We start from the raw sequence: 57671 nt of genomic DNA, 5'->3' as shown, positions 1-57671 counted from the left end.
CCCCCGGTCTTCTTCACGGGGGAACTTCGGTGACTCACTGCGCGCCGACCGGGTCGGGCCCGACGGAGGAATCCGCGGGAAAGATCCGGGCAGCACACACACCGGGCGCAAAGGTCCGGATGAGACCACCCTAGCAGCCCACGGTCGGATGTCTCAGCCGGTGATGTTGCGAAGCGTGCTGTAGACGCCGAGGACGGCCAGGCACACGGGCACCATGGCGGTCAGGAGCATGCCTTCGAGGATGTCCATGGCACGCCCCCAGAACGGGGAGAGGCCGCGCGCCGGGACGGTGATCGCGATCAGGCCGAGCAGCGCGCCGAACGCCGCGGTCGCCCCGTAGATCCAGTGCGGTCGCTCGGCGTCGAGGAAGTCCGTGTGCAGGGTCAGCCCGGCCGCGAGGAAGACCAGGGACAGCGCCCCGGCCGCCAGCAGCAGCGTGACCTGCGCGGTGTGTGAGAAAAGCCGGGCGCGCGTCAGGAGCGCGACGGCGAGCGCGCCGGTGAGGATCTGGGCCCACAGGGAAGAGGAGTAGCCCAGTACGACGGCCGAGCCGGCGACGACGGTCGCGCAGGCGCCCACGAGGCCCGTCAGGATCTGGTGGCCGGCCCGGGCGCGGGCGGCCAGGGCGCTGTGGTCCACCGGGTCGTCGGCGCTCGCCCGGGCCGCCGGAGGCGCGTCCGGGGGCAGGAATCCGATGGGCAGCCGGGCCAGGCGCAGCGACCACGACGGCAGGAACGCGATGGCGGCGAGGCCGGTGACACCGGCGACCGCGGCGGCGTCCCCCGGCGAGGCGTCGGCGGCGATCAGGCCGAACGCGGTGACCATGCCCGCCGCGGCACCGCCCGCCCCCGCGACGTACACCGCGTTGCGCTGCGGGACCAGGACCGCGATCAGCGTCGACACCACCATCACCGAAGCGCAGGCGGCGAGGAACTGCACCCGGCCGGGACCCTCGCCGGCGGGCGGGTCGACGACGCCGAGGCCCGCGTAGAAGGCGTTGGGCAGCGCACCGAGGCCGAGGGCCGCCGCCGCGCCGTGGTCGTCGTACACCCGGGCCCGGACGCCCGCGACCACGGCGAGCAGCAGGGCGAGCGTGCCCGCGACGACTCCGGCGGCCGAGTTCGGGTCGGCGGTACGCCACAGCGCGACCGGCGCCAGGCACAGGAACGCCGCCGCGCCCGACAGCGCCGCGGTCCGCAGCAGATCGGGCGACCACAGGCGGTGGTCGGCGGTGACGGACGAGGCCACCGCGTCGACCACGTCGTCGTAGACCGGTGGCGGCAGCGCGTCGGCGAGCGGTGTGAAGCGCAGCAGCGCGCCGTCGTGCACGGACTGCGCGCCCAGTCCGCGGGTGCTGTCCAGGAGCCCGCCGTCCATGCTCATGAGGCGGAACCCCGTTGGTGCGCCGGGGGATTGCACCTGTCCGGACAGCCGCAGGATCTCCGGGTAGAGGTCGGCGAGCGGGACTTCCTCGGGCAGCGCGACGTCCACACGGCAGTCCGGTGCGACGATCGTGACCCGGACCAGTCCGGTCGAGATGGTGACGGCGGAAGGGGCCGATGCGCCCGGTGTTCCGACCGTGCCGACTGCGGTACTCACCCGGCGGCTCCCCGTGGCTTCCGGTGTGGACGGTGTCGCCGGGGCGCGTCCTGCGCCGACCGGCTGACGACGCAGCCTAACGGACCTTCGATTCCGTTCGCGCCGTGCGGGCACCGGAAGTTGCGCCGACCTGCGAGCCTGTGGCACCGGCGGCGCCAACCAGTAGTATCGGCCATCGCCCGGACGGTGCCGGTCACTTCGACATCCGCCCGGGGTATGGAGACGACCCTGACGGGGTGGGTTGGTTCCAGTCCATCCGCCGTGTCCGGAAACGGATCCGCGCACCCCGGCCTGCCCGGCGATGCGAACACCAGGTGGATGGGGGCTGATTCGAGTGACCGTGGTGATCGTCAAGAGACCGCCGAGGGTGTTCCCGCCCGCGGTGCCGTCCGACGAACTGGTCCTCGAAGCGCCCCCGGAGCTCGAACGGCCGCAGGACCAGGGCTGGATGAACAGCCTGATGCCGATGATGACCATGCTCGGCTCGGCCGGGTTCCTGTTCATGCCCGGCGCGAACAAGATGATGTTCGTGATGGGCGGCATGATGATGGTGTCGTCGCTCGCGATGGTGATCGCCAACGTCGTACGCGCCCGCCGGGGCAACACGCCCGCGATGCTCGACGCCCGGCGCGACTACCTGCGCTACCTGGACCAGCAGCGCACCAAGGTACGCCGCACCGCGCGCCGCCAGCGCGGCGCGCAACTGTGGACGCACCCCGCCCCCGACCAGCTGTGGTCGGTCGTCGCGGGCGGCCGCCGCCTGTGGGAACGCCGGGCCGGGGACGCCGACTTCGCCCAGGTCCGGGTCGGCACCGGCCGCCAGCGCCTGGCCACGGCACTGGTGGCGCCGCAGACCGCACCGCTCGACGACCTCGAACCGCTGTGCGCCGAGGCGATGCGGCGCTTCCTGCTGACCCAGTCCATGCTCGACGACCTGCCGATGGCGGTGTCGTTGCGGTCCTTCTACCACCTGACGCTGTCGGGCGACGAGGAGACCGTGTACGGCCTGGCGCGCGCGATGCTCGGCCAACTCACCACACTCCACTCCCCCGACGACGTGGTGATCGCCGCGGCGGTGCACCGGTCCAGGGGGAAGAAGTGGGACTGGATCAAGTGGCTGCCGCATGCCCAGCACCCCCGGGAGTCGGACGGCGCGGGCGCGCTGCGCATGGTGGTCGACGACCTGGGCGAGGTCGAACGGCTGCTGGCCGACGAACTGACCAACCGCCCGCGCTTCACCGCCACCGGTGCGCCGGTGCTCGACCAGCCCCATGTGGTGGTGGTGCTGGACGGCGGGACGGTGCCGTCCGGTTCGGTGCTGGCCGGGTCGGAGGGCCTCCAGGGCGTCACCGTGCTGGAGATCGTCGCGGGTGACCTCGACGAGTTGCGCGGCGGCCTGGCGGTGGTCGCCGAGCCCGACCGGCTGGTGCTGGAGGCCGCGACGGGAACGGCGTACGAGGGCCGCCCCGACGTCCTCACGGAGCCCGACGCCGAGGCGCTGGCGCGCGGCCTGGCGCCGCTGCGGCTGTCCGGCGCGGACGGCGACGAACCCCTGCTGGCCAACCTCGACTTCACCGAACTCATGGGGGTGGGCGACGCCGCGTCGGTCGACGTGACGCGCACCTGGCGCCCGCGCGCACCGCACGATCGCCTGCGGGTGCCGATCGGGCTGGGCGAGAGCGGCGAGCCGGTTCTCCTGGACCTCAAGGAATCGGCCTTGGAGGGCATGGGTCCGCACGGCCTGTGCGTCGGGGCGACCGGTTCGGGCAAGTCGGAGCTGCTGCGCACGCTGGTGCTGGGGCTCGCGATGACGCACAGCTCGGAGATCCTCAACTTCGTGCTCGCGGACTTCAAGGGCGGTGCGACGTTTTCCGGGATGTCGGAGATGCCGCATGTGGCGGCGGTCATCACCAACCTCGCCGACGACCTGACGCTCGTCGACCGTATGCGCGACTCGATCACCGGTGAGCTGACGCGGCGGCAGGAACTGCTGCGCGCCGCGGGCAACTACGCGAACATCCACGACTACGAGCGGGCGCGTTCCGCGGGGGCACCGCTGGAACCGCTGCCGTCGCTCGTGATCATCATCGACGAGTTCAGCGAACTTCTCACCGCCAAGCCGGATTTCATCGACATGTTCATCCAGATCGGGCGTATCGGCCGGTCGCTTGGCGTGCATTTGTTGCTGGCGTCGCAGCGGCTGGAGGAGGGGCGGCTGCGGGGGCTGGACACCTACCTGTCGTACCGGATCGGGCTGCGCACCTTCTCGGCGGCGGAGTCGCGGGCGGTGCTGGGGGTCCCGGACGCGTACCAGTTGCCCCCGGTGCCCGGGTCGGGGCTGCTGAAGTTCGACACGGAGTCGATGTCGCGCTTCAAGGCGGCGTACGTCTCCGGCCCCTACCGCAGCGCGAACCAGGGCGCGAGCCGTACCGGAGGCGCCCCTCAGCCCGTGCTCTTCACCAACGCGTGGACCCCCGAGGCCGCCTTCGTGCCGGCACACGCCCCCGCGCCGGCGCCGGACCCGGACCCGGACCTGGCCGACCCGGGCACATCGTCCGCACTCGCGGACACGGTGCTCGACGTGATCGTGCGGCGCATGGCGGGGCAGGGTCCGCCCGCGCACCAGGTGTGGCTGCCGCCGCTGGGCGAATCACCCGCTCTGGACGCGCTGTTCACCTCCATCGCGCCGATCGCCGTGACGCCGGACCGCGGGCTTGCCGCGGCCGGGTGGGCGGGCAACGGGCGGCTGACGGCTCCGCTGGGCGTGGTCGACAAGCCGTTCGAGCAGCGCCGCGACCTGATGTACATCGACTTGTCCGGCGCGGCCGGACACGTGCTGATCGTGGGCGGCCCGCGCAGCGGCAAGAGCACACTCGCACGGACCCTTGTCGCCTCGCTGGCGCTCACCCACACTCCCGCCGAAGCGCAGTTCTACTGCCTGGACTTCGGCGGCGGCGGCCTCTCGTCGCTCAGCGAACTCCCGCACGTGGGCGGTGTCGCGGGGCGCCTCGACGCCGAGATGGTACGTCGCCTGGTGAGCGAGGTGGCGGGCATCGTCGACCGCCGCGAACAGTTCTTCCGCGCCCAGGGCATCGACTCGATCGCAACCTACCGCCAGCGCCGCGCGCAAGGGCTCCTGCCCGGCGAGGCGTGGGGCGACGTGTTCCTCGTCGTCGACGGCTGGACGACGGTCAAGAACGAGTTCGACGCGCTGGAGGCCACCATCACCGAGATCGCCACGCGCGGTCTGGGCTACGGCGTGCACGTCGTGGTGACCGCGGGCCGGTGGCCGGAGTTGCGGCCCGCCCTCAAGGACCAGATCCAGACTCGCCTCGAACTGCGGCTCGGGGAACCGATGGAGTCGGAGGTGGACCGGCGCGTCGCGGTCAACGTGCCGACCGACGCGCCCGGCCGCGGTCTCACTCCCGACGGCATGCACTTCCTCGCCGCGCTGCCGCGCGCGGACGGTTCGGGTGACGCGTCCGATCTCGCCGACGGTGCCGCGGATTTCGTCGCCCGGGTCAAGGCGGCGTGGACGGGCGCCCCCGCGCCACGGGTACGCATGCTGCCGCGCCTGCTGCCGTACGAGCAGCTGCCGACCCCCGACGCCGTCCCGGGCCACGCGGTGCCCATCGGCATCGACGAGGCCGCGCTCGAACCGGTGTTCCTCGACTTCACCGCGGATCCCAGCTTCGTGCTGTTCGGCGAGAGCGAGTCGGGCAAGAGCGGGTTCCTGCGTACCGTCGCCCGCGGCATCAGCGAGCGCTTCACGCCCGCCGAAGCGCGCATCATCGCCGTCGACTACCGCCGCTCCCTGCTGGGCGCGGTCCCCGAGACCCACCTGCTGCACTACGTCGCCGCGAACCCGGCGCTCGGCCCCGCCGTCGCCCAGGTCTGCGACTCCCTCAGCCGCCGCATCCCCGGCCCCGAGGTCACCCAGGAGCAACTGCGCAACCGCAGTTGGTGGTCGGCCCCCGACGTGTACTTCCTCATCGACGACTACGACCTCGTCGCCTCGTCCTCCGGCAACCCGCTCGCGCCGCTCCTCGAATACCTCCCGCTGGCCCGCGACGTCGGCCTGCACCTGGTGATCGCCCGCGGCTCCGGCGGCGCGAGCCGGGCGCTCTACGAACCCGTCATGCAGAAGCTCCTCGACCTCGGCACCGGCGGCCTCCTCCTGTCCGGAAACCGCGACGAAGGCCCGCTGATCGGTGGCGTACGGCCCACCCGGCTCCCCCCGGGCCGCGGCCAGTTGATCTCCCGCCGTCGCGGCACCCAGATGATCCAGACGGCCTGGCTCCCCCACTGACCGAGCACCAGAACCGGAGGCACACATGCCCGAGCTCGACCCGGTCCTCGACGCGTGGCTCATCGACCCGGCCGCCCCACCCACCGCCCGACCCCTCGACGCCCCGGCCGAACCGGCGGAGACGCACCTTCTCTCCGCGCAGGAGCCGGGCGCCGGCGGCGGCCGGGTACTGGTGACCGCGGACACGCTGCACGCCTCGGCCTTCGCGTTGCAGGCCCTCCGCGCCGAGGTCCAGGCAGACGCCCAGGCGGCCGTCAACGCCACCGCCGACGAGGCCGTCTTTCGCGGACTCGAACTCGCCAAGGCCCTGGAACAGGTGCAGAAACGCTGGGGCGAGAAGCTCGCCCACTTGACCTCGACCATGGACGAATACGTGGGCAAGCTCCATGACAACGCGAACAAGTGGAAGCAAGCCGACGACGGCAACGCCACCACACTGACGGTCATCTGAGGCCCGGATGCTGACCTTCCAAGAACTCGCCGACGTGGACCTCACCGTCATCGACAGCACTGCCGAAGGCTGGGAACGCCTGGCCAAGGCGATGACCGGCGACCAGGAGCGCTGCCTCCGGGACGTCATCGCGCCTTTGGACTTCGGCGCCTGGACCGGCAAGGACGCCGACACGGCGCTCAAGATGCTCCGCGTATTCGCCGCCCAGTTGGAGGCCGCGCGCATCGAGGCGGCGGCCAACGCGGCGATCCTCCGCGAGGCGCAGACAGTACTGGCCGAATGCAAGCTGGGCATGATCACGGCCCTGCGCGACGTCCAGGCCAACGGCCTCACCCTCAAACCCGACGGCAGCCTGTCGTGGAGCGCGCCCGACGACCTCGCCGACCGACAGAAGTCGGAGACGGCTCACCAGATCAGCGCGCGGATGACGGCCCTGCTGCAGAAGGCCGTCGACGCGGACGTCCTCGCCGCCACGACGCTCCTCGCCAACGTCAACTGGAACGACGCGAAGGGCGCCCCGAAGAACGACTTCAACGCCGGGTCCCTGGGCGCCGACCCGGCGGCCGACGCCCAACGTACGGCCACTCTGCTGGCGAAGCTGAGCAAGGACGGCACGCTGACCGCGAGCGAAGCGGACATCGTACGGACGACGCTGACGCAGAATGCCGGGAACGCGGAGTTCTCGACCACCATGCTGAAGCAGGTGGGCCCGGAAGGCCTGGTGAAGGCAAACCTGTCGCTGTCCCAGTTCCAGCCGGTCCAGAGCAAAAACGACCCGAGGCTTGAGGACTTCAAACAGATACAGACACTTCTCGGTGGCCATCTGGCGACCGCAAGCCCCGTACTTGCCAAGGACAATGCCTGGATGGCGGGCTACCGGGCGGCCGGCGAACAGAAGTTCCAGATCTCGGCCAAGGACGGTTCGGCCATGACCGACGTCTACGGATACCAGGTGTTCGGCACATTGCTGGGCCAGGGAACGTACGACAAGGACTTCCTGCTCACCACCGCCGAGGACATCCGGCAGTTCGAGAACAAGAACGGCGGATCTTCCGTGTGGGGCAAGACCGCCGCCCCGCAGCCGCAGTTCCCGCTCAACCTCAACCTGAACGGCGCCGATCCCAAATCCGCCCTGGACCCCATGGCGGGCGTGCTCACCGGGTTCAAGAACAACCCGGATGCGTCCACGGCGTATTTCGACGACAAGCCGGACCGGCTCCCCGACGGCCGTGAAGTCACCGCCACCGGTGAAGCCAAGATCAAGTACCTGCTCGAGAACAACAGCGGCAGCCCCTCGGTGGACGCGGCGCGCCAGGACACCCTCGGGCAGGCGCTCGTGTCGGCCACGACGGGCCCGCCGGGCAGCCCCGAACTCGCCGAGCAGCGCGTCGGCATCCTCGAGACCACGATCAACACCTTCGCCGAGAAGGGCACTCCCGAGCCGCTGAAGGACAGCGTCGTCGACATGCTGTCCGGGAACGCGGAGTCGTTGAACGCCGCGCTGACCCAGGCGCGTTCCGAGGACAAGGGCCCGACGATGCCGATCGACCACGGTCCGCTGGCGGAGATTTCGCGCGGCGACATGACCAAGGTGCTGAGCGAGGTCGCCTCGGATCCCGGCAACATCGAGACCCTCAAGAAAGTCCAGGAGGGTTACACGTACGCCACTCTCGACCAGGTGAACGCCCGTGCCGACATTTCACCGCAGGACAAGGCCACGTCTCTGAAAGACGTCATGTACTCCTCCTCGGAGGCGTTCGGCATCATGGACAGCGTGGTTGCCCAGGACATACGGGCGACCGACGAGAACACCAAGGCGGACGGCGAGAAGGGCAACGCGCAGATCGCCATGTGGACCGGGCTCGCCATCGACACGACGACCACTGTTGTCAGTGCGAGCGCCGTCGCGGCAAATCCAGTCGTCGGTGTCCCCGTCACGCTGGGCGCGACATACGTGAACGCGTGGGTGGGCGACTTCCTGGGAGCGTCCAACAATTCCTCGGACGCGGACGCACGGGTCTCCGAGGTGTACACCAACGGCGCCGCGTACTCCGAAGGCGTCATGACGACTTGGGCGGAGCAGCACCCCGAGTCCGGCGTGAGCGCGCACACCGCGAACAACCAGGCGCATTCCGGATTCGCCTCCGGTGACCAGAGCGCCCGGAACGAGTCCGGATGAGCGGCGGGAGCGGTTGGACGAGGGGACGCAGCGTGCTGGTCGCCGCGGTGGCCGCGTTGGCGGCGGCCGCGGTCGTACTGCTGGTGGTCCGGCCGTGGGACGGAGATGACGGAGGCACGGCACTGGCGGATCGGGTGTGTTGGGGATCCGTGGAGACTCGGCGGGTGTTGGGGGTGTTGCCCGAGGGGTCGTACGAGCACTCGGAGACGGCGGACACGCGCTATCCCTCGACCGACGCGCGGTGCACGTTGCGTTTGCCGGACTCCGAGCCCGGTGACCGGAGCTTCGCCTTCTACACGGGAACGCTGCTGGGGCAGACCGATCCGCCGTTCCTGGAGTTCGGCGAGGGCGTCGGGGCCGGGTACCGGACGGCCGGAGTGTCCGACGAGATCATCGTCGCGGACCACCAGGCGTGGACGATCCTCCCCCGGTGCCACGGCACGGATACCGGCGAGGAGCCGATGATCGCCACCGTGATCGCCCGGGACCGGGCCGCCGAGGCCAAGCCGCCCGAGGGTGTGGACGCCGCCGATCACCTCGTCGCCGGGCGGCCCGGTGCCGCACGGGAGTTGGTGGGCTTGCTGGCCGACATCGCCAACGGGCTGCGTGCGCGGGCGGGATGCGACGGGCCGCAGCTCGTCGCCACCGACCTCCACGGCACGGTGGAGCAGACCACCGCACCGGGTGGCGCGGGCACGGCTTGCGGGGCCGACGGGGTGGGACTGGCCCGGCGTCCCGGAGCGAGTTGGGCGGTGACGACGGCGCAGTCCCCGACGTGGTCGGAGTGCGTCGTACGGACCGCCCCGGACGGCGCCGTGGTGTTGAGGTACGTCCAACTCCGCGGAGTGTTGGCGAACTTGCTGGAACCGCCGCCGACGGAGCGCTTCAAGGACGACGGCGGCTCGCGCGGTGACCGGACCTACATCGGCGCCACACAGTGCGGCGGCGTCCCGGTGATCGACACCATGCGCCTGGGCACCGACCTGCAGACGACCGACGGCCGACCGCTGGAGACCGAGCGCGCCTTCCTCGCCCTGTCCGACACCTTCGCCGGGCGCGCGGGCTGCGCCGCCAAGTAGCCGGTCAGCGCATGGCGGCCACCAGGTCGCGGTACCAGTGGGCCGATGCCTTGGGGGTGCGCTTCCCGGTGGCGAAGTCGACGTGGACCAGGCCGAAGCGCTGGTGGTAGCCCTCGGCCCATTCGAAGTTGTCGAGGAGGGACCAGACCAGGTAGCCGCGTACGTCGACCCCGGCGGCGCGGGCGGCGGCCACGGCGCGAATGTGGCTGTCGAGGTAAGCGATGCGCTCGGGGTCCGGGACGCCGGTGTCCGAGGGCCCCGGGTCGGGGTCCGGGTAGGAGCACCCGTTCTCTGTGATGTAGACGGGCGGGAGGTCGTACCGCGTGTTGAGGTCGACCAGGAGATCGGTCAGGCCCTCGGGGACGACGGGCCAGTCGAAGCCGGTCCGCGGGACTCCGGTGATGCCGGCGTCGGTGAACGGGAGGGCGGCGTCGGGCCCTTCGGGGGCGGCGATGCGCGTGGGGTTGTAGTAGTTGACGCCGAAGCCGTCCAGCGGCGCGGAGATCAGGCCGAGGTCGCCGTCGGCGACTCCAGGGACCTCGGACACGCCGTACGCGGTCAGGTCGGGGTAGCGGCCCTCGAACACGGGGTCGAGGAACAGCCGGTTGTGCAGGGCGTCGTAGGCGTCCGCGGCGGCGATGTCGGCCGGATCGGCGGACGCCGGCCGTACGGGTGTGTGGTTGTTGGTCAACAGGATCCGGGACGCTCCCGCGGCCCGCAGCGCGGCGGTGCCGAGGCCGTGCGCGAGCAGCAGGTGGTGAGCGGCCGGAAGGGCGTCCATCAGCAGGGCCTTGCCGGGGGCGTGGACCCCGAGCGCGTACCCGAACGCCATCTGCACGAAAGGCTCGTTGAGGGTGGTCCAGTGGGCGACGCGATCGCCGAGGCGGGCGTGCACGAGCTGCGCGTAGTCGGCGAAGCGATAGGCGGTGTCGCGCACCAACCAGCCGCCCGCGTCCTCCAGTTCCTGCGGAAGGTCCCAGTGGTGCAGTGTGAGGAACGGCGTGATGCCGTGCGCGGCCAGTTCGTCGACCAGCCGGTCGTAGAAGTCCAGCCCCTTGGCGTTGGGCGTGCCCGTGCCGCCGGGCTGGACACGGGGCCATGAGACCGAGAACCGATAGGCGTTCAGGCCGAGTTCGGCCATGATCGCGACGTCTTCGCGGTAGCGGTGGTAGTGGTCGCAGGCCACCTCGCCGGTGTGGCCGTCGCGGACCCTGCCGGGTTCGGCGCAGAAGGTGTCCCAGGTGGAGCGCCCCCGGCCGTCCTCGTCGACCGCCCCCTCGATCTGGTAGGCGGCGGTCGCCGTGCCCCACAGGAAGTCCGCGGGGAATCGCGGCATCGGCTCCATGTGCACCTCCGGTCGGTCGCCGACGCCGGCCCTCGCGTGCGGCCGGAGACGTCGGCAAACCGGCCGGTACGGACGCTACTTAACCGCGTTCAGCTTGTCGATCTGCTTCGCCACCAGGGCCGCGTCCGGCAGGCGGCCCGGTCCTCCGGCGGTGTCGGCGACGGCGAAGTCGGCGAGGGTGTCCCCGATCCGGGCGATGACGTAGTGCGCGGTGACCTCCTGGCCGTCCGCCTTGGTGACGAGCTTGACCGCGAGGGACTCCTCGCCGTACGTCGGCGCGGGCACCCTCGCGGCGGTGTACGAGACGCGGTCGCCGGCGTCCGTCCTGCCGGCGAACGCCGCGCAGTTGGGCAGCACGGCCAGGCCCTGGCCGAGGAGCTGGGAGGCGTACCCGACGGGGAACGAGGCGAGCAGGACGACCACCACCTCCGCACCGCCCCGGGAAGTCGTGATCATGGCGCTCGCGGTGCCGACCGGGGTGTCCTCGTTCGCCTGCACGCCGAGGAGGTCCATCACCGGCCTGCACGCCGGATCTTCGGTGACCGTGGTCTCGGTGTCGGGTCGGTCGGACGCGGTGACGGTCGTGCCGTCGGTGAAGTCCGCGGTGGTGACGAGCACGGCCTTCAACTGCTCGGAGGTCGGCGGGGCAGGCGACTTGGAGTTGCCCGACGCGCCCGGAGAGTCGCCTTCGCACGCCGCCGCGCCCGTGACGAGCAGCATGAGCGCGGTCACGAGTCCGACGGCCGTGCCCGCCCGCCACGCACGCCGCGCGGTGTGCCGCCGAGCACCCGTTCGGTCGCGTCTGCGGGACGGCTGCATGGCGGACTCCCCGGGCTGTGCGCGATTTCCGGCCTTCCCGCCGGTATCCCCCGGTGCCGCGCCGGTCAAGCGCGCGGGCGCCTCCGGGCGTCACGCAGCACCACGGCCCCACTGACGAGCAGCAGTACGGCGGCCAGGCCGACGGCGGCGACCACGGTCCCGGTCCGCCGGTCGCGCTCCGCCCGCGTGGGACCGAAGGAGAGCGGTTCGACGTGCACCGGGGCGGCCTGCGGCGGCAGCATCGCGGTCTCGACCGGCTTCAGGCCGGGCTCGCCCACGAACGTCACGGCCTTGAGCGGGTCGACGACGCCCCATCCGCTGCCGTCCTTGCTGCCGGCCTGGCCACGTTGCGCGGTCTGCTCGATGACGGTGATGACTTGGCGTGCGCTCCAGTTGGGGTGGATGGAGCGCACCAGCGCGGCGACCGCGGACGCGTACGGCGCGGCGTACGACGTGCCGCTGCCGGAGCAGTGCCCGCCCTTGGGCACGGTCGACCAGATGTCGACCCCCGGTGCGAGCACGCCGACGTACGGCTTGTTCTGCGAGAACGCCGCGCGGTCGTTGTTGCGGTCGGACGCGCCCACCGCGAGCACGCCCTCGTACATGGCGGGGTACGTGTCGAGGTTGTCCTTGTCGCCGCGGTTTCCGGCGGCGGCGACCACGACCGCGTCCTGGATGTCGACGGCGTAGCGGATCGCCGCCTCCAGGCGCGGATCGGGTGCCTTACCGTTCGGCCCGCTGGTCTCCTGGGAGATGTTGATGACCGTTGCGCCCTGGTCGGCGGCGTAGCGGATGGCGCTGATCAGCGTCTCGACATTGCCCTTCTGGGCGTCGGTGCCGCCGTTCTGCCGGATGGGCAGGATCATGGCGTCGCGGGCGAGCCCGGTGAACTCGGTGTCGTCGCGGTGCCGCGCCGCGATGATGCCGGCCGCCATCGTGCCGTGGCTGTTCTCGTCGACCTTGCCGCCGGTGCCGGTCGCGAAGTCGTCCTGCCCCTTGTCGCTGAGTGCGGGCGCGAGTTGGGGATTGCCCGCGTCGACACCGGAGTCGATGACGGCGACCAGCACTCCTCGGCCGGTCGCCTTGGACCACAGCTGGTCGAGCATCACCCGTTGCAGGGCCCACGGCTTGCCCTTGAGCGGGGGCGCCGGGAAGGTGCATTCGCCTTCGGCGGACAGGCGTATCTGCGCTGGCGGCGCAAGTTGCGCCGGGCCGGACGCGGCGTCGAACGCGGGGGCCGCGCACAGGGCACACAGCAGGGCGAAGGCGGCCGACAACGCACCGCCGCGTTGGCGCGGGACGGTGGGCACGGTGGGTGGAGTCCTCCGGTGAGCGGCGGGGCGGGCGGCGGGACGGAGGGGCGGCGTTGCCGCCGCCCCTCCGCGTGGCGTTCACCTGTGCGGGCCGACCTGTCCGGGTCGGTCGCCGCGGTCAGCCCCACATCTTCGCGTTCGCGGACTCCGTCTGCTGGTAGACGTCCGCCGTCTGGGTCAGCGCGGTGGCGATCTGGTCGAGCAGCGCGCACAGTGCGGTCTGCGCCTCGGTCCACTTGGCCTGGCGGACCATGTAGTCGGAGTGGGCCTGGCCTTCCCAGCCTGCCGCGACCGCGTCGACCTGGCGCTTGAGCTCGTCGAGCCGCGACCTGACGTCGCCGTTGATGGTGCGGATCTGGCCCGCAGCCTCCTGAATGGTGGCAAAAGTTACGACGATGGGCGAACCCATGGTGACTCCCCGATTTTGTGAAGAACGAGAGCGCCGTGACGGCGAGAGGGCCGGGCGGGCCCGGCCCGGGAGGACCCGAGAAGGCGTGCCGCGACAGCGACGTCGGCACCGCCTCCGGGCCTGACCGGCTGATCAGCCGAGCGCGGACGTGATCTGGCTGATCTGCACCTTGTTCGCTTCTTCGGTCTGCGCGTAGTTGACCGCACCCTTGCCCATGAGCACGCCGATGTCGTCGAGCTGCTGGTTGAGCTGCGTCAGCAGGACGTTCACGCGGTCCTGAAGGGTGTCGAACGCCCGGAAGGCGTCGCCCTGCCAGCCCGCCTGCACGAAGTCCACGATCCCGTTGAACCGGGTGATCTGGCCCTGGATCGCGGCCTGTTCGCTGTCGATCTTCTTGGCCAGCGCGTCGAGTTGCTCGGTAGTCGCCTTGAAAGAACCTGCCATGATCCACCATCCCCCATGAGTGACCGTTGGTGCGCCGACTCTAACGGTTGTTTGCCGCGCCTCCCAAGCAGCGCCATGCCCCCGGTTACTCAAGCTTTACGTCGATCTTGCCCGACTCCCCTTGCGCAATAGGCGCGTCATGACTCGTGGAAATCCGACACACGATCTCCCCGTGCGCAAAAGCTGACGGACCATCAATTCCGTTACTGCTCAAGAGGTTTGCGGATTCCTTGCGGCATCCACGCTGAGCGGCACACTCACCGGCATCAGTCCCGTCCAGGACCGCGGCACCGGCGTCGGCTCAACTCCCTTGTATCCCAGGCGAATCTTCGCCTCGCTGTCCGCGCCCGGCGCCGGCGCGGCACCGCCTTCCTTCGGTGGATCGTTCGCGATCTGGTGGCGCAATCCGGCGTCGGTGACCAGGAAGACGATGCCGGTCTTGTCGTCGGCACGGCCCGTCACCTCGCGGACCAGCGCACCGGCCCCGGGTTCGACGTACACCCCGCCCATGCCCTCCACCAGGCGCTCGGGCAACGCGGTCCAGGCCGACTGCTGCGTCTGCGCCACGCCGCCGCTGTAGTTCCCGGTGTACGTGTTGCACAGCGTCGTGCGGCCCTTGTCCACCAGCGGGTCGACCCGGTTCACCGTCTGGGGCAACTGGGTCGGCCAGCCCTTCTCGTCGCCGTACGGCGTGCCCTGGCTGATCGTCGTCCCCAACACGCTGACCGCCACCGGGAACGCCTGCGGACTCCGGTCCTTGTACACCTTCTCATCGGCGTCCGGCCGATTCGCCATCAGCTCGGCGACCAGGGGGCTGACCGGCAGCACCGCGTCCTTGCCCACCACGTAGTACTGGCCGTTGCTTTCGGCCCGCAGCACCGTGCCGACCGTGCGGAACTGCTCGGGGATGTCGACGGTCGCCGGGGTCCCGTAGCCGGGGATCGCGGGGAAGTCGATGTCTTGGCCGGGCTCCAGGGTGTCCAGCCACTCCTTGCTCACCCGCTGGGGCAGCACCGCGTCCAACGCCAGGACGGTGCGCACCGGCTTGCTCGCGATCTTGTACGCGCGCCCGTTCTGCACCAGGAACAACGGGGCCTTGTCCGCGTCCACCGCCTTGTCCTCGTACTGCTGCACGAACAGCGCCTCCGCACCCTGCAGGAGGCCGAACTCCGGTGCGGCGCCGATAAACAAGCTGCGCGTCGGCTTCGCGCCGATGTCGTTCTTGCCGTCGGCGGCCACCACCGGACGCTCGCACACCGTCCAGGTCTTCGGCCGCCGTACCTCCTTCGCCGACGGAAGGCGGTCCGGTGCCTCGGGGATGCCGAGCGGCGCGCCGTGGTCGACGCTGTTGAGGGCCTTCTCCGGCACCAGGTTGACCTTGAACTTGCCGGGATCGAGCAGGAGCCGGCCCGAGGCGATATTGAGGACCGGGTGCAACTTTCCTTCCAGGTAGACGTATCGGCTCGCCGAATCACGCCCCACTATCAGGCTGCCCTTGTTCTTCCAGCCCGGCGGCACACCCGGCCTGATGAGCCCGTACACCCCGAACGCGGTGAGGATGAGCGCACCCACGATGATTCCCGGCAGGACGGCGCGGAACGGCCGAGGCGCCTTCTCCTCGGAACCGTTCGCCTGCACGGGCTGCAGAAACCCGGCCACCAGGCGTCGGCGCGCGAAGTTGTACGCATCCAACTGCTCACGGCGCGATGCCATCGTTCTCCCCGTTTCGACGATTGGCGTGCGGCAGCGTACTCAACCATGCGGTCGGCGCGCCACGCATCCTCGCCGCCGACGACGGCGACACTTGCGCGCATCGCCGTGGACCCGCAGACCCATAGGCCCGCTGCCCTGCAGCCCCGCCGACGCCACGAAGTTCCGGACCCGGCAACGCGGGTGGCGCCGCGGGCTTCCGCGCGACGCGGGTGCGCCCGTACCGTACGGTGTTCCGCACCGGACGCGTTGGTCCATCGCCGCGCCGTTGTACTCAGGGGGATGTACCAAGGTGGCTGTTTCCGCACCTCCGCATTCGCGCCAAAGGACGGCGCCCGCACGGCGGTCCGCGCCGGGATCCGGCGCCGCGGGAACCGCGCGGGGAACCGCGACTCCACACGTGCAGGCGCGCCCCGGACGTATGGGGGCGGTCCTCGTCCAGCAACTGGTGGCCGTCGAACTCGCGGTGCTGTTGGTCGCGTTGCCGCTCGCCACGGACAAGAGCCTGGTGGTCCCGGGCGGCATCGCGGCGACGCTCCTGCTCGCCGGCGTCCTCCCGCGCTACCGTGGCCGCAGGATCGCCCTATGGCCCGGGATCCTGCTCGGCTTCCGCAACCGCCGCAGAGCACGGCCGAACACCCCGGCACCGCAAGGCGCGCAGCACAGCGCCACCGAGCCGGACCTGTCACCCGTACGCGAGTGCCTGCCCGGCCTTGCGTTCACCTCGGCCACCGATCGCACGCGGCGGCCGGTCGGCATGGCGGGCGACGGCACGTTCCTGACCGCCGTGATGCTCGTCGAGGCCCCGGACGAACCGCTGCGCCCCCGCCGCACGCGGCGTCCGCTGCCGCTGGCCGCCGTCGCCGAGGCGCTGCGGATCGACGATGTGGCGCTGGCGTCCGCGCAGATCGTGCAGCTCACCCAGCCGGCGCCCGCACCGCACCTGCCGGCGCAGGCGCTCGCGTCCCGCTCGTACACCGAACTGCGCGACCGCGAGAACCTGGACGTGCCGGCGGTTCGCCAGACCTGGATCGCCCTGCGCCTGGTCCCCGAGCAGTGCGCGACCGCCGTGGCCGCGCGCGGCGGCGGACTCGAAGGCGCCCAGCGCACCCTGCTGCGCGCGGTCAACCAACTGAGCGCCACACTCGGCCAGTCCGGCCTCGACTGCCGCGTCCTCGACGAACAGGCCTTGGTGCAGGCCCTGTTCGCCGCCTGCGGCGCCAATCCCGCGGTACGCCGCACGGGGCGCGGCGGAACCAGGACCACCGAGACACGGCACGCATGGCGCTGCGACGACCGGTGGCACACAACGTACTGGATCTCCCGGTGGCCGCGGCTGTCCCCCGGTGGGACGCCGGACCTGGTCGGCGCGCTCACCGGCACGCCCGGGCTGGCCACCACCTTCTCCCTGACCGCCCAGCAGGGCGGCGGCGGTTCGGTGGGACTCACCGGCCACTTGCGCGTCTCGGCCCGTTCCGCCGACGAACTGGACCGGGCCGCACAACGCCTGGAGGCACGTGCCCGGTCGCTGCGCGTGGGACTCGTACGACTCGACTGGGAACAGCAGCCGGGCCTAGTCGCCACACTTCCGCTGGGAGGGCACGCGTGATCGGGAGGCTGCGGGCTGCCGGGCCCCGCGTCGAACGACACGCTCTGACGGTGGAAGAACTGGGCGCGCTGACGCTGCCGGTGAGCGACGACGGCATCGTCGTGGGCGTCGACCAGGAGCGTACACCGGCTGTTCTCGGGTTGTTCCGCCCTGAACCCTACGAAATCTCCTTCGTCGGCGGCGCCTACCTGATCCAGGTGATTGCTTTGCGCGCCGCCGCGCTTGGCGCGCGCGTCGCCATCGAGTCCGGCCGCCCGCACCTGTGGTCGCCGATGGCGCAGCAGGCGGGTGGCGGCCAACAGTGCATCACCGTCCACCCGGTCGGCCGGCTCGGGCCACAGGGGCCCTCGGCTTCGAGTCCCGTCCTGGTCGTCCGCGACTGCGGCGCCCGCCCGCCGCGCAACCGCCTGGCGGCGACGCCCTGGCAGACGACGCTCACCCTGCTGCCCTTCCTCGACCCCCGTCTCGCGGGCCGCCTTGCCGACGCCGACCTGGTCGGACTCCAGCGGGTGTCCCCGGTCGAGGCCGACTCGGCGGCCCGCGCACTCCAGCTCTCCGAGCCGGACGGCGCCGCGCTGCCGTCCCTCGCCGACGAGTTGACGCTGTGGTGCACGGGGCGCACACGGAGGTACGTCCTGCTCACCCCGACCCAGGCGGAGATCACGTTTTTGGGCCCGCCCAGGCGCCTGGACTGAGGGATCTCCCGCGCTCGGCGGCCGACCGGGGACGCCGCGCCCCAGGTTGAATAGTCTGGGGCTCCCCGCGACCGAAAACGGGGACATGGCCCGGAACGCCGGAGGCGGGACCTCGGGGCACGGCCCCGACGTCCTCCGGATGATCGGAAGGACCAGCGGTGAGCAGCGAGCAGGACGGCAGGCACGTCGAGACCCCGGCGGACGAGGAAGAGGAATGGTCGGGCCCTGACTTCACCATGCCCTCGTGGTATGGACAGTCCTCCGGGCGCGCTTCCGCGGGGGCGATGCCCGCACCGAGCGGCGAGCCCTTGCGGGGGCCGGCACCGTACGTGCACCCGGTCGCGCCCGACGAGGTGACGGAACGTCAGGATTCGGACACCGAGCGCCGCGTGGGGAACGACGCGTCTCCCGCGCCGCTCAGCTGGACTCCTCCGGGGGCCGCGGCTCCCGCGGGGGGAGCCGCGGCCGCCGGGCACACCGCGGGCTCGGGGCACCGGGAAGAACCGGGAAGCTCCTTCGGGTACCAGCCCGCACACCAGCCCGAGTCGCACGAACCGCACACGCCCGCGGCAGGCGGCTACCCGCCGGACCCGCGCTCCGAAAACCCCGGCGATTCCGGCCACTCCGGCGACTCGAGCGGCGCCGGCAATTCCAGCGGCGCCGGCGGATCCAGTGGCTCCAGTGGCCTCGGAAACCAGGACCCGACGCGGCTTCTCCCGCGCATAACGGATGACATGCCGCCGCCCGCCGGATACCAGGGCGGACCGCTGCCACCCGGCGTGCCGCCGCGCCCGACGACGCCGCCGAGCATCCCGCCGCAGCAGCCCGCGGCACCTTCGTGGACGCCGCCGGGGCAGGGCGCCGGCGGGCAGGGCGGCGCCTGGCACCACCCGGGTACGGCCCCCGCCTCCGCACCGGATCCCGCGTACGGACAGCAGCAGTCGCAGGCGCCGCAGTACGAGTCGCCGTACGGCCGCCACGACTGGCAGCAGCAGGCGCCGGGCACGTACGTCCCGCAGGCGCCGCAGGAGGCCGCGGGGCACCCGTACGGGCAGCAGACGCCGTACGACGCGTACGTCCAGCCCTCCCCCGTCTACTCGCCGCGCCCCGACCTGTCCGCGTTCCCGCCGCCGCAACCACATGTCGCCGCGGAAGCCGCGTCGCAGCCGAACGCAGAGGAGCCCGCCGCCGATTTGCCGTGGTCGGGCAACTGGGCGGGTGACGCGGGCGAGTCGGCTGTCGCTCACGAGGATGAACCGGAGGCACAGCCCGCGGGCGGTTCCGTGCCGGAGGCTCCGTCGGCCGACGGGCAGCGGGACGAGCCGGAAAGCCACGGTGTGAGCTTGGACCGCGCGCCCACGCCCGACGCGACGGACGTCAACCCGCGCGCCGCGGTCGAGTCCACGGAGGAGGACCGGGAGGACCGGGAGGACCAGGAAGACCTGGAGGACACTCCGACCGCCGAGGATTCGGACGCCGAGGCGGATGCGCCGGACTCCGCGGACCCGCAAGCGGACGACCTGGGCGACGACGTACGCGACGTCCCCGAGGCTGTCGCGGACCAGAACACCGGCTCCGACAGCGACGCCGGCCCCGAGCCCGAACCAGAGCCGACGACCGACGATTCCCCGGACGAGGACGCGGAGGTGTCCGCGGCCGCACACGATGTCGACAACGACAGTGCCGCGGAGCCCGGTTCATCGGCCAGTTCGTCGCCTGCTTCATCGCCCGGTTCGAGCCCGGGTGCGCCCGCGTGGAGCCCGCCCGCGCCCGGCAGCACCCCCGGACAGCAGGCGCCCGGACCCCAGTTCGCGCCCGGGTCTCCCGGCCCGGACAGCGGGGCCCCCGGCGGCTACCCCCAGCAGTACGCGCAACCGGCTGCCGCCGCAGGTCAGTTCACGCCGCAGCCGCGCGCGTACGTCCCGCCGCAAGGCCACGGAGGCTCGGCACCCGGCGCTCCGCAGTACGGACAGCCTCCCTTCCCCGCGCAGCAGACACAGCAGCAAGCACACGGACCGAACCCGCAGCCCGGCCCGTACGGAACGGCCGCCCCGGCACACGGCCACGTGCAGGGTCCGCCCCAGGGCCAGGCACCAAGTCCGGGTCCGGAGGGGTACTCCGTTCCGCAGACCCCCGGGGCCGTCCCGCCCGCGGGGTACGCGCAGCCGCCCGGACAACCCCAGCAGCCCGTCTATCCGCAGAACCCCGGGTACCCGCAAGGCGCGTACGCCCAGAACGCGCCGCATCCACAAGGCGTTCAGGGGGAGCCCCCGCGCGGGGAATCCGGTCCCGGAGGCGCATGGCAGGCACCGGGCCAAGGCGCGCCTGGTCCCGTGCCTCCCCCTGGTGACAGCTCGGGGCCCGGTGCGCCTCATCAGGGGTACCCGACGCAGGGGGACGCCGAGGCGTCGCCCTACGGCCAAGCCCCGCTCGCCCCGCCGCAGGGCCCCCCGCTGTTCCAGCAACCCGTCCAACCCGGCCAGCCCGGCCAACTGGGTCAACCGGGCCAATCCGCCGAACCCGGCCCGCAAGCCCCCCAAGCCCAGCAACCCCAACACGGCCAACACCCTCAACAGCCCCCGCAAACTCAGCAGGCCCAGCAAGGCCCACCCGCCAACTCCGTGTGGGGCCCCGACACTTCGTCCGGCCCCCAGCGCTCCGTCGGGGGCGCCCCGCTCGGCTACACCGCTGCCGTGGAGCTGAGTTCCGACCGTCTGCTCCGCCGCCAGCCGCAGGCGAAGCGCACCGGGTCGCGCTTCCGGATCGGCGGCCGGGCCGCCGAGGCGGCGCGGGCGGAACGGCTTGGGCGCATCCGTACCCCCGTCCTGAACGGCTATCGCATCGCCGTCATCAGCCTCAAGGGCGGCGTCGGCAAGACCACGACCACCACCGCGCTCGGCGCGACCCTCGCCACCGAGCGCCAGGACCGGGTGATCGCGATCGATGCCAACCCGGACGCCGGCACCCTCGGCCGCCGGGTACGTCGCGAGACCGGTGCGACGATCCGCGACCTGGTGACCGCGCTGCCGCGCCTGCACAGCTACATGGACATACGCCGCTTCACGTCGCAGGCGCCCAGCGGCCTCGAGATCCTGGCCAACGACGTCGACCCGGCGGTCTCCACGACGTTCGACGACGCCGACTACCGCGCGGTGATCGACGTCCTGGGCAAGCAGTACCCGATCATCCTGACCGACTCCGGGACCGGCCTCCTCTACAGCGCGATGCGCGGAGTCCTGGACCTGGCCCACCAGTTGATCGTCATCAGCACGCCCAGTGTGGACGGGGCGACCAGCGCGAGCACCACACTCGACTGGCTGGTGGCGCACGGCTATGCGGACCTCGTCGCGCGCAGCATCACCGTCATCTCCGGGGTGCGCGAGAGCGGCAGGGTCGTCAAGACCGAGGACATAGTCGCGCACTTCGAGACGCGCTGCCGCGCGGTCCTCGTCGTCCCGTTCGACGAACACCTCTCCGCGGGCGCGGAGTTGGACCTCGACCTCATGCGGCCGAAGACACGCGAAGCGTACTTCGAGCTCGCGGCCCTGGTCGCCGAGGACTTCGGCCGTACCGCGCCGACCGACGAACCGTGGCAGCAGAACGCGTGGGCTCCGGCGCAGCAGCAGTACGCCGCGCAGGGGCAGCCGTGGCCGCAACAGCCCTACCAGGCGGCCCCCCAGCAGCCCGCGCCGCAGCAGCAGCCGTACCAGCAACAGCCTTACCCCCAACCGCAGTCGCAGCCAGGGCAGCAGCCTGAGCAGCATCCCGGGCAGCCGCAGTACGGGCAGCCCTACCCGTCCCCTCAGCAGCCGCACGCCGGCCAGCCCTGGCCGCAGCAGCAGGACGGCCCGCCGCCGCAGTACCAGCAAGCACCGCAGCAGCCGTACCAGCAACCGCCGCAGCAGCAACCGCCGCAGCCTCCGCAGCAAGGCTGAGAGGGCGGGCCTACGACGAAGGGCTCCCACCGAATCCGGTGGGAGCCCTTCGTCGTCGTTTGTGCGGGCGGCAACGCCCGGGCCCGGACGCGGACCGTGCGTCCTGGTGGTGGCGGCCTCAGGTGGCCGCGGCGTCGTAGGCGTCCACGAGGTCGCGCGCTCGCTTCACGTCGTGAGCCATCCGCTCGAGCAGCGCCTCGATCGAGTCGAACTTCTCCATGCCGCGCAGCCAGGCCAGGAACTCGACGCTGACGTGCACGCCGTACAGGTCGAGGTCGGTGCGGTCCAGCGCGTACGCCTCGACCCGGCGCTCCGTGCCGTCGAACGTCGGGTTGCTGCCGACCGAGATCGCCGCGGGCAGCCGCTCGTCGTCGACGACGAGCCACCCCGCGTACACCCCGTCGCCGGGGATCGCGGTGTAGGGCAGGGTCTCCAGATTGGCCGTGGGATAGCCGAGTTCGCGTCCGCGCTGGTCGCCGCGCACGACGACGCCCTCGACGCGGTGCGGGCGGCCGAGGACCACGCGGGCGCCGTCCACATCGCCGTCAGCGACGAGGCCGCGCACGACGGTCGAGGAGAACACCGTGTCGCCGTCGGTGAACAGTTCAGGCTCGACGACGGTGAAGTCGTACTGCTCGCCCAGCCGTTCGAGCAGCTCGACGTTCCCGGTGGCCTTGTGGCCGAAGCGGAAGTTGGCGCCCTCGACGACGACCCGGGCGTGCAGCGCGTCGACGAGCACCTGCCGCACGAAGTCGGCCGCGTCCAGGCGCGAGAACTCCAGCGTGAAGGGCAGGATAAGCACCGCGTCGACACCGAGGTCGGCCATCAGCCGGGCCCGCCGGTGGTGCGGCGTGAGCAGCGGCGGGTGGCTGCCGGGGCGGACCACCTCGCTCGGATGCGGGTCGAAGGTGACCACGACCGAGGGGAGTCCGCGCTCGCGGGCGATCTCCACGGCCTGGCCGATCACGCGCTGGTGCCCTCGGTGCACACCGTCGTAGGACCCGATGGTGACAACGGAACGCCCCCAGTCGGATGGGACGTCCTCCAAGCCACGCCAGCGCTGCACCTGACCGCTCCTCGTTCCTGTGACGGTTCCTGCGACCGTACCTGTGGCGGTTGCCCCGGGACTTGCCGCCCGCGGATTCCGGCGAGGGATTCCCGCGGCACTGGGGACCGCCACAGGACCAAGCCTGCCATGCGCCGCCCGCCGCGCTTGATCGGGCCCGGACTCCCGCGGGTCGCCGGGGCGGGGCCGGTTCAGCCGACGAACACCGCGATGGGCTTGGCCTGCCCCTGTGTCTCCTCTACAAGGGCCAGGAAGGCCCCGTCGGGGTCGAAGACGGCGACGGGCCCGGCAGCGGCTCCCTCGGCCTTCAGACGGCCGCCGTGGGCCACCAGGCGGGCTTCGTCGGCGGTCACGTCGCGGCGCGGGAAGGCCGCGGCCGCGGCGTCCGCGATGGGCAGGACGGAGAAGGACTCCTCCAACTGCTCCAGCGTGCGCGCGCCCTCGATCGGGTACGGCCCGACCGCGGTGCGGCGCAGCATCGTGAGGTGGCCGCCCACGTCCAGGTGCGTGCCCAGGTCGCGGGCCAGCGCGCGGATGTACGTGCCGGACGAGCAGGTGACGGTGACGTCGAGATCGACCACGTCCGCGTCGCGGCGCATCTCGTGCACGTCGAACCGGGACACGGTCACCGGCCGCGCCGCGAGCTCGACCTCCTCGCCCTCGCGGACGCGCGCGTACGACCGCTTGCCGTCGACCTTGATGGCCGAGACCTTCGACGGAACCTGCATGATGGCGCCGGTCAACCCGGCGATGCCCGCGTCGACCGCCTCGCGGGTCACCTCGCCCGCGGGCGTGGTCGCGGTGACCTCGCCCTCGGCGTCGTCGGTGACGGTGGCCTGGCCGAGGCGGATCGTCGCCTCGTACGTCTTCTCGGTCAGGGCGAGGTGGCCGAGCAGGCGGGTGGCCTTCTCGATGCCGATGACCAGGACCCCGGTGGCCATCGGGTCGAGGGTTCCGGCGTGGCCGACCCGTCGCGTACCGGCGATGCGGCGCATGCGGCCGACGACGTCGTGCGAGGTGAGTCCCGCGGGTTTGTCGACGATGACGAGGCCGTCGGGGGGCGGGGGTCCGGCGTTGCGGCGTGGCTTGCTCATGGTGGGTTTCCGGGCCGGCTTTCTGCGGAGCGTTCGGCTTCGGCGTCCCGGTGGCCGGGCGTCCGACGGCCGACTGTCAACGAGGGTCAGGAGGTCAGAGCGTCGTGCGGGCTGACAGGCAAGAGGTCAGGGTCGGACGGGTCCGGTCAGGCCGACCCCTCGTCCCCGCGCCCCGCCTCGCCCACCGCCGCCTCCAGTTGCGCGCGGAACCGGTCCATCACGGCGTCGAGCGGCTCGTCGGCGGCTGTGTATCCGGCCGCGTACGCGTGCCCGCCGCCACCCAGAGCCGCACACACACTGCCGAGGTCGACGCGGCCCTTGGAGCGCGCGGACGCCTGGAAGCGGCCCTTGTCGTCCTCCTTGAGCACCAGCGCGATCTCGGCTTCGGCGCTCTTGCGGACGACGTCGATGATGCCCTCGATCTCGTCGAGGCGTACGCCGTACTCGGCCCGGTCGGCGCGCGTGACCACGGTCCACACCAGGCCCAGTCCCCCGGCCGCGCCGGGCTCCAGGCGGGCTGCGTCGAGGGCCGCGGAGAGCACCTTGAGGTAGCCGAACCGGCAGGTGTCCCAGATGGCTCGGGAGATGAGGTCGTGCGGGATGCCGGTGGCCAGAAGGCGTGCGGCCATCGCGTGGGTCTCGGGGGTCGTCGCGGCGTACTTGAAGGAGCCGGTGTCGGTGACCAGGCCCGTGTAGAGCGCGGTGGCGACCTCGGCCGTCAGCGTGCCGCCGACGCGGCGCACCAGTTCCTCGGCGAGCACCGCGGTGGCGGGGGCCGTGACGTCGATCAGGTGGTGGGTGCCGAAGCGGGTGCTGGACGCGTGGTGGTCGACCACCACGAGCGCCCGTGCGGCCTTGGCCTTGGCCTCCAGCAGGCCGAGCCGGGCGCCGGCCGCGGTGTCGAAGACGATCACCAGGTCGGGCCGGTCCGGCAGTTCCGCGGGCGGCACCAGCATGTCGAGGCCCGGCAGGAAGGTGAGCGACGCGGGGACGACGAGCGGGTCGTCGCCGTACGACACATGCACGTCGCGACCTTGCGCCCGCAGCGCGAGGCCGACCGCGAGGGCCGAGCCGAGCGCGTCGCCGTCCGGACTGACATGGGCGAGCAGGTCGATGCGGGACGCGGTGGCCACCAGGGCGGCCACCTCGTCCCATTCCCGTTCGCCCGGCGGTGTCGGCGGCCCCGCGGGCAGGGCGGACGGGGGCGCCGAGGCGCCGCGCTGGTCCATCGCCTTCGTGGGGCCCGGGATTCCGGCCGCCGACACCGTGGGGTTCAACGCTGCTCGTCCTCCTTCGTGGAGTCCCCGCCGTCCTCGTCGAGGTCGTCGTCCTCGGCCGGAGTGCGGTACGGGTCCGCGTCGCCGGCATAGCTGGCACCCGCAGCGGTGAAGCGTACCGCCGCATCGGCCTCCTGCGCCCTGGCAAGCAGCTCATCGATCTGGCGCGCGTTGTCCGGGACGGCGTCGGCGACGAACGCCAGGCTCGGCGTGTAGCGCACGCCGGTCTGCCGCCCGACCTCGCTGCGGAGGATGCCCTTGGCACTCTCCAGCGCCGCGGCGCTGGCCTCCCGCTCGGTCTCGTCGCCGAAAACCGTGTAGAACACCGTGGCTTCCCGCAGGTCGCCGGTCACCCGGGCATCGGTGATGGTGACGAAGCCCAGGCGGGGGTCCTTGATCCGCCGGTCCAGCGTCTCGGCGACCACGACCTTGATGCGGTCCGCCAGTTTGCGCGCCCGCGCGGTGTCGGTCACTGATCCTCCAACTTGGGCGGGCCGTCAAGCCCTCGGGGGCCGTCCAGGCCCGGCGTGTCAATCGTCCTCGCTGAACACCCGGCGGCGGGCGGACAGCAATTCCAGCTCAGGTCGCCCGGCGACCTGCCGCTCGCACTCGTCCAGCACTTCGGCACACCGTTCCACGGTCGCGGAGACCACCGCGAGGCCGATCCGGCTGCGCCGATGTAGATCCTGATAGTCAACCTCGGCCGCGGCAACGGCATTCTTGCGCTGGAGATCCGCCAGGATCGGGCGGAGCAGCGAGCGCTTCTCCTTCAGGGAGTGCACGTCGCCGAACAGCAGGTCGAGGGTGATCGTTCCTACGAACACGGGCATCACGGGCCAGGCGCCCGGGGGCCATCAGGGTGTGCCGCTCATAGCTTGAACGGCTCGTGGTGCGGTTGTGTTCCTTGCGTGTTTTCCCTGTGTGTCTTGCTGTGTCGTGCTGTGTCTTGCTGTTCTCACGGTGCCTTGGCTTTGCCTCGGCGGTGCAACGGAGAACCCTCCGCGCCGACTGAGTCGGCGCGGAGGGCACCCGTTGCGGTACTGCGAAGCCTGCCGAAGGCGTCAGCCCCGGGGCTTCTCGCGGATCTCGAACGTCTCGATGCGGTCGTCCACCTTGATGTCGTTGTACGACCCGAGGTTGATACCGCACTCGAAGCCCTCGCGGACCTCGGTGACGTCGTCCTTCTCGCGGCGCAGGCCCTCGATGGTGAGGTTGTCGGCGACAACCGCACCGTCGCGGATGAGGCGGGCCTTGCCGTTGCGGCGCATCTGGCCGGAGGTGACCATGCAGCCCGCGATGTTGCCGAGCTTGGACGAGCGGAAGACCGCGCGGATCTCCGCCGTGCCGAGCTGGACCTCTTCGTACTCGGGCTTGAGCATGCCCTTGAGCGCGGCCTCGATCTCCTCGATGGCCTGGTAGATGACCGAGTAGTACCGGACATCCACGCCTTCGCGCTCGGCCATCGTCCGCGCCCGGCCCTCCGGCCGGACGTTGAAGCCGATGATGATCGCGTCCGAGGCCACCGCCAGGGTGACGTTGGACTCGGTGATCGCACCGACGCCGCGGTCGATGATCCGCAGCTCGACGTCCTCGCCGACCTCCAGGTTGAGCAGCGCGTCCTCGAGGGCCTCGACCGAACCGGACACGTCGCCCTTGAGGATGAGGTTGAGCTGCTGGATCTGGCCTTCCTTGAGGGCCCGGTCCAGGTCCTCCAGGGAGACCCGCTTGTTGCGGCGGGCGAGCAGCGCGTTGCGGTTCGCCGCGGCGCGCTTCTCGGCCACCTGGCGGGCGGTGCGCTCTTCCTCGACCACGAGGAAGTTGTCACCGGCGCCCGGCACCGTGGTCAGGCCGAGCACCAGGACCGGACGTGCCGGCCCCGCCTCGGTGACGTTGTTGCCGTTCTCGTCCAGCATGGCGCGGACGCGGCCGTACGACTCGCCGACCACGATCGCGTCGCCGACCCGCAGGGTGCCGCGCTGCACCAGGACGGTCGCGACGGAGCCGCGGCCCTTGTCCAGGTGCGCCTCGATCGCGATGCCCTGGGCCTCCTGGTCGGGGTTGGCCTTGAGCTCCAGCGCCGCGTCGGCGGTCAGGATGACCGCCTCGAGCAGCTCGTCGATGCCCATCCCCTGCTTGGCGGAGATGTCGACGAACATGGTCTCGCCGCCGTACTCCTCCGCCACGAGGCCGTACTCGGTCAGCTGGCCGCGGACCTTGGTCGGGTCCGCGCCTTCCTTGTCGATCTTGTTGACCGCGACCACGATCGGCACGTCCGCCGCCTGCGCGTGGTTGAGCGCCTCGATCGTCTGCGGCTTCACGCCGTCGTCCGCCGCGACCACGAGGATCGCGATGTCCGTCGACTTGGCACCACGGGCACGCATGGCGGTGAACGCCTCGTGGCCCGGGGTGTCGATGAGCGTGATCTTGCGCTCGTCGCCGTTGACCTCGGTGGCGACCTGGTACGCGCCGATGTGCTGCGTGATGCCGCCCGCCTCGCCCGCGACCACGTTGGTCTTGCGGATCGCGTCGAGGAGTCGAGTCTTGCCGTGGTCGACGTGGCCCATGACGGTCACGACCGGCGGACGCGGACGAAGGTCTTCCTCGTCGCCCTCGTCCTCGCCCCATTCGAGGTCGAAGGACTCGAGCAGCTCGCGGTCCTCCTCCTCGGGGCTGACGATCTGCACGTCCCAGTCCAGCTCCACACCGAGGTCCTTCAGGTCCTCGTCGGAGCAGGACTGCGTCGCGGTCAGCATCTTGCCCAGGTGGAACATGATCTGGACGAGCGAGCCGGGGATCGCGCCGATCTTGTCCGCGAAGTCGGTCAGCGAGGCGCCGCGCGACAGGCGGAGAACGCCGCCGTTGCCACGGGGAGCCTGCACGCCGCCGATCGCGGGAGCCGACATGTTGTCGAACTCTTGGCGACGCTGGCGCTTCGACTTGCGGGCACGGCCGGGACGACCGCCGGGACGACCGAAGGCGCCCTGCGTACCACCGCGACCGCCGGGGCCGCCGCGACCGCCGCCGGGACGACCGGCGAAACCGCCGCCGCCACCGGGACGACCGGCACCGCCGCCGCCACCGGGACCGCCGGGACGACCGGCACCGCCGCCGCCCGGACCGGCCGGACGACCGGCGAAGCCGCCGCCGCCCGGACGACCGGCACCGCCGCCGGGACGACCGCCGGGGCCGCCGCCGGGACGACCCGGACCGCCACCCGGGCGCGGGCCCGGAGCGGGACGGTTCGGCATCATGCCGGGGTTGGGACGGGGACCGCCGGGGCCGCCGCCCGAGCCGCCCGGACGCGGACCGCCCGGACCGCCGGAGCCACCCGGACGGGGACCGCCCGGACCGCCCGAAGGCGCCGGACGCGGACCACCGGGACCGCCGCCGGGACCGGGGCGCTGACCGCCCGGAGCCTGCGGACGGGGCATGCCCGTGCTGCCCGAGGTGAAGGGGTTGTTGCCCGGACGCGGACCCGCGGGACGCGGGGCGGCCGGACGTGCGCCGGGCCCACCGGGGGCGCCGCTGCGCCCGCCGGGACCGGACTGGCCGCCCGGACGGGGGCCGCCGGACTGGCCCGGACGCGCCGGGGCGCCGGAGCCCTGGCCACCCGGACGCGCGCCTGGACGGGCCGCGGGGGCACCGGGGGACGCGGCGGCCGGACGCGGTGCGCTCGGCGTCTGCGGGGCGCCGGCAGCCGGGGCGGCGGCCGGACGCGGGCCCGGACGGGCACCCGGAGCGGGCGCACCGCCGGTGCGCTGCGCGGGACCGGGCTGCGCCGGAGCCGGCTGGCCGGGTCCGGGCTGGGCGCCGGGGCGCGGAGCTCCGCCGGGCGTACGACCGGCGGGCGCCGGGGCGTCGCCGCCCGGGCGCGGACCCGCGGCGGGCCGCGGGCCGGGAGTGGGGGCTCCGCCGGCCGGGCGCGGGCCCGGGCGTGCGGAGGTGGAGGGGGCCGCGGCGGCAGCCGGACCCTGAGCGGAAGCCGGGGCCGCGGGGGCCGCGGGCTTGCGCGCGCCAGGACGTGCGGAGGGTCCGCCGTCCTTCTTGAATGCGTCAGTCAACTTGCGTACGACCGGTGCCTCGATTGTCGAGGACGCCGACCGGACGAACTCACCGAGTTCTTGGAGCTTGGCCATGACGACCTTGCTCTCGACTCCGAACTCTTTTGCGAGCTCGTATACCCGGACCTTTGCCACGTCGCTCCTTCTGGTCCGGGGTGGTCGTCCGCCGGACCGTCGCTACCGCATGTACGTACTCATCGCGTACTCATCGAGTGCTCATCGCAATCTCGACCTACTTCCAACTCGCGAGGTACTGCTGTTCCGTGCCGATCATTGCCCCTCACCATCCGGGGCGACCAATGCGTGCAATCGGGCCAGTTCCAAAGGCCCGCTCACGCGCAACGCCCGCGGGAACGCCTTCCGGCGCTCCGCGAGGGCAAGACATTCCGGGTCGGGGTGCACGTGCGCACCACGCCCGGGCAAGGTGCCGCGCGGGTCGGGGACGCATGCGCCCTCGACCGCCACGACTCGCACCAGGTCGGTCTTGGCGGCACGGGCCCGGCATCCCACACACGTACGCACCGGTCCCGCCGCTTCCGGCAGGGCCTGTCCCTTACGTGTAGATGGGCATGCGTTAACCCGTGTCCGACCAGACATCAAGTAAGTCTACCGCTCCCCACCCCGACGTGGCTCGGGCGTTCCGCCGCCCGGCCGCGCCTGGCCGCCCTCTCCGCCACCTGACTCGGTGTCGGGACGGATGTCGATGCGCCAGCCGGTCAGGCGTGCGGCGAGCCGGGCGTTCTGCCCTTCCTTGCCGATCGCCAGTGACAGCTGGTAGTCGGGTACCGTCACGCGCGCCGAGCGGGCCGCGAGGTCGACGATCTCAACGTGGCTCACCCGTGCGGGCGAAAGGGCGTTCGCCACCATCGCGGCCGGGTCGTCCGACCAGTCGACGATGTCGATCTTCTCGCCGTGCAGCTCGGCCATCACCGCGCGCACCCGGGCGCCCATCGGGCCGATGCACGCGCCCTTGGCGTTGAGGCCCTGCCGGGTCGAGTAGACGGCCATCTTGGTGCGGTGGCCGGCCTCGCGGGCGATGGCGGCGATCTCCACCGAGCCGTCCGCGATCTCCGGGACCTCCAGCGCGAACAGCTTGCGCACCAGGTTGGGGTGGGTGCGCGACAGGCCGATCGAGGGGCCCTTGGGGCCGCGGCGCACGGTGACGACGTACGCGCGCAGGCGCAGGCCGTGCTCGTAGCGCTCGCCCGGCACCTGCTCGGCGTGCGGCAGGATCGCCTCGACCTTGCCGAGGTCGACCATGACGTTGCGGGGATCCTTGCCCTGCTGGACCACGCCGGAGACGATGTCGCCCTCGCGGCCCGCGTACTCGCCGAAGGTCACTTCCTCCTCGGCGTCGCGCAGACGCTGGAGAATCACCTGTTTGGCGGTGGTCGCCGCGATGCGGCCGAAGTCGTGCGGGGTGTCGTCGTACTCGCGCACGGTCGCGCCCGAGTCGTCGGTCTCGGCGGCCCACACGGTCACGTGGCCGGTGGCCTTGTCCAGCTCCACGCGCGCCCGCGGCTGGCTGCCCGGGGTGTGGTGGTACGCCGTGAGCAGCGCCGACTCGATCGCCTCGACCAGGCGATCGAATTTGATCTCCTTCTCGCGCTCGAGCCCGCGCAGGGCGCTCATGTCGATGTCCACGTCCTACGCCTCCTCGTCCATGTCGTCGGTGTCCTCGCCGGCGTCATCGCCCGCGTCGGTGTCCGCATCTGCGTCCGCATCCGCGTCGTCCGCGGCCTTGCGGTTGAACTCGATCTGCACCGCGGCCTTGGCGACGTCCGCGTAGGCGATGCGCCGCGCGGTGCCGTCCACGTCCAGGTCCACGCCGTCCGCGTCGGCGGCGGTGACGCGGCCGGTCACCTTGCCCCCCTCTGCGAGCTGCACCTCCACGAGGCGCCCGGCGGACCGGCGCCAGTGGCGTTCGGCGGTCAGCGGCCGGTCGACCCCCGGGGTCGTGACCTCCAGGACGTACGGCTGGCTGCCCATCACATCGGAGGCATCCAGGGCCTCGGACGACTTGCGGCTGAACGACGCGACCGCGTCCAGGTCCACACCGCCGTCGGCGTCCACCACGATGCGCAGCACCCGGCGCTTGCCCGCGGGGCTGACCGAGACGTCCTCGAGGTCGACCCCCGCGCCCGAGGCGACGGGTTCCAGCAGCTCCCGCAGCCGGTCCCTCTGGGTGGTGCTCATCCGGACGACTCCTCGGCTGCGTGTGCTGTTGTCGCGTATCTGCGGGCGGGTCGGCCTCGGGGGCCGACCGCTGAGATAGACAACAGTATCCGGTCCGCAACAGTTCGCGTGCACGCGCGGTCAGCCGCCCGGCCGCACGGTGACCGATGCGGTAGCGTCCGACTGGACCCGCGCCGTGCGCGGGAAATGCGGGAAAACGGGTGCACACGATCAGCGGGAGTCGAAGCAATGCGCGACGCTGGGCCGACGCGCAGGACCGTTCTGACCGGCCTGGGCGCGCTCGTCGCCGTCGGGCTCGGTGCGACGGCCTGTACCTCGGACGACAGTTCCGGTCCGACCCCCGCGCAACGCAAGGCGGACGACGAGATCCGCGAGCGCGCGAAGCAGGCGTCGGCCTCTCTCCTGGACCGCTACGACGCGGTCATCGCGGCGCATCCGGACCTCGGCGGCCGACTGCGCCCGTACGCCGACGAAGTGGGCCTGCACCTCACCGCTTTCGGTGGAACGCGCACTCCGCCGCCGGTGTCCACTCCCCCGGGTGAATCCGTGCCGGCCGACCCCAAGGCGGCACTCGCCGACCTGGCGTCGCGCGAACAGCGCGGCGCGGACGGCCGCCTGGTCGACCTGCCGGCCGCGACCCCCGAGCTGGCGCGCGTCCTCGCGTCGGTCTCCGCCTGCCAGTTCGTCCACGCGCAGAACCTCGGGAGCGCCGCATGACGACCCCCTCCCCCTCGGGCAAGGAGAGCCCGGTCCTCCAGGCGCTCCAGTCGCTGCTGGACGCCGAGCACGCGGCCGTCTACGGCTACGGCGTCGTCGGGGCGAAGTCGGAGGGGGCCGCCAAAGCGCAGGCGCGCACGGCGTACGACGCCCACCGCGCACGACGCGACGAGATCGAGCGGCTGATCACCGGGCAGGGCGGGCAGCCGCGGGCCGCCGCGCCGGCGTACACGCTCCCGTTCGCGGTCGACACCGCCGCCGACGCCTCGCGGCTCGCCGTGTACCTGGAGGACGGTGTGGCGGCGCACCTGGTCGACCTGGTCGCCGCCTCGGGTGGCGACCAGCGCATCTCGGCCGCCAAATGGCTCCAGCAGACCGCCGTCGAGGGCGCGCGGTGGCGTGGCGCGAGCATCGCCTTCCCCGGCCTGCCCGAACGCGCCGCACCGGGCGGGACCGCGGCCGGGCCCGGCGCACCGTCGGCGCCGCCCGCCGGGTCCACTGCCAAATCGGGTGCCTCGCACACCGGTTCGGGGCAGCCCTCGTGACCTCGCCGGTGGAAGTGCCCGAGCGGCTCGTACGCACCGCGCTGCGCTGGTGCGGCGAGGAGGCGGCCCGGCCGTGGCTGGCGGGCCTGCCGGAATCCGCCGCCGAGTTCCTGGACCGGTGGCAGCTGACCGCCGAGCGGCCCGTACTGCCGGGCGGCGCGCTCAGCCTGACGCTGCTGGTGCGGCGCGACGACGACACCCCGGCGACCCTCAAGCTCGGGTTCGTCGACCGCTACACGGCGCACGAGGCGGACGCATTGGCGATATGGGCGGGCCGCGGCGCGGTGCGCCTCCTGGACGCCGACGCGCCGCGTGGTGCGCTGCTCCTCGAACGTCTGCAGCCCGACGTCTCGTTGCGCTCGCTCCCCGAGGACCGGGCGATGCTCGAAGCGGTCGAGGTCCTGCGGCACCTGTGGATCGCGCCGCCCGAGGACTCGGCCATCGACCTGGTCTCCGACCGCGTGGGGCACTGGGTCGAGTCGATGCCCCGGAGGTTCGCCGAACTCGGCGGCCCCTGCCCCAAGTCCCTGCTGGACGAGGCCGTGTCGCTGTGCGCGGATCTGGCGGCGTCGCAGCCGGGCGTCGTCGTCCTGCACACCGACTGCCATCACGGCAACGTGCTCGCCGCCGAGCGCGCCAAGTGGCTGGCCATCGACCCGCGGCCGATGCTCGGCGAGCCGGCGTTCGACCTGGGCCCGCTGGTGCGCGACCGGCTGGCCACCGTGGTCGCCGAGACCCGCCCTCAGGCGGTGGTCAGGCGGCGTGTGACGTGGCTGGCGAACTCCCTTGACCTCGACGTCGAGCGCGTACGCGGCTGGGCGCTGGTGCAGGCGCTCGCCCTCGGGCTCTGGTGCGTCTCGGTCGGCGACCCCGCGGGCGAGGACATGCTGTCGGTCGCCGAATGGCTCTCCTGACCGCTCGGGCTTCCCTCAGGTTTCGCACGGGGCCCGTTCCGGGTCCGCTCCGCGCGCTCACTCCACGAGCAGCGGCAGTTCCGCACCCATCACGCAGTAGGGCCTGACGTTGCCGGGGAACAGCACCGGCACGGCCAGGTCGACGAACCCGACGCCGTAGTACAGCCGTCGGGCCGGCGTGTCCTCGTCGACGGCCGACAGCAGGATGCGCGTACGGTCCTGCCCCTGGCACAACAAGCTGAGCAGCGTGCGCCCGACGCCGTGCCCCTGCCACGCCGGCAGCACGTGCAACTCCCCCACGACGAAGGCGTCGTCGAGCCAGTCCGCGTGCCCGGTCCGGGCGAGGTACGGCTCGATGACCATGCTCCACCACTGGTCCTTGATGTTCGGGTAGCCGTAGCCGAACCCGACCAGGTGCCCTTCGGGCGAGAACGCGCCGAGCGCGCGCACCCCCGCGAACTGGGCGTGCCGCTGCACTATGCGGCGGCGCACCGACATCTCGTCGTCGGTGAGTCCGAACGCCAGCGCCTGCACTTCGACCGTCTCGACGGTGTACGCGGCGAGGTCGATCAGCCGACACGTCCATTCCATGGCGGGGACGCTATCGCAGCGGCTGCTCGGAACAGCGCCGGCTCAGAACAGCACGCTCATGAACGCGCCGGTCTCGGCGAAGCCGACGCGGCGGTACGCGGCGCGGGCCGGCACGTTGTAGCTGTTGACGTACAGGCTCGCGATCGGGGCCACCTCACGCAGCGCGAAGTCGAGCACCGCGGCCATACCGGTCTCGGACAGCCCTTCGCCGCGCCTCTCGGGGGCGACCCACACGCCCTGGATCTGGCACGCGTGCGGGGTCACCGCGCCGATCTCCGCCTTGAAGACCACGCGGCCGTCCTCGATGCGGGCGAACGCGCGGCCGGAGTTCACCAGTTCGGCCACCCGGGCGCGGTAGAGCGCGCCGCCGTCGCCGACCAGGGGGCTGACGCCGACCTCCTCGGTGAACATCGCGACGCACGCGGGCATCACGATGTCGATCTCCTCGCGCCGCACCCGCCGCACCGCGGGGTCCGGCGTGACGGCCGTGGAGGGCCGGGTGGCCACCATGAGCGGCTGCACCGGGCGTACGTCGCGCGCGGGGCCCCAGGAGGGCTCCAGCAGTCCCCACAGGTTCGCCGCGGCGTCGGCGGGGCCGACGATCGACGAGCAGCGCCGGCCCTGTCGGCGGGCGCGGTCGGCGAAGGATCTTATGGCCTCGGGTCCGGCCGCCACGGGGACGAGGTTGGCGCCCGCGTAGCACAGCGACGCCAGCCGCCCGCTCTCGTAGTAGCCCCACAACTCGCCGCCGAGCCGCCACGGGTCGGCACCGGCCAGGTGCACACGCGAGGCGACGAAGACGTTGGTCACCGGGTCGCTGTCCAGCAGTTCGAGGACCGCGGGCAGGTCGGTGCCGTCGAGGACTTTGGAGGAAACCGAGCTCAACACGTGGCTCACCCTGCCATCCGGCGGATCACCCCACCAGAGTACGGAGTCGGGGCCACGGCTGCGCGACGCCCCTCGGCGCGCCGGGAACTGCCCCTCGCCGGCCGATGGCGCCGGGGGCCCGCACGGTGCGCGGGCGGGCAGTTCAGGGCAAGAGGCGCAGGCGGGGGCAGTGAGGGGCAGGTGGGGGCGGGGGTGGGGCTACGGCACCGCCGGATGCGTCCGCGTATCCCCGGGCGCGACACGGGTGTCCGGGGTGGGCGGGGGCAGCGCGGGGCAACTCCAGTCGCGCGCGGGCAGTTCGCCCCGCGCGAGGTACGCGGCACCGGCGTCGTCGACGCACTTGCCGCCCCCGACGAACTGACCGTGGTTGCCGCTCCCGTCGACGGTCAGCAGTCGCGACGACGGCAGAGCGGTCCGCATCCGCACGGCTCCCGCATAGGGCGTCGCCGGGTCGCGCGAGCCCTGCACCAGCAGGACTCCGGGGAGCCCGGCGCCGTCGACGGTGACCGGGGGCAGGGTGTTGCTTTGGAGGTACAGGCACGCGCCCGCGGCGGCGACGGTCGCGCCGAGGTAGCCGTGCTCGGCCTTGAGGCGCACCGTGTCGGCGGCGAACACCGCCGGGTCGTCGGGAGCGGGCGCATCCGCACACGTCACCGCCTGCATGACCGACTCGAAGTTCTCGTCGTCGCCCGTCACCGGGCCCTTGAGGTCGCGCATGGGCGCCGCGTCGCCGCGCACCCGGTACGCCGACACCGCCGCGGCCAGCCGCGGCCACTGCCGGTCCGAATACAGGTTGGCGATGGTCATTAAGTCGAACTCGGTGCCGCCGAAGACGCCGTCGGCGGGCTTCGCGGCCAACTCCTCGCGGGCGCGGTCCCATTGCGCGAGGACATCGGACCGGGTTTTCCCCATGCGGTACGTCGTCTCGTGGCGCGCGACCCACTCGGCCCAGTCGCGTTGGCGCTCGCGGAAGGCCCGCGCCTGGGCGAAGCCGGTCTCGTACCAGACCTTGGTCGGGTCGACGACGCTGTCCAGGAGCATGCGCCGCACGCGGTCGGGGTGCAGTTGGCCGTAGACGGCCCCGAGGTAGCTGCCGTACGAGTAGCCGAGGTAGTTGATCTTCGTCTCGCCGAACGCCTCGCGCAACGCGTCGACGTCTTCGGCAATCTGCCGGGTCGTCAGGTACGGCAGCATCTCCGGCGAGTCGGCCCGGCATCCCTCGGCGAACACGCGGGCCGCCTCGGTGATCGCCTTCTGCCCCGCCGGGGTGGTGAGCGCGGTGTCCGGCTTCGGCGCCCGGGCGAAGGTCGCGAGGTCGAGGCAGTCCAGCCGACTGCTGGTGGCGCGCCCGCGCAGGTCGAAGCCGACGACGTCGTACGCCCGCCGGACCGGCTCGGGCAGCGAGCGCGCGAGCGAGGCCGCCGAGCCGACGCCGGCGGCTCCCGGGCCCCCGAAGTTGAAGACGAGGATGCCCTGACGCTCCGCGGCGCGGCCGGTCGCCGGTGACCGCGAGACGCCGATGCGGAGCGTCGCCGGATCGCCCGGGCGATCGTGGTCGAGCGGCACGCGGATGGTGCCGCAGCGTTCGGTCGCGGGGGCGCCCGCCGGGCACGATCCCCACGTCACGCCGGGCGCCGGAGGAGCCTCGGGCGCGGCCTCGGGGGCCGCCTCAGGGCCACTGCCGGGAGGAGGCGGGGTGTCGGCCGCCGCGGGCGGTGTCGCGGTGGTCAGCGAGCCGGCGAGGAGCAGGGCGGCGGACGCGACGGCGGCGCGCCGGATGGGCCGGGCGTGGGGGCGCCGCGGCCGCACGACGCGGGTCGCCGTCATCGGTCCTTCCCGGTGTCCGGATCCGGTGCGGCGCCCGCCGCGCATGTGCGGTCGCTCGCGGGCAGCGTGCGGTCGCGCAGATAGGCGTGCGCGATGTCGGCGACGCACTTGTTCGGGTTGAAGACGAAGACGCCGTGGTTGCCGCCATCGGTCACGGTGACCAGGCGCGAGGTCGGCAGCGCGCGGTGCATGGCGACGCCGCCGATCATCGGCGTGGCCGCGTCGCGCTCGGCCTGCACGAGCAGCACCCCGGGGAGCCCGGCACCGGTCAGCCGCACGGGTTCGCGCGGCGCCACCGGCCAGAACTGGCAGGGTGCGTTGAGCCAGGTATTCGGCCACGTGAGGATCGGGTTGGCGCGGTGCAGCGCGTCGGCGTCGCGGTTCCATACGGCCCAGTCGCGCGGCCACGGGCCGTCGGCGCACTCGACCGCGGTGTAGATGGCGGTGCTGTTGGCCTTGTCGGCGCTGGGTGGTTCGTACAGCTTCGTGATCGGGCCGTGGTCGGCGTCGAGGTAGGCGCGGAGGGCGCGGGCGAGCGGGGTCCAGCCGTCGTCGTCGTACATCGCGCCGGACAGCATGTCGTAGACCTCGGCCGGTCCGACCGGCCCGGCCGGAGCCGCGCGTACGCCGGCCAGCACCCGTGCGAGCGAGTCCTCCACACCATCGGGGGTGGCGCCGAGCCGGAGCGCGGCGTCGTGCCGGGCGGCCCATCGGGTGAAGTCGCGCCAGCGGGCCTGGAAGGCGATGTCCTGGCCGAGATTGACGCCGTACCAGATGCCCTCGGGGCTCGGGTCCACGATGCTGTCGAGGATCATGCGGTCGACGCGCTGCGGGTAGAGGTGGCCGTAGACCGCGCCGAGGTAGGTGCCGTACGACCAGCCGATGTAGCCGATCCGCTCCTCGCCGAGCGCGGCGCGCACCGCGTCGAGGTCGCGCGCGTTCGCCTCGGTGCTCAGGTACGGCAGCATCGCGCCGGCCCGGGCGGCGCAGCCCTCGGCGTACGCCCTCGCCCGGGCGAGCAGCACCTGCTTGTCGTCGTCCGAACGCGGCACGGGGTCGGGCTTGGGTGCCTTGTCGAACACCTCGGTGTCGACGCACTGGATGGGCGAGCTGTGCCCGTTGCCGCGCGGGTCCACGCCGACGATGTCGTACGCCGCGCGCAGGTCGGCGGGCAGCGCCCGCTGCACGGCCGCCGCGAGCCACATGCCCTGGCCGCCCGGCCCTCCGGGGTTGACGAGGATCGTGCCCACCTTGGACCCGGTCGCCTGGGCGAGCGAGACGCCGAGCGAGGTGGTCGGCCCGTCGGGGCGCGTGTGGTCGAGCGGGACGTCGAGAGTGCCGCAGCGCAGCGCGCGCGAGAGGTCGGGCGGGCAGGTCCCCCAGGCGAGGCCTGGCGAGACGCGCGGCGGTGCCTCGGGGAGCGCGGTGGCGGCGGGTCCGGCGGTGGCGAGCGCGGCGAGTGTGCCGAGCATCGCGACTCCCGCGGCGAGCCCCCGGATGACCATGCGTCGCACCGCAGCGCCCCCTCCCGCCGACGCCGTGTGCGCCGTCTCTACGGCCGATGATCAGCAACGATCACCGTGAGCGGAAGTCCTGTAACGCCCTGTCACCCCCACGGGCGACGAAAACCCCCGATCGGGTGGAGGCGTGCGCGGCGGTCGAACACGATCGAACACCTGGCAGCCGAGCGGACGCGCCGCGCGAGGTCGGGCCCGCCCGCGGCCGACCGAGTCGCCTGCCCGCGCACGACGTGCGACGGCCCCGCACCGGATGACCGGTGCGGGGCCGTCCGCGGAACCCGGCGGCTTTCGCCGCCGTTCCCGCGCTGATCTCGTGACGCGTGCCCCCGAACGTCCGGGGGCAGTCCCGTCGTTCAGCTCACGTCGACGATCGGATCGCCGGAGATGATGCCGTCCTTCTGCATCTGCTCGGCGAGGATCAGCGCCTCCTCGATGAGCGTCTCGACGATCTGGGATTCCTTGACGGTCTTGATGACCTCGCCCTTGACGAAGATCTGGCCCTTGCCGTTGCCGGACGCGACGCCGAGGTCCGCCTCGCGCGCCTCGCCCGGGCCGTTGACGACGCAGCCCATGACCGCGACGCGCAGCGGCACCTTGAGCCCGTCCAGGCCCGCGGTGACCTGCTCGGCGAGCTTGTAGACGTCGACCTGGGCGCGCCCGCACGACGGGCACGACACGATCTCCAGGCCGCGCTGCCGCAGGCCGAGCGATTCCAGGATCTGGTTGCCGACCTTGATCTCCTCGACCGGCGGCGCGGACAGCGAGACCCGGATGGTGTCGCCGATGCCCTGGCTCAGCAGCGCGCCGAACGCCACGGACGACTTGATGGTGCCCTGGAACGCCGGCCCCGCCTCGGTCACGCCGAGGTGCAGCGGGTAGTCGCAGCGCTCGGCGAGCAGCCGGTACGCCTCGATCATCACGACCGGGTCGTTGTGCTTCACCGAGATCTTGATGTCCCGGAAGTCGTGCTCCTCGAACAGCGAGCACTCCCACAGCGCGGACTCGACCAGCGCCTCGGGGGTGGCCTTGCCGTGCTTCTCGAGCAGCCGCTTGTCGAGCGATCCGGCGTTGACGCCGATGCGGATCGGCACCCCGGCCGCGGACGCGGCCTTGGCGATCTCGCCTACCTTGTCGTCGAACGCCTTGATGTTGCCCGGGTTGACGCGGACCGCGGCGCACCCGGCGTCGATCGCCGCGAAGACGTACTTGGGCTGGAAATGGATGTCCGCGATCACCGGGATCTTGGACTTGCGCGCGATGTCCGGGAGGGCGTCCGCGTCGTCCTGACTCGGCACCGCCACGCGGACGATCTGGCAGCCGGAGGCCGTCAGCTCGGCGATCTGCTGCAGGGTCGCGTTCACATCAGAGGTCAACGTGGTGGTCATCGACTGCACCGACACCGGGGCGTCGCCGCCCACCGGCACGTTGCCGACCATGATCTGCCGCGACTTGCGGCGCGCAGCGATCGGCCGGGCGGGTACGGAAGGCATTCCCAGAGTGATCGCGGTCATAGCTGATTCAGTCCCGGGTAGGTCGGACGAAAGATGCTCGGCCCCTTCCGCCGGGTGGCGCACAGGTGGCGGGAGAGGCCGATCACCAAGCTACGGCACGCACCCGGTTGCCGGGTAAACGCGCCCGGTACCGAGCGAATCTGTTGCAGTACCGGCACACAGCGTTTCGACAACCACCCGGTCGCCTCTGGAAACGACCGGGTTGGTTGTCCGGATTCGATCGTCGTCGTGTCGTCGGGCCCGTCGCCGGCCGGGGCGAGTCGTGGTCAGGTCACCTTGACGGGGTTGACCACGTCCGCGATCAGGACCAGCACGGTGAAGCCGATGAAGACGACCGCCACCGCGTACGCCACCGGCATCAGCTTGGCGACGTCGAACGGGCCGGGGTCGGGCCGATTGAACAGCCGGGCGAGGCGGCGGCGCAGCGACTCCCACATGGCACCCACCATGTGGCCGCCGTCGAGCGGCAGCAGCGGCAGCATGTTGAACAGGAACAGACCGATGTTCACCATGGCCAGCAGCTGCACGAAAATGATCAGCCGGGACTCGGCGGGCACGTCGGCGGCCATGACCTCGCCGCCGATGCGCGCGGCGCCGACCATGCCGACCGGCGAGTCCTCGTCGCGCTCGTCCCCCTGGAACGCCGCGCCGAACAGCGCGGGGACCTTCTCCGGGATCCGCATGAGGCCCTCGACGGACTTCTCCATGTAGAACCCGAGCTCGTCCACCACGCCCCCGACGCCGAGCGTGTGCTGCTCGTTCAGCGGGCTGAAGCCGAGGAAGCCGGTGCTGACGTACTTGCCTTCGATGGGCCGGCCGTCGCCGTCGAGCTTGGCCATCTCGTTCTGGGCGAGGGTCGGCGTGAGCGTCACCAGTTGGCCGCCGCGGTCGACGACCACGGTGACTTGGCCGCTGCTCTCCCGGATCAGCGGGCGCAGGTCGTCGTACGACTTCACCGGCACGCCGTTGAACTGCACGATGCGGTCGCCGACCTGGAGTCCCGCGGCTTTGCCGGGTGCGGCCTCGTCCCCGGGCGCGCACTCGCGGCCCGCCTCGCTGGCCTTCACCACGCAGTCGGTCACCACCGCGACCTTCGTGCCGGGCTCCATGACGCCGTACGTCATCCACACCCCGGCCAGGATCGCCACGCCCAGCACCAGGTTCATCGCGGGCCCGGCGAACATGATCAGGAACTTCTGCCACGGCTTGCGGGTGTAGAAGAGGCGGCTGTCGTCGCCGGGACCGACCTCCTCGTACGACGCCTCTCGCGCCTCCTCGATCATGCTGCGCCACGGCGAGGTGCTCTTGGCCTTGAGGTTGCCGTCCTTGTCCGGCGGGAACATGCCGATGAGCCGGCAGTAGCCGCCCGCGGGGACCGCCTTGAGGCCGTACTCCGTCTCGCCGATCTTCTTCGACCAGATGGTCTTGCCGAAGCCGACCATGTACTGCGGGACGCGCACCCCGAAGAGCTTGCCCATGGCGAGGTGTCCGGCCTCGTGCCAGGCGATCGAGAACAGCAGGCCGACCACGAACACGACGATGCCGAGCACGGTCATGAACAACGTCATCGGGCTACTCCCAGTGCGTCGGCGACAAGTTCGCGGGCGCGGTGGCGGGCCCACAGTTCGGCGTCGAGGACATCTTCAAGTGTGAGGGCTTGTCCCCCGGTGCCGCGGACATCATGCTCGCCCAGCACCTGGGCCACAGTGTCGACGATTCCGAGGAAGGAGAGGTTCCCGGCGACGAAGGCGTCCACGCACTCCTCGTTCGCGGCGTTGAAGACGGCGGGTGCGGTGCCGCCGGTGGTTCCGGCCGCACACGCGAGCTGGACGGCCGGGAATGCCTCGTTGTCCAGCGGTGCGAACTCCCAGCTCTGCGCCTTGGTCCAGTCCATCCCCGGGGCGACGTCGGGCACCCGGTCGGGCCAGCCGAGGGCGAGCGCGATCGGCAGGCGCATGTCGGGCGGGCTGGCCTGGGCGAGGGTGGAGCCGTCGATGAACTCGACCATCGAGTGCACGATCGACTGCGGGTGCACCACCACGTCGATGCGGTCGAACGGGATGTCGTAGAGCAGGTGCGCCTCGATGACCTCAAGGCCCTTGTTGACCAGCGTCGCCGAGTTGATCGTGATGACCGGGCCCATGTCCCACGTCGGGTGCGCCATCGCCTGCTCCGGCGTGACGTCGCCGAGGTCGGCACGGCTCCGGCCGCGGAACGGGCCGCCGCTGGCGGTCACGACGAGCCTGCGGACCTGGTCGTACCGTCCGCCGCGCAGGGCCTGGAACAGCGCGGAGTGCTCGGAGTCGACCGGCACGATCTGGCCGGGCCGCGCGGCGGCCTTCACCAGCGGGCCGCCGACGATCAGCGACTCCTTGTTGGCCAGCGCGAGCATCGTGCCTGCCTTCAGCGCGGCCAGCGTCGGCGCGAGGCCGATCGACCCGGTGATGCCGTTGACGACGACGTCGCACGGGTGCGCGGCCAGTTCGGTCGCGGCGTCGGGACCCGCCAGAATGCGCGGCACCTTGTACTCGCCGGTCGCGTATCCCCGGCGCTTGGCCTCGGCGTAGAACGCGAGCTGGAGGTCCTGCGCGGCGGTCGCGCGCGACACGGCGACGACGTCCACCCCGAGCTCCAGTGCCTGGGCGGCCAGCAGGTCGACACGCCCGCCGCCGGCCGACAGGCCCACCACGCGGAACAGGTCGGGATTGGCCTTGACGACGTCGATCGTCTGCGTCCCGATCGAACCGGTGGAACCGAGCAGCACGACGTCGCGCCGCGCGGAGGGCTGCGCCGGGTCGGAGAAGGGGGCGTACGGATCTGCCAGGGAGTCCATCGGACCATTGTGACGGTCCTCGAAGGCCTCCCGTCGTACGCCCCCGGGACAATTCCCGCGCTTTCGATCTCCCCGGGGAACACGATGCTCCCGCCGACAGGCGAGCGGCCGACTTCTGCCGCTCGCCCGCCTCGTCGCGTCCGGTCCTGCGGTCGGTCAGTCGATCGTGCGGTGCGCGTTGTCGGTCTTGGCCGGTCCGGGGTCCGCCGCCGCGATCCATGCACCCGGGGTCGACGGGTCGACCACGCCGTCCTCCAGCCAGCGGTGTCGGCCCGCCATGACCTGCTCGGTCACCTTGACGTCGTATGAGTCGGTGTTGGTCCACAGACGACCGAACAACTCGTCGCAGCGCACGCGCGCCTGGCGGCAGAACAGGTCGGCCAGCGCGTACGCCGAACCGCCCTGCTCGGGGTCGCGCCGCCGCAACTGCTCCGCACGTACGCAGCACGCGCTCATCGCGAACAGCTCGGCGCCGATGTCGACGATGCGGCCGAGGAAGCCCTGCTTGCGCTCCATGCGCCCCTGCCAGCGCGCCATGCCGTAGAAGGTCGAGCGGGCGAGCTTGCGCGAGGCCCGCTCGACATACCGCAGGTGCCCGGCGAGTTCGCCGAACTCCTTGTAGGACGTCGGGACTTGCCCGGCCCCGGTGACCAGCTTCGGCAGCCACTTGGCGTAGAAGCCGCCGGCGTCGACGGCCGCCTTGCCCTTCTTCTTGAGCGTCGCCTCGGGATCGATGATGTCGCCCGCGACCGCCAGGTGTGCGTCGACCGCCTCACGGGCGATCAGCAGGTGCATGATCTCGGTGGAGCCCTCGAAGATGCGGTTGATCCGCGAGTCGCGCAGCATCTGCTCGGCGGGGATACCCCGTTCGCCGCGCGCGGCGAGCGACGCGGCGGTCTCGTAGCCGCGGCCGCCACGGATCTGCACGAGTTCGTCGGCGACCAGCCAGCCCATCTCCGAGCCGTACAACTTGGCGAGGGCGGCCTCGATGCGGATGTCGTGCCGGTTCTCGTCGGCCATCAGCCCGGTCAGGTCGAGCACCGCCTCCAGCGCGAACGCGGTCGCCGCGATGAACGCGATCTTGCCGGCGATCGCCTCGTGCCCCGAGATCGGGCGCCCCCACTGCTCGCGCTCCGCGGACCACTCGCGCGCGACGCGCAGCGACCACTTGGCGCCGCCCGCGCACATCGCGGGCAGCGAGAGGCGCCCGGTGTTCAGCGTGGTCAGGGCGATCTTCAGGCCCGCACCCTCGGGGCCGATGCGGTTGGCCGCGGGCACGCGTACCTGATGGAAGCGCGTGACGCCGTTCTCGATGCCACGTAGGCCCATGAACGCGTTGCGGTTCTCGACGGTGATGCCGGGCGAGTCGGCCTCGACGACGAATGCGGTGATGCCGCCCTTGCGGTCACCGGTCTTCGGCACTCGGGCCATGACGACGACGAGGTCCGCGACGACGCCGTTCGTGGTCCACAACTTCACGCCGTCGAGGAGGTACGCCTCGCCGTCCTCGGTCGGCACCGCCGTCGTGGCCAGCCGCGCCGGGTCGCTCCCGACGTCGGGCTCGGTCAGCAGGAACGCGGTGATGCCGCGCGCCGAACGGGGCAGGAACTCGCGTTTCTGCTCCTCGGTCCCGAAAAGTTTCACCGGCTGCGGTACGCCGATCGACTGATGCGCGGACAGCAGCGCGCCCAGTGCGGGGTTGACCGAGCCGACCAGAACCAGGGCCCTGTTGTAGTGGTATTGGCTGAGCCCGAGCCCGCCGTACTCCGGGTCGATCTTCATGCCGAGCGCACCGATCTCGCGCAGTCCGCGCACCACCTCGTCGGGGATGCGGGCGTCGCGCTCGATGACCGTCGGGTCGACCTCCTGCTCCAGGAAGCGCCGCAGCTTTGCGAGGAACTCCTCGCCGCGGGCGACCTGTTCGGGGTCGGGCTCGGGGTGGGGGTGGATCAGGTCGAGCCGGAACCGGCCGAGGAAGAGCTCCTTGGCGAAGCTGGGCTTGCGCCACTCGCTCTCGCGCGCCTCCTCGGCGACCTTGCGGGCCTCACGTTCCGTGACAGGGGGCATATCGGTGGGCCTCCTCGCGTGCGGGTTCCCCTCACGTACCCGGCCCGCCCCGGAGGATTCCGCCCGTTACCGGCCGGTGTTACCGCGACGTACCTACCCGAAGCACACCAAGGTCACCCGCCTGGCGGACGCCGAACGTCGGAATCACGCGGTTCCGGCAGCCACGCGTGCGCATTTCCGGGGCCGCGGCGGGCTCTAGCCGGCCGCGGGCCGGGCCGCGGAAACGCAAACGGGCCCGGCGCAACCCACCCCAGGTCGCCGGGCCCGTCGTATGCGGGGTCTCGCCCTGATGGCTCAGAGGTCGAGACCGGTGAGGACCATCACGCGCTCGTACGTGAAGTCGTCCATGGCGTACTTGACCCCCTCGCGGCCGACGCCGGACTCCTTGGCGCCGCCGTACGGCATCTGGTCGGCACGGTAGGACGGCGCGTCGCCGATGACCACGCCGCCGACCTCCAAGGCCTTCTGCGCCTTGAACGCGGTCTGCAGGTTGTGCGTGAAGACCCCCGCCTGGAGGCCGTAGCGCGAGTCGTTGACCGCCGCGAAGGCCGCGTCGTCCCCGTCGACCTTCGTGACGGTGAGGACCGGCCCGAAGACCTCCTCGCACGCGATCGTCACGTTGTCGGGGACCTCGGCGAGCACGGTCGGGGCGTACGTCGCCCCGTCGCGCGTACCGCCCGCGAGCAGCTTCGCGCCGCCCGCCACGGCCTCGTCGACCCACGCCTCGACGCGCTTGGCGGCGTCCTCGCTGACCAGCGGGCCGACGTCGACACTGTCGTCGCCGGGATTGCCGGTGACCTGCGCGCCCACCTTCTCGACGATCTTCTCGACCAGGCGGTCGTAGACGGCTGCGTCGGCGATGACGCGCTGCACCGAGATGCAGGACTGGCCGCCCTGGTAGTTCGAGAACGTCGCGATGCGCGACGCGGCCCACTCGATGTCCGCGTCCGACGACCAGTCGGCGAGCACGGCCGCCGCCGCGTTGCCGCCCAGTTCGAGGGTCACGTGCTTGCGCGGCACCGAGTCCATGATCGACCAGCCCACCGGGCCGGAGCCGGTGAACGAGATGACCGGCAGGCGCTCGTCCTGGACGAGGGCCGGCATCTTGTCGTTGGGCACCGGCAGGACACTCCACGCGCCAGCCGGGAGGTCCGTCTCGGCCAGGATCTCGCCGAGCACCAGCGCGGTGATCGGGGTGGCCGGGGCGGGCTTGAGGATGATCGGCGCGCCGACCGCGATGGCCGGAGCGACCTTGTGCGCGACCAGGTTCAGCGGGAAGTTGAACGGCGCGATGCCGAGCACGACGCCGCGCGAGAAGCGGCGTACCAGCGCATAGCGGCCCGTGCCGCCCGCGTCGGTGTCCAGGCGCATGCCCTCGCCGTTAAAGCGGCGGGCCTCCTCGGCGGCCCAGCGGAACACCGAGACCGCGCGGCCGACCTCGCCGCGCGCCCACTTGATCGGCTTGCCGTTCTCGGCGGTGATGAGGCGCGCGATCTCCTCGGCCCGCTCGCCGAGCCGCTTCGCGACGTGGTCGAGCGCCGCGGCGCGGCGGAAGGCAGGCAGCCCGGAGAACTCGTCGCGGACCGCGTACGCCGCCGCGACGGCCTCCTCGACCTGTGCGTCCGTCGGCACGCTCACGCGGCCCACCAGGCTGTTGTCGTAGGAGTGGGTGACGTCGAAGGCGGCCTCGCCGGTCGCCTGTCGACCGGCCAGCCAGAACGCGTGGGTCGTGGTCACTGGAACTCCATGGATCGCGTACGGGACGGACACGGCGATGCGCCGCTCCCCCACGGTAGGCGCGCCGGGAAGCGGGCGACCTTGTACGCGGTGTCCAAATGAGTGACGGCCTACATGCCTCAGTGGAAGGGCGGCGGACACGTTCCAGGCCGGCGCCGAGTCCAGGCGCCCGGCTACCCGCCGTCCCGTTCGGTCAGGCGCAGCGCGAGCCACAGCTCGGCGCGTACGTCCGGATCGTCGAGACGCCGCCCGAGGATCTCCTCGGCCCGGCGGATCCGGTAGCGCAGGGTATGCCGGTGCACGCCCAGGTCGCCGGCGGCCGCGTCCCACTGCCCGTGCCGGGCGAGCCACGCCCGTACGGACGCCACCAGGTCGCCGCGCGCGCCGGCGTCGTGTGCGGTCAGCGGGGCGAGGAGTTCCTCGGCCCAGCCGCGCACCGTGGGGTCGCCGAGCAACGGCAGCAGGGACGCGCCCGCGTGGCCGTAGACGGTCAGCACCCGCCCGGCGCGCGATCCGACACCGTACGCCTGCCGCGCCTGCCGGAACGCCTCGGCGCCCGCGCCCGGGTCCGCCGCCCCCGACACGCCCACCGCCAGCCCGCCGGCCCCCGCCCGGGCGGCCCGGTCCAGAACGGCGGCGTCGTCGGCCAGCAGCGACGCGGGGGCGACGAGCACCGTGGCGTCGTCGAACTCCGCGGCGAAGACCTCTTTGGCGGCCCCGGCGACCCGCTCCGCCAACGAGGTACGCGCGTCCTCCGGCCCGTGCGCGACGGCCACGAGCAGCGGGCCGTCGGGCAGCGGGGAACCCATGTCGCGCGCGACGGCCCGGACGAGGGAGTCCGCCGAGCCCGCGGAAGTGCTCCAAGCCGGAGGGGGCAGCCATGAGCGGGCGGGCTCGTCGGCGGCTCCCGGAGCACCGGCGGGTGCCTCTGCGGCCGACGTCCCAGGGCCGGACGCGTCAGGGGCGGACGCGGATGCATCGGCGGCAGACACCGCCCAGGGCGCGCCGAGCCACAGGCGGAGCAGCGCGGTGCGCATGCGTCCTTCGGCGGCACCGAGTGCGCGGGACTGCTCCAGCGCGAGCGTCAGCAGCGACGTGGCGGACCCGATGATCTGCCGGTCGGCCGGATTGGCGGCCCGGTGGGTGCCGACGGCGAGGAATCCCCGGATGCGGCGGTCCGCGCCCAGGGATTGCAGAACCACGCGCTCCCCGTGCGGCCCTGCCCCTTGCAACGAGGCGGACGCGGGCGCGGACATCCCGCGCAGCCGGGTCACGTCGGCGGCCAGCGCGGCGGCCTGGGCGCGGGCGGGCGTGGGACTGACGTGCACGGGTGTGCCGGACTGGTCGTACAGCGCCGCCCAGCCGTCCAGGCGCACCGCGAGCCGCCGGATGAGCGCGGCGGAACCCTCGCGCCCGAGCACCGCCCGGGTCAGCTCCTGCTGGGCGGCGAAGCCGGTGGTGACCGCCTCGTACTGGTCGGCGGCGATGGCAGACGAGACCATTTTGCTGATCGCGATGAACGGCGTCGGGCGCGGCACCGCGAACACCGGCAGCCCGCGCTCCTCGGCGGCCTCGACCACCGCGGCGGGCACCTTGGCGTGCGTGAGCCCGACCCCGATCCCGAGCCCGACCACATCCGCGTCGGCGAGGCGTTCGATGTACGCCCGCCGCTCGGCCGCCGACCGCCCGAGCTTCATGCCGGTCGTGAGCACCAGCTCGCCGCCCTCGAGATAGGGCGTGGGATCGGCCAGTTCGCTGGTGTGCACCCAGCGGATCTCCCGCTCGAGATGCCGCTCCCCGGCCAGCACGACCAGGTCGAGCGCGGGCGCTCGGACGAGCTGTTCGAGGGTGGGGGGCATGAGGGGGGTCCCGACGAGCTGGGCGGCGAATGCGCCGAAGTGGAGTAAGCGTGCCCTCCCATTCTGCCTCCCCGTCCGCCCCGCACACCCCGCCAAGCAGTGCCCGCAGCCATCCCCCCATGCGCGCCGCCCCGCCTGTTCAGGTCCCAACACCGTCGTTCGACCGACCCCGTCCCCCAGCTCCCGACGCCGGGACCTGGGTAGGCGTCTGCGCCTTACTCGGTCGTGTCACGCATGTGGCAACGCGGGCGGGAGGTCCCGGCTCGATATCCGTGATCACACGGCTTTGGACTTCGGGCCGACCGAGCCCTCCGCAGGGTTGGGCCTGCGGCCTGAAAGGCCTGCTGCCCCAACCCTCCTCCCTCAGGCAGCTCCTGCCTGGGGCTCCAGTTCCACCAGGACCGGGGCCGTACGGTCGCCCTCGCGGGTGGTCAGGCTGCACAGCACGTGGCGGGTCTTCAGTTCTCCAGTGATCTCCGAAGGAGTCCAGCGGTAGCGCTCGACCTTGCGGACGGTGACGCTCTCCGAGCCGCCCGCCGCCTTCTCCCCGAACAACGCCCCCATGACCGCGAAGCGGGCCTTGCGCAGGAGGCCACCCTCGGGCGACCCGTGCGTGACGGACCGCTCCTCGACCAGCTTCTTCCCCCAGAACTCGGCGAACGCCTCCGCGTCACGGGCCGCCGCACCCGGCAGGACGGCCTTGCACCCTACTGCCCCGAACACGGCGGCGCGCAGGCGCGGCGCGAAGTCGTCCATCGAGCGGACGGCCAGCAGCAGCCCCGCGTTGCGGGCGCGCGTCCAGGCAAGGCCGTTGGCCACGTAGTCGTCGACGTACGGCCCCGCCCCGTCGGCGACGAGGCACGCGAACACTCCGTCATCCGCCTGCTCGGGATCGCGGGCCGCGATGGCCTGCATGAACTGGCCGACCACCAGGCGACCCACGATGCGTGCGGCATCGGGGTACGCGGCCTCGTTCAGCGCGATGCGCACCCGCACCGGCCGGTCCACGTGGCGCATCGCGAACCGCTCGCGCCGCGGGTCGAACAGCGCGGCCATACCCGGCCGTTCGAGGACCGAGAGCCGTTGGACGAGGAGGCGCGCCGCATCGTCCGCGCGGGCCAGCGTGCGCAGCGCCCGCTCGAACTCCGTCTCCCGGCCCGCCCGCGCCAGCTCCGCACGCAGCGCGTCGATCGCGTCCGTGTGGCCGTCCAGCAGGTCGAGGAGCGCGGCGATCGCGGGGTGGTGGCCGTACCCCGCGACGTACGCGGAAATGGCCTGCTGGAGCGCCGCCCGCGCGCCGTCGCGGTGGCGGGCGTCGTCGTCGCCTGTGAGGACCGCGGCCGCGAGCCGGTCCGCGGCCTCCTCGGAGCCGCTGGCGGCGCCGTACGGGTCGAGCCCCCAGGGCGAGTCCGGGTCGCCGAGCACGATCTCGATGTCATACGCACCCGGCCGCGCGAAGGCGCCGCCCTTGGCGTCGAGGACGACGACCGAGGCGGCGCCGGCGAGCGCGGACAGGCTCAGAGACTCGACGACGGGACGCAGCAGGGCCTCGGACTCCCCTGCCCCCGACGGGCCGACGACGACCATCGACGTGCCGAGCACGTCCGGTTCGAGGGCGAAGCCGACGGACTTGAGCGGGGCGGTGTTGCGCTCGCTGTCGACCGCGCGGCCGACCTTGACCTGACCGGTCATGAGGTCGTGGACCGCACGCCGGGGGCGCACGTCGCGGGAGCCGGAGCCGTGCGTACACGCTCCGGCACCCCGCTCGGCGACCTCGTGCGCGACGTCGACCAGGTAGTCCTGGTCGCCGTCCCCGGCCTCCAGGACCCGGCGCAGGCGGAGGTAGTCGACGTCGCCGACGCGGCCGAGCTCGACCTCCTCGTCGAGCCGGTCTGCGGCGCCGCCGAGTCCGGCGTCGCGCAGCTCGGGCCACAGTTCGTCGTCGACCGGGGCGTCTTCCACGTCGGCCGAGGGGTCCGCTTCGCGGGGCGCGGTGGCGTACGGGCGGATCACGTCGCCCCAGCGGCCCCAATAGGCCGCCGCGGCAAGGAACGCGACGTTGTAGACGATGCGAATGAGCGGCTGCAGTTGGTGCAGCAGATGGCGGCTGTCCGGGAAGAGTTCCAACAAGAGCGAAACGAAGGGCCGTTGGAACATGATCCAGCCGACCACGCCCGCCGCCAGGCTCACCGCCGCACGGCGCCATTGCTCCTGCGACGGGCGGCCGTTGGCGTCCGCGCGCCGGTCGAGGCGTTTGAACGCGGGCGCGAGGTAGTGCCAGATGATCTCGTGCCAACGCCCGAGGTAGCCGAAGAACCCCACGTAGGCGAACCAGAACATCGAGGCGAACAGCGGCCACAGCCAGTCGGGGACGACGTTGACGACCAGCCACGAGTAGGCGAGTACGAACCAGCGGAATCCGACCATGGCCAGGATCAGCCACAGCAGGGCCCGCCGGATCAATGGCGTCTCCGGACGCCGCCTGGCCCGCTCCTCCAGTGCCCGCAGCCGCAGTTCGGCCTCGTCGCGGCCGTAAGCGAAGATCCCCGGCGCGTCACGGAACCGCGGCGCGAACACCCACGACCTCAGGTCGAAGCCGGTCCTCGGGCCGGCGGACGCCGGCTTGGCCGGGTGCGGCACGCCGCCCGGCACCGGGGTCCCGAAGACGGGCTCCTCCAGCTCCGGGTCGTGCCACCACTGCTGCCCTGCGGCATCGGTCGTCGCCGCGGCCTGGTTCCGGCCGTTCGCGCCCCGTCTGCGTTCCACGTCCATCCCGTCACCGCCGTGTCGATTCCCGCCACAGGGAACGCACTCAATGTAGTGGAACGCTGCTCACGCGTGATGATCATTCCGTATCCCGACACGCCCCGTCCGCGCAGGGACTTGTCCGAGGTGGACATGTGCGAGGGGGTGACTTCTCCGGTGTGGCGCATGCAGGGACCCGCCCCCTGAACCTAGCCTGCGAATCACCCGACCCCGGCCATCAGCCATAAGGAGACCTCGATGGGCGCTACGCAGCCCGGCGGGCCGTCGCTCCCCCAGGAGCGCCGCCTCGTCACCGCCATCCCCGGCCCCAAGTCCGTCGAGCTGATGGAGCGCCGCAACAAGGCCGTGGCGCGCGGGGTCAGCACGACCCTCCCGGTCTTCGTGACGCGTGCCGGGGGCGGTGTCGTGGAGGACGTCGACGGCAACTCGCTGATCGACTTCGGCTCCGGCATCGCGGTGACCAGCGTCGGCAACAGCGCCGAGGCCGTCGTGCGCCGCGCGACCGAGCAGCTGCAGCGGTTCACGCACACCTGCTTCATGGTCACGCCGTACGACTCGTATGTGGCCGTCGCCGAGCAGCTCAACGAGCTGACCCCGGGCGACCACGACAAGCGCACCGCGCTGTTCAACTCCGGCGCGGAGGCGGTGGAGAACGCGGTCAAGATCGCTCGCGCTTACACCAAGCGCAGCGCGGTCGTCGTGTTCGACCACGGCTACCACGGCCGCACCAACCTCACGATGGCGCTGACCGCGAAGAACATGCCCTACAAGGAGTCCTTCGGGCCGTTCGCGCCCGAGGTCTACCGGGTTCCGGTCGCGTACCCGTTCCGCTGGCTGACCGGTGCGGAGAACTGCGCCGAGGAGGCCGCCGCGACGGCGATCGACGCGATCACCAAGCAGATCGGCGCGCACAACGTCGCGGCCGTGGTGATCGAGCCGATCCTGGGCGAGGGCGGCTTCATCGAGCCGGCCAAGGGCTTCCTGCCGCGCATCGTGGAGTTCTGCCGCGAGAACGGCATCGTGTTCGTGGCCGACGAGATCCAGACCGGCTTCTGCCGGACCGGCCAGTGGTTCGCGTGCGAGGACGAGGGCATCGTCCCCGACCTCATCACGACCGCCAAGGGCATCGCGGGCGGCCTTCCGCTGGCCGCCGTCACCGGCCGTGCCGAGATCATGGACGCCGCGCACGCGGGCGGCCTGGGCGGCACGTACGGCGGCAACCCCGTCGCGTGCGCCGCGGCGCTCGGCGCGATCGAGACGATGCGCGCGCACGACCTCAACGGCACCGCGACGCGCATCGGCGAGGTCATGAAGGCCCGCCTGGGCGCGATGGCGGAGAAGCACCCGGCGATCGGCGAGGTCCGCGGGCGCGGCGCGATGATCGCGATCGAGCTGGTCAAGCCGGGCACCAAGGAGGCCGCCCCGGAGACCGCGGCGGCGATCGCGAAGGCGTGCCATGCCGAGGGTCTGCTGGTCCTGACGGCCGGCACGTACGGCAACGTGCTGCGCTTCCTGCCGCCGCTGGTGATGCCGGAGCACCTGCTCACCGACGGTCTCGACATCCTCGAGAAGGTCGTCGGCCAGGTCGTCTGATCCCGGCCTGTCCGAGCAGAACCCCGGCTGCGGCCCCCGTCCTTGGGGGGTCGCAGCCGGGGTTCTCCCCTTCGCGGGCACGGCAGTGGCACTTTGGTGTTTCCGGGAGAGCCCCGGGAGACCCCCGCGGCTACCCCAGGTATGTCCGGGCTGCCGGGGACCACTGCGGGTCCCACCCATGGGCTGCGGGCGGTGGCGGCTGCGGGCGTCGGCGGCTTCGCGAGCCGCGGTACGTGCCGCTCAGGCAGGCCCCGGCGCCCCGATCCGCAGCCCGGCCGCCGTGTCCCAGCCGCACAGCCGCAGGATGCGCAGCAACTGCCGGGACGCGCCGACCAGCACGAGGTGTCCGCCGTGTTCGGCCAGCTCGTGGGCGCTCTCGATGACGACGCGGAGCCCCGCGACGTCGATGAAGCCGAGCCGTGTGACGTCCACGGTCACCTCCGCCCCCTCGCGCGCGACGGCGCGCAGTGAGTGGCGGACGATCTCGACGTTGGCCAGGTCGACCTCGCCGTCCAGCCGGATGCCGCGCGGGCGTGCGGTGCGGACGACGCGGAGCTGGCGGTCGCTGGTGATGACGACGCCGATCCCGGTGTCGTTCTGCGCCCGTTCGCGCGGCGGAATCCTGGTGTCGGCGATCGAGGTGGTGAACCGGCGGACACGCGCCGGTGCGGCCGGTGCCGGAATCGACGGCACTCGGTGGGACGGGTAGCCGGACTCTTCAACCACCTTGGGAACCCTACCTTTGCGGACCGACGGCGGGCGGGGGTCGGACGACCGTGTGCTGACGTCACGTCACACAACCTCAGGCGGTTCATCGCCTGATCTGCCCCTCGTCGGTCCGGTTCCCGTCTTCGGGGACGCCGGATCACCCGTTCTGTGACGCCGCTCACATCCGGGGCTGACACCGTACATCGCCCACGTCGGACAATCCAGAGTGAGGCGGACTCCGAACGGGGACTCGGTTGGGTGCGTGCGTCAATCCCCCGCCGTCGCAGCGGCGTGGAGAAGCTGTGCAGGCTTTGTGTCGACCATGTCGGCGGGGAACAACTTGGGATGCTTCCACGTATCTTCGAGTGAGATGCACGCGAGGACCCCAGATGCCGGACCCGGCACGCCCCCCCGTCCGGGCCCCGGCGGACCCCATGCCGGCCTTGAGCAAGCCGGCGGCCGCCCCGGGACAACGCCCCCCGTCCCGGGGCGGTGGTCCGCGTACGGCCGGTCCGTCCTCGCCTCGATCCTCTTCCCCGCGGTTCTGGCCGTCTTCCTGGTGTTCCTGACCGTGCAGGTCGTCGTCGACGCGGGCCCGCTGATCCCGCTCGACGAGGCGGTTCGCGACGGCGTGCGCGACGCGGCCGCCGCCTCCGGCCTCGGCTGGCTCGACGGTCCGATGCACCTGCTCGCCGACCTCGGCGGCCCGGTGCCGGGCGGGGTCGCCCTGGTCGCGGCCTGTGCGTACGCCTGCCTCCGCGCTCCGGACCGCGCGGCCCGGCTGCGCCTGGCCGGCGTCGCAGCGGCATCGGTCGCGGTGGTCTCCGTGCTGGTGATCGCCGGCAAGAACGCGATCGACCGGGCGGGCCCGTCCGGCGGCGAGGTCACGGGCGGCGAGTGGGGTTTCTTCCCGTCGGGGCACACCGCGACGTCGGCGGTCTGCTTCGGCACCGCGGCGCTCGTGCTCGGCACGGTCCTGTCTCCGGCCGCGCGGCGCCGCACATATGCCGGAACGTCTCTGCTGTGTGCGCTGATCGGCCTGGCGCTGCTGTGGTGCGACTACCACTGGCTGGGCGACGTGCTCGCCAGTTGGGCGCTGTGCGGGATCGTGCTGTGGACCGCCGCCCGGGTGCTGCCGAGCGGCGGACACCCGGACCGCGGCGGTCCGGGCACCGGCCCTCAGTCGCCGAGTTCGGTCAGCTCGGCCGCCCGCCCGTAGGCCTCGTCCAAGCTCTTGCGGAAGCCGCGCATCGTCTCCTCGACAATTTCGGCGACCGGGCGCACCGCGTCGACCAGCCCGACCGACTGGCCCGCGGAGGCGAGCGACAGCTCCATCTCGCCCTCGAAGTACAGGCGCTGCACCGCGGCCAGCGAGCTCGCGGCGGGGCCGCCCGCCGCGGCGAGTTCGGCCGAGTAGCCGGTGCGCAGCACGCGCATCGTGGGGCTTCCCGTCCGGTTGACCACGACCGTGCCGGTCTCGTCGGCGTCCACGATCGCCTGCTTGAAGTTGCCGTGCACCGGGCTTTCCGCGCTCGACAGGAACCGGGTGCCCATCTGGACGCCTTCCGCGCCGAGGGCGAAGGCGGCGGCCATGCCGCGGCCGTCCGCGATGCCGCCCGCGGCGATGAGCGGCACGTCGGTGATCGCGCGTACCGCCTGGAGCAGGACGAGGAGCGAGACCTCGTCGGGGTTCTTGAAGCCGCCGCCTTCGGCGCCCTCGACGACCAGTCCGTCCACGCCCGCGTCGACCGCCTTGCGTGCGGCACGCACCGAGGGAACCACGTGGTACACCGTCAGGCCGTGCTCCTTGAGGAGCGGCAGGTGGCGGGCCGGGCTGCCGGCGGAGGTGGTCACGAACCGTACGCCCGCCTCGGCGACGTACCGCACGAGTGTCTCGTCGCGCAGGAACATCAGCGGCAGGTTGACCCCGAACGGCACACCGGTGGCGACCATGGCGTCGATCTCGGCCTTGCAGTTGTCGATCTCGCCGGACGACGTCTCGATCATGCCGAGCCCGCCCGCCGCGGACACCGCGGCCGCCAGCCGGGAGCGGGCTATCCAGCCCATCGGGGCCTGGACGATCGGGTGCCGGGCACCGGTGTGCGCGAGGACACGGTTGCTCATGGGGCGGAACGTACCGCGCACCGTCGTACGCCTGAAGTGAGCCTGCGGAGAGACGGCAGTCACACCGCCGGGGCAGGGCGGCGGCCGACCCCTGCAGCTGACAAGTTTTTGCCTGCGCCAAGTTGCGGATCCGGTTGCGGGAAATGCCTGCGATCATTGAAATCTGACGTCAGATCAGCTGTTGACCTTCGGATTCGGTTGTTAACGGCATCTTGACGCTCGAACAAACGGCGGATTACATAACGCAGCACCTTGCAGGCAGAGCCGTGTGTTCGACGCCGCACCCACGGCCGGCCTGCTCCCGTCACCGGAGGCGATACCTCGCACCCCCTGTTGAATCAGGAACGCGCCCATGGCTGAAGCAATACTCCCCAAGGTCGACGTGCCCCCGGCGACGGACAACGCGACCACCCCCACCCCGCTCCACGCCGGAGCCCCGAAGCCGCTCAAGCGGTCCATCGGAGTCGTCGGCGGCACGTTGCTCACGTTGTCCTGTCTGACCCCCGCGTCCTCGCTCTTCGTGATCGTGCCCGGCATGTTCGCGACCCAGGGCACGGGAACCGCGCTCACTCTGGTCATCGCCGCCGTCATGTGCGTCCTGGTCGCGTTCTGCTACTCCGAGCTGGGCACGATGGTCCCCAGCGCGGGCGGCGAGTACGCGATGGTCGGCACGTTCATGGGCCGCTTCGCGGCCTGGATCGCCTTCATCGTCGCGGGCATCGTCGTGATGGTGGTGCCGCCGATCATCGCGCTCGGCACCGGCGAATACATCACGTCGATCGTCAGCCTCGACGCCACGGGCATGAAGTGGGCCGGCGCCCTGGTCATGCTCGGCGCCACCGTCATGGGCCTGCTCGACCTGCGCGCCAACGCGTGGGTGACCGGCATCTTCCTGGCCCTGGAGGTCGTCGCCGCCGCGCTGGTCGCGTTCCTCGGCTTCGGCCACACCGAGCGCGGCGCGTCGACGCTGGTCAAGCCGGAGGTGCTGGCCGAGGCGGGCGGCATGAGCACGCTGACCCTGGGGGTGCTGGTCTCCGGCCTCGCGGTCGCGCTGTTCGCCCTGCAGGGCTTCTCGACCGCCGTCTACCTGGCCGAGGAGATGGACCAGCCGCGCCGGACCGTCTCGCGCACGGTCCTGTGGACGCTCGGTCTCGGCGCGGTCATCCTGATCCTGCCCACGATCGCCATCACGCTCGGCGCGGCCGACATGGAGACGCTGACCGAGGGCGACCTGCCGACCATGATCGAGGGCTGGAGCAGCCACGGCATGGCGACGTTCATCAGCCTGTGCATCGCGCTTGCGATCATCAACGCGGCGATCGTCATGGTCATCCAGAACTCCCGTGTCCTGTACGCCTCCGCGCGCGACCGCGCCTGGCCGACCGCGGTCAGCAAGGCCTTCGGCACCGTCAACCGCTTCGGCGCCCCGTGGGTCGCGACGCTGGCCGTCGGTGTCCCCGGCGCGGTCCTGTGCTTCGTCGACCTGACCCTGCTCGGCTCCGTCACCAGCGTCGCCGTCACCCTGCTCTACCTGGTCGTCGCCTTCGGCGCGCTGGCCTCGCGTCGCGGCGTGCACAAGCACACGCCCGCCTGGCGCATGCCGCTGTGGCCCGCCGTCCCGGTCGTGCTGATCGCCGGACTCCTGTACGTCATGTACGAGTTGGCCAAGAGCGAGCCCAAGGCCATGTACGTCACCTTCGGCATCATCGCCGCGGCCGCCGTCTACTGGGCCGTGTACCTGCTGCCCCGCAAGGACACCCGCTGGGTCATCACGCTCGCCGACGAAGGCGACAAGGACTGACCTCCGGCACCGGCCGGGCGACCTGAAGTCCCGGAGAGGGCCCCGCACTTCGCGGGGCCCTCACCGGCGTTGCCCGCGCC

At 72.1% G+C, this 57671-nt stretch carries 42 protein-coding genes; 13 read left to right on the top strand and 29 right to left on the bottom strand.

The window, feature by feature from the left end:
- Positions 1-153 precede the first annotated feature (153 nt).
- Positions 154-1599, bottom strand: coding sequence for a type VII secretion integral membrane protein EccD (gene eccD, locus AB0C36_RS15455; protein WP_358353958.1), 1446 nt, complete (start codon positions 1597-1599; stop codon positions 154-156).
- Positions 1600-1933: 334 nt separating this feature from the next.
- Here eccD and eccCa point away from each other — a divergent pair, with 334 nt between their 5' ends.
- The 4 genes from eccCa to AB0C36_RS15435 are packed head-to-tail and all read left to right on the top strand — an operon-like array spanning position 1934 to position 9617.
- Complete coding sequence (gene eccCa / locus AB0C36_RS15450; RefSeq protein ID WP_358353956.1) at positions 1934-5908, top strand: type VII secretion protein EccCa; 3975 nt, start codon at positions 1934-1936, stop codon at positions 5906-5908.
- A 25-nt stretch (positions 5909-5933) separates the two neighbouring features.
- Positions 5934-6359 (top strand): hypothetical protein, encoded by a 426-nt coding sequence (locus tag AB0C36_RS15445; protein ID WP_358353953.1) that lies wholly within the window; start codon positions 5934-5936, stop codon positions 6357-6359.
- Positions 6360-6366: 7 nt separating this feature from the next.
- Complete coding sequence (locus tag AB0C36_RS15440; protein WP_358353951.1) at positions 6367-8538, top strand: hypothetical protein; 2172 nt, start codon at positions 6367-6369, stop codon at positions 8536-8538.
- Positions 8535-9617, top strand: coding sequence for a hypothetical protein (locus AB0C36_RS15435; RefSeq protein WP_358353949.1), 1083 nt, complete (start codon positions 8535-8537; stop codon positions 9615-9617). Before AB0C36_RS15440 ends, AB0C36_RS15435 begins: the two co-directional genes overlap by 4 nt.
- A 4-nt stretch (positions 9618-9621) precedes the next feature.
- On the opposite strand, the gene AB0C36_RS15430 is transcribed toward AB0C36_RS15435, so the two are convergent.
- The 6 genes from AB0C36_RS15430 to eccB form a co-directional block, all read right to left on the bottom strand.
- Positions 9622-10953 (bottom strand): GH1 family beta-glucosidase, encoded by a 1332-nt coding sequence (locus tag AB0C36_RS15430; protein WP_358353946.1) that lies wholly within the window; start codon positions 10951-10953, stop codon positions 9622-9624.
- Between the two features lie 84 nt (positions 10954-11037).
- Positions 11038-11694 (bottom strand): hypothetical protein, encoded by a 657-nt coding sequence (locus AB0C36_RS15425; protein WP_358353944.1) that lies wholly within the window; start codon positions 11692-11694, stop codon positions 11038-11040.
- 152 nt (positions 11695-11846) lie between these two features.
- Positions 11847-13091, bottom strand: a complete 1245-nt coding sequence (gene mycP / locus AB0C36_RS15420; protein WP_358353943.1) for a type VII secretion-associated serine protease mycosin — start codon at positions 13089-13091, stop codon at positions 11847-11849.
- Between the two features lie 121 nt (positions 13092-13212).
- Positions 13213-13503: a WXG100 family type VII secretion target gene (locus AB0C36_RS15415; protein ID WP_358353941.1), complete on the bottom strand. Its 291-nt coding sequence runs from the start codon at positions 13501-13503 to the stop codon at positions 13213-13215.
- Between the two features lie 132 nt (positions 13504-13635).
- Positions 13636-13947, bottom strand: a complete 312-nt coding sequence (locus AB0C36_RS15410) for a WXG100 family type VII secretion target (protein ID WP_358353938.1) — start codon at positions 13945-13947, stop codon at positions 13636-13638.
- A gap of 210 nt (positions 13948-14157) precedes the next feature.
- On the bottom strand, positions 14158-15660 hold the full coding sequence (gene eccB, locus AB0C36_RS15405; protein ID WP_358353935.1) for a type VII secretion protein EccB: 1503 nt from the start codon (positions 15658-15660) through the stop codon (positions 14158-14160).
- 397 nt (positions 15661-16057) lie between these two features.
- Here eccB and eccE point away from each other — a divergent pair, with 397 nt between their 5' ends.
- The 3 genes from eccE (at position 16058) to AB0C36_RS15390 (ending at position 21896) form a co-directional block, all read left to right on the top strand.
- The gene (gene eccE / locus AB0C36_RS15400) at positions 16058-17266 is read left to right on the top strand and encodes a type VII secretion protein EccE (protein ID WP_358353933.1); all 1209 of its coding nucleotides are present in this window, start codon (positions 16058-16060) and stop codon (positions 17264-17266) included.
- A 50-nt stretch (positions 17267-17316) separates the two neighbouring features.
- Complete coding sequence (locus tag AB0C36_RS15395; RefSeq protein ID WP_358353930.1) at positions 17317-17961, top strand: hypothetical protein; 645 nt, start codon at positions 17317-17319, stop codon at positions 17959-17961.
- Between the two features lie 158 nt (positions 17962-18119).
- Positions 18120-21896 carry a nucleotide-binding protein gene (locus tag AB0C36_RS15390; RefSeq protein ID WP_358353929.1) on the top strand — a complete coding sequence of 1259 codons (3777 nt, stop codon included), beginning with the start codon at positions 18120-18122 and terminating at the stop codon, positions 21894-21896.
- Positions 21897-22014: 118 nt separating this feature from the next.
- Here AB0C36_RS15390 and AB0C36_RS15385 read toward each other — a convergent pair whose 3' ends face one another.
- The 9 genes from AB0C36_RS15385 to rimP all read right to left on the bottom strand — a co-directional run bounded on the left by AB0C36_RS15385 (position 22015) and on the right by rimP (position 31590).
- On the bottom strand, positions 22015-22962 hold the full coding sequence (locus AB0C36_RS15385; protein WP_358353926.1) for a bifunctional riboflavin kinase/FAD synthetase: 948 nt from the start codon (positions 22960-22962) through the stop codon (positions 22015-22017).
- A gap of 191 nt (positions 22963-23153) precedes the next feature.
- Positions 23154-24056, bottom strand: a complete 903-nt coding sequence (truB, locus tag AB0C36_RS15380; RefSeq protein WP_358353924.1) for a tRNA pseudouridine(55) synthase TruB — start codon at positions 24054-24056, stop codon at positions 23154-23156.
- A 146-nt stretch (positions 24057-24202) separates the two neighbouring features.
- On the bottom strand, positions 24203-25333 hold the full coding sequence (locus AB0C36_RS15375; protein WP_358353923.1) for a DHH family phosphoesterase: 1131 nt from the start codon (positions 25331-25333) through the stop codon (positions 24203-24205).
- Positions 25330-25806 carry a 30S ribosome-binding factor RbfA gene (gene rbfA / locus AB0C36_RS15370; RefSeq protein WP_358353921.1) on the bottom strand — a complete coding sequence of 159 codons (477 nt, stop codon included), beginning with the start codon at positions 25804-25806 and terminating at the stop codon, positions 25330-25332. Before rbfA ends, AB0C36_RS15375 begins: the two co-directional genes overlap by 4 nt.
- A 57-nt stretch (positions 25807-25863) precedes the next feature.
- A complete protein-coding gene (locus AB0C36_RS15365) occupies positions 25864-26157 on the bottom strand; it encodes a DUF503 domain-containing protein (RefSeq protein ID WP_358353989.1) in 294 nt (97 codons plus the stop codon).
- Positions 26158-26394: 237 nt separating this feature from the next.
- A complete protein-coding gene (gene infB / locus AB0C36_RS15360) occupies positions 26395-29529 on the bottom strand; it encodes a translation initiation factor IF-2 (protein ID WP_358353919.1) in 3135 nt (1044 codons plus the stop codon).
- Positions 29530-29664: 135 nt separating this feature from the next.
- Positions 29665-29991, bottom strand: coding sequence for a YlxR family protein (locus tag AB0C36_RS15355; protein WP_358353917.1), 327 nt, complete (start codon positions 29989-29991; stop codon positions 29665-29667).
- 9 nt (positions 29992-30000) lie between these two features.
- Entirely contained in the window at positions 30001-31038 is a 1038-nt protein-coding gene (gene nusA / locus AB0C36_RS15350) for a transcription termination factor NusA (protein WP_358353915.1), read from the bottom strand.
- Between the two features lie 3 nt (positions 31039-31041).
- Positions 31042-31590 (bottom strand): ribosome maturation factor RimP, encoded by a 549-nt coding sequence (gene rimP / locus AB0C36_RS15345; protein ID WP_358353914.1) that lies wholly within the window; start codon positions 31588-31590, stop codon positions 31042-31044.
- A gap of 228 nt (positions 31591-31818) precedes the next feature.
- On the opposite strand from rimP, the gene AB0C36_RS15340 reads away from it, so the two are divergent.
- The 3 genes from AB0C36_RS15340 to AB0C36_RS15330 are packed head-to-tail and all read left to right on the top strand — an operon-like array spanning position 31819 to position 33766.
- A complete protein-coding gene (locus tag AB0C36_RS15340) occupies positions 31819-32307 on the top strand; it encodes a hypothetical protein (RefSeq protein ID WP_358353911.1) in 489 nt (162 codons plus the stop codon).
- Entirely contained in the window at positions 32304-32852 is a 549-nt protein-coding gene (locus tag AB0C36_RS15335; RefSeq protein ID WP_358353909.1) for a ferritin-like domain-containing protein, read from the top strand. The genes AB0C36_RS15340 and AB0C36_RS15335 overlap by 4 nt, the downstream gene beginning before the upstream one ends.
- Positions 32849-33766 carry an aminoglycoside phosphotransferase family protein gene (locus tag AB0C36_RS15330; RefSeq protein ID WP_358353908.1) on the top strand — a complete coding sequence of 306 codons (918 nt, stop codon included), beginning with the start codon at positions 32849-32851 and terminating at the stop codon, positions 33764-33766. Before AB0C36_RS15335 ends, AB0C36_RS15330 begins: the two co-directional genes overlap by 4 nt.
- Before the next feature lie 57 nt (positions 33767-33823).
- Here the strand turns inward: AB0C36_RS15330 and AB0C36_RS15325 are convergent, their stop codons facing one another.
- From AB0C36_RS15325 to AB0C36_RS15275, 11 genes are all read right to left on the bottom strand, one after another.
- Positions 33824-34357: a GNAT family N-acetyltransferase gene (locus AB0C36_RS15325; RefSeq protein WP_358353906.1), complete on the bottom strand. Its 534-nt coding sequence runs from the start codon at positions 34355-34357 to the stop codon at positions 33824-33826.
- A 42-nt stretch (positions 34358-34399) separates the two neighbouring features.
- Positions 34400-35242, bottom strand: a complete 843-nt coding sequence (locus tag AB0C36_RS15320; RefSeq protein ID WP_435839048.1) for a GNAT family N-acetyltransferase — start codon at positions 35240-35242, stop codon at positions 34400-34402.
- A gap of 201 nt (positions 35243-35443) precedes the next feature.
- A complete protein-coding gene (locus AB0C36_RS15315; RefSeq protein ID WP_358353903.1) occupies positions 35444-37072 on the bottom strand; it encodes an alpha/beta hydrolase in 1629 nt (542 codons plus the stop codon).
- On the bottom strand, positions 37069-38577 hold the full coding sequence (locus AB0C36_RS15310; protein WP_358353986.1) for an alpha/beta hydrolase: 1509 nt from the start codon (positions 38575-38577) through the stop codon (positions 37069-37071). The genes AB0C36_RS15315 and AB0C36_RS15310 overlap by 4 nt, the downstream gene beginning before the upstream one ends.
- 368 nt (positions 38578-38945) lie before the next feature.
- Positions 38946-40103: a flavodoxin-dependent (E)-4-hydroxy-3-methylbut-2-enyl-diphosphate synthase gene (ispG, locus tag AB0C36_RS15305; protein WP_358353901.1), complete on the bottom strand. Its 1158-nt coding sequence runs from the start codon at positions 40101-40103 to the stop codon at positions 38946-38948.
- Between the two features lie 266 nt (positions 40104-40369).
- Positions 40370-41671, bottom strand: a complete 1302-nt coding sequence (locus AB0C36_RS15300; RefSeq protein WP_358353900.1) for a M50 family metallopeptidase — start codon at positions 41669-41671, stop codon at positions 40370-40372.
- A complete protein-coding gene (dxr, locus tag AB0C36_RS15295; protein ID WP_358353898.1) occupies positions 41668-42936 on the bottom strand; it encodes a 1-deoxy-D-xylulose-5-phosphate reductoisomerase in 1269 nt (422 codons plus the stop codon). The genes AB0C36_RS15300 and dxr overlap by 4 nt, the downstream gene beginning before the upstream one ends.
- Before the next feature lie 156 nt (positions 42937-43092).
- A complete protein-coding gene (locus AB0C36_RS15290; protein ID WP_358353897.1) occupies positions 43093-45003 on the bottom strand; it encodes an acyl-CoA dehydrogenase family protein in 1911 nt (636 codons plus the stop codon).
- 294 nt (positions 45004-45297) lie between these two features.
- A complete protein-coding gene (locus tag AB0C36_RS15285) occupies positions 45298-46740 on the bottom strand; it encodes an aldehyde dehydrogenase family protein (protein WP_358353894.1) in 1443 nt (480 codons plus the stop codon).
- A 173-nt stretch (positions 46741-46913) separates the two neighbouring features.
- Positions 46914-48599 carry a PucR family transcriptional regulator ligand-binding domain-containing protein gene (locus tag AB0C36_RS15280; RefSeq protein WP_358353893.1) on the bottom strand — a complete coding sequence of 562 codons (1686 nt, stop codon included), beginning with the start codon at positions 48597-48599 and terminating at the stop codon, positions 46914-46916.
- A 363-nt stretch (positions 48600-48962) separates the two neighbouring features.
- Complete coding sequence (locus tag AB0C36_RS15275; RefSeq protein ID WP_358353891.1) at positions 48963-51365, bottom strand: type IV secretory system conjugative DNA transfer family protein; 2403 nt, start codon at positions 51363-51365, stop codon at positions 48963-48965.
- A 237-nt stretch (positions 51366-51602) separates the two neighbouring features.
- Between AB0C36_RS15275 and gabT the strand changes: the two genes are divergently transcribed.
- The gene (gene gabT / locus AB0C36_RS15270) at positions 51603-52958 is read left to right on the top strand and encodes a 4-aminobutyrate--2-oxoglutarate transaminase (RefSeq protein WP_358353888.1); all 1356 of its coding nucleotides are present in this window, start codon (positions 51603-51605) and stop codon (positions 52956-52958) included.
- A 240-nt stretch (positions 52959-53198) separates the two neighbouring features.
- Here the strand turns inward: gabT and AB0C36_RS15265 are convergent, their stop codons facing one another.
- Positions 53199-53684, bottom strand: a complete 486-nt coding sequence (locus AB0C36_RS15265) for an STAS domain-containing protein (RefSeq protein ID WP_358353886.1) — start codon at positions 53682-53684, stop codon at positions 53199-53201.
- A gap of 352 nt (positions 53685-54036) precedes the next feature.
- Here AB0C36_RS15265 and AB0C36_RS15260 point away from each other — a divergent pair, with 352 nt between their 5' ends.
- Positions 54037-54885 carry a phosphatase PAP2 family protein gene (locus AB0C36_RS15260; protein WP_358353884.1) on the top strand — a complete coding sequence of 283 codons (849 nt, stop codon included), beginning with the start codon at positions 54037-54039 and terminating at the stop codon, positions 54883-54885.
- Here the strand turns inward: AB0C36_RS15260 and AB0C36_RS15255 are convergent.
- Positions 54846-55790 carry an NAD(P)H-dependent flavin oxidoreductase gene (locus AB0C36_RS15255; protein ID WP_358353881.1) on the bottom strand — a complete coding sequence of 315 codons (945 nt, stop codon included), beginning with the start codon at positions 55788-55790 and terminating at the stop codon, positions 54846-54848. The two genes, AB0C36_RS15260 and AB0C36_RS15255, sit on opposite strands and share 40 nt — an antisense overlap.
- Positions 55791-56142: 352 nt before the next feature.
- On the opposite strand from AB0C36_RS15255, the gene AB0C36_RS15250 reads away from it, so the two are divergent.
- The gene (locus tag AB0C36_RS15250; protein ID WP_358353879.1) at positions 56143-57591 is read left to right on the top strand and encodes an APC family permease; all 1449 of its coding nucleotides are present in this window, start codon (positions 56143-56145) and stop codon (positions 57589-57591) included.
- Positions 57592-57671 lie beyond the last annotated feature (80 nt).

It is taken from the genome of Streptodolium elevatio, from assembly GCF_040649515.1.
Classification (GTDB): Bacteria; Actinomycetota; Actinomycetes; order Streptomycetales; family Streptomycetaceae; genus Yinghuangia; species Yinghuangia elevatio.
This window is presented reverse-complemented; position numbering and strand designations above follow the sequence as displayed.

What these genes read in the sequence shown, in the direction of transcription:
- AB0C36_RS15445 (WP_358353953.1), top strand. Translation starts at nt 5,934, where the DNA reads ATGCCCGAGCTCGACCCGGTCCTCGACGCGTGGCTCATCGACCCGGCC.
- AB0C36_RS15440 (WP_358353951.1), top strand. Translation starts at nt 6,367, where the DNA reads ATGCTGACCTTCCAAGAACTCGCCGACGTGGACCTCACCGTCATCGAC.
- AB0C36_RS15435 (WP_358353949.1), top strand. Translation starts at nt 8,535, where the DNA reads ATGAGCGGCGGGAGCGGTTGGACGAGGGGACGCAGCGTGCTGGTCGCC.
- AB0C36_RS15430 (WP_358353946.1), bottom strand. Translation starts at nt 10,953, where the DNA reads ATGCCGCGATTCCCCGCGGACTTCCTGTGGGGCACGGCGACCGCCGCC.
- AB0C36_RS15415 (WP_358353941.1), bottom strand. Translation starts at nt 13,503, where the DNA reads ATGGGTTCGCCCATCGTCGTAACTTTTGCCACCATTCAGGAGGCTGCG.
- AB0C36_RS15410 (WP_358353938.1), bottom strand. Translation starts at nt 13,947, where the DNA reads ATGGCAGGTTCTTTCAAGGCGACTACCGAGCAACTCGACGCGCTGGCC.
- eccB (WP_358353935.1), bottom strand. Translation starts at nt 15,660, where the DNA reads ATGGCATCGCGCCGTGAGCAGTTGGATGCGTACAACTTCGCGCGCCGA.
- truB (WP_358353924.1), bottom strand. Translation starts at nt 24,056, where the DNA reads ATGAGCAAGCCACGCCGCAACGCCGGACCCCCGCCCCCCGACGGCCTC.
- AB0C36_RS15355 (WP_358353917.1), bottom strand. Translation starts at nt 29,991, where the DNA reads ATGTCTGGTCGGACACGGGTTAACGCATGCCCATCTACACGTAAGGGA.
- rimP (WP_358353914.1), bottom strand. Translation starts at nt 31,590, where the DNA reads ATGAGCACCACCCAGAGGGACCGGCTGCGGGAGCTGCTGGAACCCGTC.
- AB0C36_RS15340 (WP_358353911.1), top strand. Translation starts at nt 31,819, where the DNA reads ATGCGCGACGCTGGGCCGACGCGCAGGACCGTTCTGACCGGCCTGGGC.
- AB0C36_RS15335 (WP_358353909.1), top strand. Translation starts at nt 32,304, where the DNA reads ATGACGACCCCCTCCCCCTCGGGCAAGGAGAGCCCGGTCCTCCAGGCG.
- AB0C36_RS15325 (WP_358353906.1), bottom strand. Translation starts at nt 34,357, where the DNA reads ATGGAATGGACGTGTCGGCTGATCGACCTCGCCGCGTACACCGTCGAG.
- AB0C36_RS15315 (WP_358353903.1), bottom strand. Translation starts at nt 37,072, where the DNA reads ATGACGGCGACCCGCGTCGTGCGGCCGCGGCGCCCCCACGCCCGGCCC.
- AB0C36_RS15310 (WP_358353986.1), bottom strand. Translation starts at nt 38,577, where the DNA reads ATGGTCATCCGGGGGCTCGCCGCGGGAGTCGCGATGCTCGGCACACTC.
- ispG (WP_358353901.1), bottom strand. Translation starts at nt 40,103, where the DNA reads ATGACCGCGATCACTCTGGGAATGCCTTCCGTACCCGCCCGGCCGATC.
- AB0C36_RS15300 (WP_358353900.1), bottom strand. Translation starts at nt 41,671, where the DNA reads ATGACGTTGTTCATGACCGTGCTCGGCATCGTCGTGTTCGTGGTCGGC.
- dxr (WP_358353898.1), bottom strand. Translation starts at nt 42,936, where the DNA reads ATGGACTCCCTGGCAGATCCGTACGCCCCCTTCTCCGACCCGGCGCAG.
- AB0C36_RS15290 (WP_358353897.1), bottom strand. Translation starts at nt 45,003, where the DNA reads ATGCCCCCTGTCACGGAACGTGAGGCCCGCAAGGTCGCCGAGGAGGCG.
- AB0C36_RS15280 (WP_358353893.1), bottom strand. Translation starts at nt 48,599, where the DNA reads ATGCCCCCCACCCTCGAACAGCTCGTCCGAGCGCCCGCGCTCGACCTG.
- gabT (WP_358353888.1), top strand. Translation starts at nt 51,603, where the DNA reads ATGGGCGCTACGCAGCCCGGCGGGCCGTCGCTCCCCCAGGAGCGCCGC.
- AB0C36_RS15260 (WP_358353884.1), top strand. Translation starts at nt 54,037, where the DNA reads ATGCACGCGAGGACCCCAGATGCCGGACCCGGCACGCCCCCCCGTCCG.
- AB0C36_RS15255 (WP_358353881.1), bottom strand. Translation starts at nt 55,790, where the DNA reads ATGAGCAACCGTGTCCTCGCGCACACCGGTGCCCGGCACCCGATCGTC.
- AB0C36_RS15250 (WP_358353879.1), top strand. Translation starts at nt 56,143, where the DNA reads ATGGCTGAAGCAATACTCCCCAAGGTCGACGTGCCCCCGGCGACGGAC.